This is a genomic window from Levilactobacillus tujiorum (genome assembly GCF_012641185.1).
GTDB lineage: Bacteria > Bacillota > Bacilli > Lactobacillales > Lactobacillaceae > Levilactobacillus > Levilactobacillus tujiorum.
The window spans coordinates 1-57,671 of the sequence record NZ_JAAXLK010000017.1; the positions used below are offsets into that span (position 1 = coordinate 1).

The window sequence follows — 57,671 nt, forward strand, 5'->3', positions numbered from 1 at the left end:
TGATACCATCAAAATTTAGAGTCTCAATACATAGTAAGCAAGATCAAAAGCCGTCAGTTTTTGAAAAACATGAAAACTGACGACTTTTTTGAAAGGTATGAATAATTCAGGTTCTATTTTATGTGAGCTTACTGCTATTTTTACCACGCGCAGTCACGGTCAATGGGCTGAATACGCCGGCGGGCCGAGCTGGGCTAATTTGCATGGGAGCGGCTATTTTTGTGGGATATTTGCCACCAGACGGCATCAATGTGCCACGCAACAGTGGCTGGCGGGGAAATTACCCCGCCATTCAACGTGGTTTAGTGAAGTTAGGACGTGTGCTCCTCATTTTAGGCAGTGTGGCCGCCATCTTAGCTGGGAGATCGTAATTGTAGAGCCGTTTGGCTTTCATCTTGGTCGCGGAAAGTGTAAATTAGACGGTAGGTACCAGTCATTCAGCGAGTTATAAAAGTTGACAACGCCCCCATAGGTGGTATCATATATAGTGTATTTTTGCGCACGAATTCTAATTAAAGAGTCGCACTTTTCGGGTTTCCGGGGTGCGACTTTTCAAGGCTATGGTGAGCAAACGGGAACACGTAAGGGAGTGATTGGTTGGCGAAGATACCCGAAGACGTGATTGAGACGGTTCGGACGGCCACAAATATTGCGGACGTTGTCGGCCAGTACGTGCAACTGAAGAAATCCGGTAAGAATTTATTTGGTTTATGTCCCTTCCATGAGGAGCGGACGCCTTCGTTTTCTGTTTCGGAAGATAAACAAATTTTTCACTGCTTTAGCTGCGGCCGCGGGGGCAACGTATTCAAGTTCTTGATGGAGTTGGAACACGTGACGTTTCCGGAAGCGGTCGTCAAGGTGGCTGATTTTAGTCACGTTGATTTAGCCAGCGAGTATCGCCAGGATGCGACTGGTCCGGCGGTGGATTCCAAGACGGGGCAGTTGTTGGCATTGCATGAGCAAGCCGCCAAACTGTATCATCATATCTTGGTGAATACCGAGATGGGACAACCAGCGTTGGATTACCTGCATGACCGGGGGTTAACTGATGAGACAATTGACACTTATCAGCTGGGTTTTGCGCCGGGACAGCGCTTGCTCAAACCCTTCTTTGACCAACGGCAAAGTGACTATCAACTCCTGCGTCAATCCGGCTTGTTTATCGAGAATGCGCAGGGTGAGTTGCGGGATCGCTTCACTGAACGGGTGATGTTTCCACTACGGAATGCGAGCGGTCATGTTGCGGCCTTCTCCGGACGATTGCTCCAAAAAGCTGACGACCAACCCAAGTATTTAAACAGCCCTGAAACCACATTATTTAATAAGAGTAAGCTGTTATTTAATTTTGACTTGGCGCGGCCGGCGATTCGACAAGCAGGAGAAGTCACGTTATTTGAAGGCTATATGGATGTGATCTCAGCGACCCAAGCGGGGGTCAAAAATGGGATTGCGTCGATGGGAACGAGCTTAACCACTGAACAGATCTATGCGATTGAACGGACTACGGATAAACTCAATGTCTGTTATGATGGTGATGAACCTGGTCAACGGGCCATTGATCGCGCGCTGCGGCTACTAAATGAGCATAGTCATTTACAGCTAAGCGTCATTCAACTTCCTGAGGGCCAAGATCCCGATGAGTATCGTAAAGCTCATGGGGATGACGCCTTTCGGCAGATGATGGTTTCGGCTAAAGAGCCGCCGTTGCAGTTTCAGCTACGATTCTTACGACGGGATCGGCCGCTGGAGACGGATAGTGAACGTTTAGCCTATGTTAACCAGGTGTTGCCGCTCTTAGCACAAGTTGACGAGCCGGTGGAACGTGACATGTATCTGGGGCAGCTAGCCAATGAATTTCAGATTGACAAGGCGGCGTTGGTCGCGCAACTTAAACAAGTGCAACGAGATTCGGCCGCGCAACGTGAGCGTCAGCGGCCAGCTCAATCAACGCCGGTGCCAACGGCGGCACCACCGGTAACGGTACATCAACAACGCCGGCCGTTGAATCGGTTGGAACGGGCGGAGCGCTTGTTGCTTTATCGTTGTCTGCATGACCGCAACGTTTGGGCAAAGCTGACCAGTATTGCTGATTTTAGCTTTGTGCATGACGACTATCAGATTATTTACACCTTGGCCCAGGGATATTTTCAAAAGCATCAAGTGTATCAAACCGCGCAGTTCACGGACTTCATTCAAGAAGACCGCCTGCAGCAGTTAGTGATTGATCTCGAAGCAACAACCAATATGGCCGCGGCGGTCACCCCGCGGGAGATCGATGACTATTTAGCGGTCATTATGAATGAGGCGCCGATTGAAGCACAGCTTCGTCAGAAGAAAAATGAACTGACGGAAGCTTCGCGACTAGGCGATGCCGACCGCCAACGCCAACTCGTCGTCGAGATTGTGCAGTTGGAACGTCAGCGTCAGGCGAACAAACAAGTTTAATCTAGGGGGTATTTTAATGGCGAAAAAAACCACGGATCAACCAATGTTTGATCAAAAAGCATACAACAAGACGGTGCGCGCTTTGATTAAAAACACCAAGAAGGCTGGTAGCATCACGTATGATGAACTGGCTGACAAGGTGGCGACACCTTACACGCTGGATGCCAAGCAAATGGATAAGTTACTTGAAACGATTTCCGATGCCGGGATCAGTGTGGTTGATGCTAAGGGTGAGCCAGACCCACGGGCCGTTAAAGCCCAAAAGGCCGTTTCAAAGAAGGAATTGAAGGATGCCGGGACCACGACTGGGGTTAAGATCAATGACCCAGTGCGGATGTACTTGAAGGAAATTGGTCGGGTCAACCTGTTAACGGCGGACCAAGAAGTGGCCTTAGCGTTGCGGATTGAAAACGGTGAAGAAGAGGCTAAGCAAGAATTGGCTGAAGCCAACTTACGGTTGGTTGTGTCGATTGCTAAGCGGTATGTCGGTCGGGGCATGCAATTCTTGGACTTGATTCAAGAAGGGAACATGGGCTTGATGAAGGCCGTCGAAAAGTTCGACTACCGGAAAGGGTTTAAGTTCTCGACGTACGCCACTTGGTGGATTCGTCAGGCGATCACCCGGGCAATCGCTGACCAAGCACGGACGATTCGGATCCCTGTACACATGGTTGAAACCATCAACAAGTTGATCCGGATTCAACGGCAATTACTCCAAGACTTAGGGCGGGAACCAACGCCTGAAGAAATTGGGGCAGAAATGGATATGCCAACGGAAAAGGTCCGGGAAATCTTGAAGATTGCCCAAGAACCAGTTTCCTTGGAAACACCAATTGGTGAAGAGGATGACTCTCACTTGGGAGATTTCATTGAAGACCAAGATGCCACGAGTCCTGCTGATCACGCCGCTTACGAACTTCTGAAGGAACAGTTGGAAAGTGTCTTGGACACGCTGACTGACCGGGAAGAAAACGTGTTGCGGTTGCGGTTTGGCCTGGATGATGGTCGGACCCGGACTCTGGAAGAAGTCGGCAAGGTCTTTGGCGTTACGCGTGAACGGATTCGTCAGATCGAAGCCAAGGCATTACGCAAATTGCGTCACCCTTCACGGAGCAAGCAATTAAAGGATTTCTTGGAATAAATTAATACTTGATTAGGAAGAAAGGTCGTTCGAGACAGCCGGTTGGCTGAACCTCGAACGGCCTTTTTGATTGGAAAATGTTTTGACTAGAGTCAGCTGTTTCAAAGTATTTAAAATTGTGAAACCTTATGAAAATCTGGTCACGATATTATGACTAAACTCGGCATCCAAATTTTCCAGCAATATTAATGAGCTCCATGGCCGGAATTTTACCGTTGGTTAAAAAAGACGAGTAAAAGTAGTTTTTATCATACGTCGTTTATAGTATAGTTGTACCAGCTGGTAGAAACCGTTTACATTAAAAAATATCAGAATAAGGTGATATTTATTGGGATTAAGGCCTTGAAAAAATGACAAAAGGGGATATAATGTATCTCGTTTAAAACATAGGAGGGACAAGGGAATAGGAGGTATATTGTGAGAACTAAACCGAGCTTGGAACAGGCCTTATGTATCGTGGCCCTACTAGGCATTCAAGATCGAAAGGTTCCGCTCCACAGTCATTTAGTGGCAGAAAGACTGGGGGTTTCAACCAGTTATTTGAAGAAAATTGTGCAAAAATTAGCCGCTGGTGGGATCGTTAAAACTGTTTCCGGTCGTGACGGCGGGATTATGTTGACTAAAAATCCCATGAAAATAACCCTGCTCGACGTTTTCAATGCCATTGAAGGCACCACTGCGTTTGTGCATAATACGGGACTGGTCTCAAAGGTCTTTGATCTCGATCAAAAGGATACTTTCATGACAACGTATCAATTGAAAGATTTCAAGGATACGCGGCCAGTGGCCAATGTGATGAACGTCTTTGCCCAGGCGGAAAAACAGTTTCGACAAGAACTAGCAACACTGGTTATCGGCGATGTCTTGCCAACAGCTTCTGGCCAACCCATCCAACTGGATTGGACGAAGTGGCTGACCCGGCCAACCGCAGAATAGAAAACTAGAAATACAGAAATTAACGTTAAATTTGTCAGGAGGTTTCAACGTGCGTTGGATGAATAAACATTACATCTGGAACGTGATTGGCTGGCTAATCATTGTGATTATGGCGGTGGTCACGATTCCCAACATGAGTAAATTGGTGGCAGATAAGGGACAGATTACGGTTCCTAATAGCTACCAGAGTTCTCGCGCAACGACCATGCAGGATCAGTGGGGACGTTCGCAGCGAGGCACGACCGCAGTTGTCGTCGTCTTTAATAACGGCAATTCGGCGTTAACGGCGTCGCAGAAGACGCAGATTGATCAGACCATTCAACGAATTAAAGATCATCGAGATCAATACGAAATTCGCTCGATTACGGCTGCCAGTGACAGTTCCACGGCAGCCTCACAGCTTGTTTCAAAGGATAAGAGCACACAGTTACTCCAGCTGAACGTGCATAAGTCCTCTAGTCACTCGGTCACTAAGATTCGTGATCAAATCACCAAATTGGCTAAGACCAGCGGTGTGAAGACTTACGTGACTGGGGCGGATGTCTTGAACCAAGACTTCTCTGATGCCACGCAAGCAGGGGTCCAAAAGACAGAGATCATTGCGGCCATCTTTATCTTCCTGGTACTGTGGTTAGTCTTCCGTTCGCCAATTACACCGCTCTTTTCACTGTTGACAGTGGCCGTGTCCGTCATCACGTCTATTTCCGTGGTGGCTAACCTAGTGAACCGCTTCAACTTTCCGTTCTCAAACTTTACCGAAGTGTTCATCGTCATTGTCCTCTTCGGGATTGGGACCGACTATAACATTCTCTTGTATAACGAGTTCCGCGAGCGACTAGCGAGTGGTAAGGACAGGTACACTGCGACTAAGGAAGCCACTAAGGTTGGTGGCAGAACCGTGTTGTACTCCGGCCTGTCTGTCCTAATCGGGATGAGTGTGTTGGGCTTTGCTAACTTCTCACTGTACCGTTCAGCCGTTGGGATTGCCGTTGGGGTGGTCGTCTTATTAGCGGTTCTCTTGACGCTGAATCCCTTCTTTATGGCGATCTGTGGTCCCCACATGTTCTGGCCCATCAAGAAGTTCCAAGGTGAAGGTGACAGTCGGCTTTGGCACGCCATGGCTAAACACGCCATGATTCGGCCCGTGATTACCTTAATCTTGACGGGGATCGTCTTTATTCCACTGGCGTTAACGTCACACGGAACACTGGACTACGACAACTTGGTAGAAATTGGCGATAATGTCCCGGCTAAGCAAGGGTTTAAGGTTGTGCAGCAACACTTCTCTAAGGGGACAGCGGAGCCGACGACAATTTATATCCAAAGTAAAGACAAAATGGATAACGAGAAGACCCTGCTGATTGTTGATCGGTTAACCAAACAACTGCAACAAACTGAAGGCGTGAAAACCGTTGCCTCTGTCACCCAGCCAGGGGGTAAGGCCATTAAGAAGCTTTACGTCCGCAATCAAATGAGTGACGTCACGACTGGACTGGTGAAGGCCCAGCAAGGGGTCAACAAGGTCAATAAGGGGCTACAGTCCGCCAATAGCTCACTCAGCAAGCAAAATGTTAGTGGGGCCGTTAAGGATGCAAACACGTTAGCCTCAGGAGCGAAAAAAGTTAGTACCGGGACGCAGCAGCTACAGAGTGGTATCTCTCAAGTCGCTGCAAATGTCAATGCACTGAACAGTCAGGTTTCTTCCGCCTCTGGTGGTAAACAGGCTGCCCAGTTGGCCCAATTGGAGACGGCTTTGCCGCAACTGAATGCCGCAATTCAACAATTGAATCAAGAGGTCTCCTCGAATTCGACTAGTGCGAGTGGTGTGACAAGCTCCTTGACCACCATTAAGACCAGCACACAAGACATCGCGTCACAATTGGCCAAGCTAGAGAGTGCGACGAGCAACTTGCCAAGTATGAGTGCGAGCTCGGTGGCTGCTGCCTTTAGTCAACAAGGTGTACCGTTGTCTGCTGCTCAAAAGACAGTATTAGCGGGCGTTTTGCAAAAGCAAAGTGCTGCTCAAAGTCAGCTGCAGGCAACGTTAAGCAGCTCGTTAAAACAAATCGGTAGTGATGCCAGTGCCATTGGCTCTGCGGATCAAACAGTAGCGAGTCAGCTACAAGCGCTGCAAGGGTCGACTAGTCAATTGCAAACGGCAGTCGCCCAGTTAGCTCAGAGTTCCGGGCAAGTTATCCCTGGCGCAACGACGGCCTTACAGCAAGCAGGTGCGCAGTCGACACAGTTAGCGACGGCCACTGGAAAACTGTCTGGTGCCATGTTTAGCATGAATAGTCAGATGCCAGCCTTGGTTTCCGGTGCTAATCAGGTTGCAGCTGGTAACCAAACGATGGCGGAAAAGCTGGCTGCGATGAGTAAGCAGTTGACGGCCTTACGTAAAGGGTTAACTTCAGCAAGCACTGGTTTGACCCAGGTGTCAACTGGTGTCGGTACAGCGAATACGTATCTGAAGGGCTTACAGAAATCCGCAGCGGCAGAAACGTTCTATATTCCAAGCAAGCAGTTGCATGGTAGTTCGTTTAAGCCGGCGCTAAAGACTTATATGTCGCCGGATCGAAAGATTACCAAGCTGACGGTGGTCCTGGACGATGATCCGAGTTCAGCTGCTGCCATGGCCCGCTTACCTAAGCTAGAAAAGGTGGTTAACGGTGCTTTAGCCGGGACGAGTTTGAAGAATGCGGAAGTGGCCTTTGGTGGAAACACTTCGCAGACCAACGATATCAACGATATGGCTTCTAGCGACTTTACGCGGACGGTCATTATCATGCTTGCCGGCATCTTCGTGGCCTTGATGATTGTGACCCGGTCGCTGGTTCAACCAATCGTGATCGAAGGGATTCTGGTCGTGGCCTACTCTGGTGCCTTAACCATTGTTCACTGGTTAGTAGATCCCGTGCTAGGAACCGATATGCTGACGTGGAACACACCGTTCTTTACGTTTGTGATGTTGATTTCATTAGGGGTTGACTACTCAATCTTCCTGATGCGGAAATACCGTGAGTTCCTGCATGAACCGGGCGCAACCAGTGAAAAGATGCTCCGGGCGTCTACCGTTATTGGGACGGTCGTCCTCTCTGCCGGGGTTATCTTGAGCGGAACTTTTGCCGCCTTGATTCCATCCGGGGTCATGACACTGATTCAGATTGCGTTAGCCGTGATCATCGGGATTATCCTGCTGGTCATTCTCCTGCCAATCGTCATGCCTGCCGTGATGAAGATTACCTACCCGTACCCATATTCTAAGATGGCGCGGGCGCAGAATGAGGCGGATGAAGGACGTGAAAACCCGATCTCCCGTCGACAAAAGAAGTAATTGAACGCGTCTTACTAGAGCACGTTCCATCAATCGTTGGTGGAACGTGCTTTTTGTGTCAGGATACTGAGAACGGGTGCGGCCGGTACTACAAAAACAACTTCTAAAAACTCTCCAGCTACGATTAATGACGAAATTTTCGAGATGTCAATCGCATCTTTTTCAAGAAGCTGGCCAGGATCTTAACAACTGGTTATTTTATCGTAAGTACGGCTATTCAAGCGGCGCGGACTAGCTTATACTTAGACTAATTAGGAATTTGGAAAGGAAGATTATTGAATGGATGCAGACCATTTATCGGTGCGTTTGGCCACCGTTGCTGATTACGTCCCAACTGGAAGTCGGTTGGCGGATATTGGAACCGACCACGCTTACTTGCCAGTTAACCTCGCAAAACAGGGGAAGATCGTTGGTGGCGTCGCGGGTGAGGTTGTCAAAGGCCCGTTTGAAAATGCCCAGCATGAGATTAAGAAAGAGGGCCTAGACGACCGAATCACGGCGCGCCTGGCTAATGGATTACGCGCCATTGAGACGAGCGACCACATTGATACGGTCGTGATTGCGGGGATGGGTGGTACGCTGATTGCCCAGATTTTGACGCAGGACTTCGATCGCTTGACGGGCGTGCAACGGCTCGTGTTGCAACCCAACGTGGGTGAAAAGAACGTTCGCCAATTTTTAATGACCCATGGCTTTCAATTGGTTGCGGAAAAGATCGTGACTGAGGATGGGCACGACTATGAAATTCTAGTGGCGGACCGAGCAGCGGCTCCCCAGCAATATAACGATGAAGAGTTGCGGTTTGGGCCTTATCTATTGGCGGAACACAATGATATCTTTATTGCCAAGTGGCAGCGGGAACTGGCACGGACCAAACAGGTTTTGGCCCAGGTTCGATCCGCCAAGGCGGTGCCCGCAGCCAAGGTAGCGGCTCTGGAAACGGAAATTAAAGAAATTGAGGAGGTCTTGCAACGTGTTGGTGCGTGAGTTAGTTGAACGCTTCGAACAATTTGCCCCGAAGACGTGGGCGGAGCCTGGTGATCCGGTGGGTCTCCAACTGGGACGTTTAGACGCTGATGTTCACAAGGTGCTGGTCACGTTAGATGTTCGCCCTGAGGTGGTGGCTGAGGCCATTGCTGTAGGCGCAGATTTTATCTTTGCGCACCATCCCATGATGTTTCATCCAGCAAAGAACTTAGACCTGGCAGTGCCACAAAATCAGATGTATGCGACGCTCTTACAGCACGGTATCACCGTTTATGGCGCCCATACCAATTTGGACAGCGCACCAGGTGGAATGAATGACTGGCTGGCGACGGCACTGGGGTTACAAGATGTCGAGGGATTAGTTCCCAGCAACGGCGTGTCGGCAACGCCTGAGATTACGATGGGACGGATTGGAAATCTCGCCACACCAACGACCGTCCAGCAGTTTGCAGAGAATTGCAAGCGAATCTTCAAGGTGAAGGGGTTACGGCTAGTCAGCCATACACCAGACGCCCCCGTAAAGCGAGTGGCCGTCTTGGGCGGTAGTGGTGGTCCATTTTATCAAACGGCTTTGGCCAAGGGTGCCGACGTTTACGTGACGGGGGATATTTCCTATCATCCCGGGCACGATATGATTGCGGCTGGGCTAAACGTGGTTGATCCAGGCCACCATATTGAGAGTATCTGTAAGCCCCACTTGCAAGCGTTGTTTACGCAGTGGGCGGCCGAAAATAAGTGGCCAATCACGGTCGTGGCCTCGCAATTAAATACTGACCCGTTCACTTTTATTTAGCCATGAAAACGGGTACACTAAAAATGTAGTTAATTCAATTGAGGAGTGATTTATTTTGGCAAAGTATGAAAACCTGATTCCCCGGTTCTTGAAGTACGTCAAGATCAACACACGTTCTGATCCAAATTCTGGCACGATTCCGTCAACACCACGGCTGACAGAATTCGCTGAAGGGTTGGTGAAGGACCTTAAGGAAATCGGTCTGGACAATGTTCACATCAATAAGCAATGTGCTTATGTGTTTGCGACCTTACCAGCCAATACGGACAAGCAAGTTAAGAAGATCGGCTTTATCTCTCACTTTGATACCGCCGACTTTAACAGCGAAAACATTAATCCCCAATTCGTGGAAAACTATGACGGTAAGTCTGTCATTAAGTTGGATGACACTGGCAAGTACACGCTGGACCCGGCAGTATTCCCGAATTTGAAAAACTATCAGGGCCACACCTTGATCACGACGGATGGCAGTACCTTGTTGGGTGCCGATGACAAGTCTGGGGTTGCTGAAATTATGGCAGCTGCCGAATATTTATTAGCTCATCCTGAAATCAAGCACGGCGAGATTGAAATCGGCTTGGGTCCTGATGAGGAAATTGGGACGGGTGCCGATCACTTTGACGTGGCGGACTTTGGCGCGGACATTGCTTACACGGTCGATGGTGGGCCATTAGGTCAGTTGGAGTATGAAACCTTTAACGCCGCTGATGCCCAGGTTGAAATCACCGGGACTAACGTGCACCCAGCTGAAGCGAAGGATGTCATGGTGAATGCTTCGCAAGTTGCCATGGACTTCCACGCAGCCTTACCAGAGCATGATCGGCCAGAACATACCGAGGGACGGGAAGGGTTCTTCCATCTTTACAGTATGAGTGGCACCGTAGATAGTGCCCATTTGAGCTACATTATTCGGGATCATGATCGCCAAATCTTTGAAGATCGGAAGAAGCTCTTCCAAGGGGTTGCCGATCAATTGAATAAGGATTATGGCAGTGATCGGGTTAAAGTCACTATCAAGGATCAATACTACAATATGCGTGAAGTCATCGAAAAGGACATGACGGTGGTCGATTTAGCCAAGGAAGCTTTGGAAGAATTGAACATCAAGCCATTGATCTTCCCCGTTCGTGGGGGGACTGATGGATCCAAGATTTCTTACTTGGGCTTACCAACCCCTAACCTGTTTGCTGGTGGCGAGAACATGCACGGCCGGTTCGAATATGTTTCTGAACAAACTATGGAACAAGCAACTGACGTGGTTATTAAGATTGCGGAACTCGCAGAACAACAGGCCTAAATTAATTAGTCAAAATTGGTCAAATTATTTTGAATTTGGGTCCAAATCAGTTAGAATATGAGTGAAAAATGGAGGTTAACCTAAGGGTTGCCTCTTTTTTGCCCCCGCAATTTACTGGTGAACAGGCAATGGTGAAGATAATGGGGACTAGATAAATACGATGACACTTAATTTTAACCAAGGAGGATGCACATGAATCCAGAAAAAATGACAGAAGCGTTAACCGAGGCACTGGGTGAGGCCCAACGGATTGCCGTAACCCGCCAACATCAAGCCGTGACGGTGGCGCACCTCTTTAAATACTTGATTCAACCCGGTGAACTGGGTCGCGAGCTCTTGTCCAACGCAGGGGTCGATATTGCTGCGATGGATGAGGAACTCGATCGGGAGTTAGATAGTATTAGCACGGTTGCGGGGAGCGGTGTCCAATATGGGCAAGAATTTTCTCGTAATTTAACGGATCTCTTGCAGAAGGCCGATGCCATCAAGGATAAGTATCGTGACGATTACTTGGCCATTGATACCGTGGTGATTGCTCTGATGCAATTGCGTGGTGAAAGCCTGACGGATTACCTGAAAGCGCAAGGAATTACTGAGCAGATGGTCCGCAATGCGGTGGATAAGATCCGTAGCGGTGAACGGGTGACCTCGAAGAACCAAGAAGATCAATACAAAGCCCTCGAAAAATACGGCACTGATCTGGTGAAAGCCATGCGTAGTGGTAAGATTGATCCCATTATTGGCCGGGATGATGAAATCCTGTCGGTCATTCGGATTCTGTCGCGTAAGACCAAGAATAATCCGGTGCTGATTGGAGAAGCTGGTGTCGGTAAAACGGCGATTGTTGAAGGACTAGCCCAACGGATCGTGCGGGGGGATGTTCCCGATAACCTGAAAGATAAGACGATCTTTTCTTTGGATATGGGCTCGTTAATTGCCGGTGCCAAGTACCGGGGCGAATTTGAGGAACGTTTGAAGGCGGTCCTGAAAGAAGTCACCAAGAGTGATGGTCAAATTATCATGTTTATTGACGAAATTCACAATATTGTCGGCGCTGGTAAGGGTGAAGGTAGCATGGACGCCGGTAATCTCTTGAAGCCAATGTTGGCCCGGGGTGAACTACACTTGATCGGGGCGACAACGCTGGATGAATATCGCAAATATTTGGAGCAGGATAAGGCGTTGGCCCGGCGCTTCCAGCGGGTAGTCGTTAACGAACCCAGTATTGCAGATACGGTAACCATTCTGCGGGGATTACGGGAACGGTTTGAGATTCACCACGGCGTTAAAATTCATGACAACGCCTTGATTGCGGCGGCAAAGCTTTCGGATCGCTATTTAACGGATCGGTTCCTGCCAGACAAGGCCATTGATCTGGTCGATGACGCCTCGGCCTCGATTCGGGTGGAAATGAACTCGGCGCCAACCGAACTGGACCAAGCACGCCGGCAGATGATACGCATGCAAGTTGAGCAGACAGCGTTGAAGCAGGAAACGGATGCGGCCTCAAAGGCCCGTTTGCAGGAACTTACCAAGGAATTGGCGGATACCAAGGAAAAGGTTGACAAACTGAGCGCGCGTTGGAATCAAGAAAAGACTGCTATCAAGAGCGTGGGTGCTAAGAAAATGGAGTTGGATAAGGCCAAGCGCGATTTGGAGAACGCCGAGGCGCAATATGACCTGAATCAGGCGGCTGAGCTTCAACATGGGACCATTCCACGATTAGAACAAGAGTTGGCAGACTTAGAAAAGCAGAATCAGCAGCAAGATTGGTTAGTCTCTGAATCAGTGACTGAAAATGAAATTGCAAACGTTGTGAGTCGCATGACGGGGATTCCGGTGACTAAGTTGGTTCAAGGCGAACGAGAAAAGCTGTTGAAGTTAGCGGATCGGTTGCATGATCGAGTCGTAGGCCAGGACCAAGCAGTTTCTGCGGTGGCCGATGCTGTCTTACGCTCACGTGCGGGCTTGCAAGATCCAACGAAGCCTCTGGGCTCATTCCTGTTCCTGGGACCGACCGGGGTCGGCAAGACGGAATTAGCCAAGGCGCTGGCAGAGAACCTCTTTGACAGTGAAGACCACATGGTCAGAATTGACATGAGTGAGTACATGGAAAAAGCGTCCGTTTCCCGGTTAGTGGGTGCTGCCCCCGGCTATGTCGGTTACGAGGAAGGCGGCCAGCTGACGGAAGCGGTTCGGCGGAATCCGTACACGATTGTCTTGTTCGATGAAGTTGAGAAGGCCCATCCCGACGTCTTTAACCTGTTATTACAGGTCTTAGACGATGGCCGGTTAACGGATAGCCAGGGCCGAACCATTGATTTCAAGAATACGATTCTGATCATGACCTCTAACTTAGGGTCAGAACTCTTATTGCAGGGAACGGACGACCAAGGGAACATTTCCCAGTCGGCCCAAGAGCAGGTCGCCAAGCTCTTACAAGACCACTTCCGGCCAGAATTTTTGAACCGGATTGATGACACGATTATGTTCAAGCCGCTGACTCTAGCTGACGTTCAACAGATTGTGGTGAAATTGATTGCTCATTTGGCACACCGGCTACACGAGCAACAGTTAGATCTGACCATCACGCCGGCGGCTCAGGCTTGGATCGCACAAAAGGGGTACCTGCCAGCATACGGGGCACGGCCACTCCAACGCTTTATTACGAATTACGTTGAAACACCACTGGCTCGCTTACTGATTGCGGGAGATATTCCGGTGAACAGCTTGATTACGATTGACGTGGTTGACGATCAGTTGGCCTTCAGTCATCAGCTACAAGTGAAGACGGTTCCCACCCCAGAAGACTAGACAGCTAAATACGGGGTTGGACGTAAAGGACTAGGGACTCTCTTGATTAAGGGGGACCCGGTCCTTTTTACGTGATACAGGTTAGCGTAATGGAAGGCCAGATTTAAAGATAGAGAACGTTTGTTTGCTTTGGCGAATTCCGCGTTTTTTTCTGGTATAATAGCCATAATTAAGTACGAAGAAAGGGGAGGACGGGATGTTTGTTCCATTGCAGGTCATGAGCACTTACAGTCTATTGCAAAGCACCAATCGGATTCCTGAATTGGTCCAAACGGCTAAGGAGCGTGGCTATACGACGCTAGCGCTGACGGATAAAAATGTGATGTATGGCGTCGTGGCCTTCTATAATGCCTGTCGTCAGGCGGGAATTAAGCCCTTATTAGGCCTAACACTAACGACTCAAAACGTGACGGACGCAACGCAAGCGACGGACTTAATTTTCCTCGCCCGCGATTTTACCGGTTATCAGCAGTTGATGCAGCTGTCGACCGCCTATCAGGTGGCAGCAGCGCCAGTCGACTTGGCTCAACAGGTGGCCAATTTGACTCATCTTGAGTTGGTGGTCCCCTTAGATAGTGAGATTCATCAGCTACTGGGGATCGAAGATGTTGCGGCGGCAACCCGTGTTTTACAGCAATTTCAACAGTGGTTGCCCGAACGAGTGGCATTAGGCATCAGTCCCGAATTAACGGTGGAAGTCCAGCAACGTCTTCAGCAGTTGCAGGCGACGACCCAGGTTCCCCTAGTAGGACTGGAACCGGTTGAGTATCTCAATCGGGAAGACCACTTTGCGGTAACGGTGTTGCGGGCAATTGAAGCGGGGGTCGTGATTGAAGACTTACCGGCCGAGCAAGCCAAGCTGGGAACGCACTGGTTGCGGCCGGCAGCTGAGCAGGTGGCGCGCTTTAAACGTGCCGGCTTGACCGCGGCCGTCACGGGTACCGATCAGTTGGCGGCGGCCTGCGATGTGACGCTGAAATTTCAGCAACCGCAATTGCCGCAATTTCCAACCCCTAAGCAGCAGCCTTCGCAAGATTACCTTCGTCAGCTTTGTGTGGCGGGGCTTAAGGCCCGCTTGACGGCTAACGGAATCACGGATAGCCAACCCTACCAGCAGCGCTTAGAGCGCGAATTAGGTGTCATTCACCGGATGGGCTTTGACGATTACTTCCTGATCGTCTGGGATGTCATGAATTTTGCTCACCGGGCCCACATTCAAACGGGGCCAGGCCGGGGGTCTGCGGCGGGATCTTTAGTGGCATATGTCTTAGCAATTACTGAGGTTGACCCGTTGGCCTACAACCTGTTGTTTGAACGGTTCTTGAATGAAGAGCGAGCGCAGATGCCGGATATCGACTTGGATATTCCGGATGATAAGCGGGAACAAGTTCTACAGTACGTTCACGACAAGTATGGTCATTCCCGAGTCGCCCAGATTATCACGTTTGGGACGTTAGCCGCTAAGGCCGCTTTACGAGACGTTGGTCGGGTTCTGGGGATGGCGCCGTATCAAATGAGCGATTGGAGCGCTGCCATTCCTAATCAACTTCACGTGACGTTGGCGGCGGCCTATCAGCAGTCGCAAAAGTTACGAAATTTGGTGGCCGATAGCAAGCTGAATAAGTTGCTTTACGAGACAGCCTGCAAGCTTGAAGGATTGCCACGTAACTATTCGACCCATGCGGCCGGTATTGTGTTGAGCCAGGGCAACCTAACAGATCTGGTACCCCTGCAACCCGGAGCCGGTGATCTCTTGATGACCCAGTACCCTAAGGACACAGTTGAAGCAGTTGGTCTGTTGAAGATGGACTTCTTAGGGTTACGTAACCTGAGCATCCTGGCCAATGCCTTGGCGCTGGTCAAGAAGCAGACGGGTCAGAAGTTAGCGATTAACGCGATTGACCTGAATGATGCCGAAACCTTGCAGTTATTTGCGCAGGGTGAAACCAACGGGGTCTTTCAATTTGAATCCGCGGGAATCAAGCGGGTATTGCGGCAACTCCGTCCAGATAGTTTTGAGTTGGTGGCAGCAGTCAACGCGTTATACCGACCGGGACCAATGGAAAATATCGACACCTTTATTAAGCGTAAAGAGGGCAAGGAGCAGGTGACCTACGCTGCCGAAACGCTTAAACCTATTTTGGGGCCCACGTACGGCGTCCTGGTCTACCAAGAGCAAGTCATGCAGGTAGCCAGCACGATGGGTGGATTTACCTTAGGTGAAGCCGACTTACTACGGCGGGCAATGAGTAAGAAGAAAAAGCAGACCATGGATGCGATGCAGAAGAAGTTCGTGACGGGGGCGCAGCAGCTAGGTTACTCAGTGCAGACCGCGGAACAAGTCTTTGCCTATATGGATCGGTTTGCCAACTATGGGTTTAACCGGTCACATGCCGTTGCGTACAGCAAACTCGCCTTTCAGCTAGCGTACTTGAAGGCCCATTATCCGGGACCGTTTTATGCGGCCCTGCTGAACTCGGTTATCAACGTCCCCGTAAAGACCAAGCTCTATTTGACGGAAGCCAAGCGGCACGGGGTAACCATCCTGCCTCCGGACATTAACCGATCGTCGGCTTACTTTAACCTGCGCGACGGCGCCATTATCTTTGGATTGAGTTCCATCAAAGGGGTACGGCGTGATTTCTTACGCGACTTATTGGCAGATCGGCATGAACATGGCCCTTATCAAGATCTCCATCAGTTCTTGCAGCGGATTGATCCTAAATATCGTAAGGCGGATCTTTTAAATGCCTTAGTCTATGCCGGGGCGTTTGATCACTTCGGATATAACCGCGCGGAACTCATCGCTGCGTTACCGGAGTTTCTCAGTAGTGTGGAGCTCTCGGGTGATAACGTGGAACTGTTTGCGGCTTTGGCGCCCAAGGTGGCCCATAAGCCGGATTTTGATTTGATGACCAAGCTGACGCAAGAAGAAGCGGTGTTAGGGGCATACTTGTCGGGGCATCCCGTAGCCCAGTATCAGGCGTTGATCACGCGGCTGCATGCCGTGACCATCAGTGACCTCACCGTGAATGAACGGGTAACGGTCGTGGTGTATGTCACCCGAATTCGGACGATTCGAACCAAACGTGGGGAGCCGATGGCCTTCCTCACGGGGAGCGATGAGACGGCTGATGTGAGCATCACGATCTTCCCTAATCAATACCGTCGGGCTAGCGAATGGTTGAAGACGGATCAAGTCATCGTCGTTCGCGGCAAGGTGGAACAGCAGCGGGGGCTGCAGATCGTGGCGGACCAACTTGATTTGGCAGAGAAATTACAACCGGCTACGGCATCAGCGACGAATGGCCCCCGTTGGTTCATTCGCGTTGACCGTGAACATGATCAGCGACCGGTGGCTCAGCAACTGGCTCAGGTACTCACGGCTAATGTGGGCTCGACGCCGGTGATTGTTTATCAACCGCAAAACGATCAGAAACGGCTCTTACCTAAGACCCAATGGCTACGTGCTGATCCAGCGCTAAAGGCGGTATTGGAACGGCTAATGGGTGCGGGCAATGTCGTTTTTAAAAATGGATAGACCAATTTAACGAAAAATACCTCTGGACTATTTATATCAAGTTCTGTATTATGTATACCAATGAACGAGATATATTACGTTGGAGGTATTTTTTAATGAAACTAAACGTTAAGGTGTATTCTGATGGGGCCCAGTTGGATGATATGAAAGCCGTTGCTGCTAAGGGCTTAGTTGAGGGCTTCACGACGAACCCCAGCTTGATGAAGGCCGCTGGGATCACGGATTACTTGGCTTTCGCACGGGAGGCCGTTACGACTTTTCCGGATCAGTCGATTAGTTTTGAAGTTTTTGGTAATACCCCTGAACGCATGCTGGCAGAGGCCAAGGTTTTAGCGGGGTTAGGTGAGCATGTTGCCGTGAAGGTGCCGATTATTCGGGCCAGCGGGGATGACAATACGGCTGTAATTACGGCCTTGTCCGATGCGGGGGTACAGGTTAACGTGACGGCGATTACCACGCTGTCAGAAGTTAAGTTGGCCGTAGACGCATTGAATCCTAAAACGGGCGGCATCGTCTCCGTCTTTGCCGGCCGGGTTGCAGATACCGGCGTTGATCCATTGCCATTGATGAAACAGTCGGCAGCGCTCTGCCATGCTAAGACAAATGTTGAGCTGTTGTGGGCCAGCACCCGGGAATCAATCAACGTGGTTCAGGCTGATGAGACGGGCTGTGATATTATCACCGTGCCACCCAAGATCTTGAATAAGCTCGATAAATTCGGTAAGGATGCTTTCCAGGTCTCCGTCGATACGGTGAAGACCTTTGACCAAGATATTGCTGAACTTGGCTTTACGATTCCAGTTGAGGAATAAGTGGGTGTCGGTTCGCACTTCAATGCTTAAAAAGTAGGCAACATTGGATGCTTCCTGCCGCCTTACCGTTCGCCAAATTTGAGCTGGAGCGCTGTGGGGGGACGACTCGAGCCATAGAGCGGTCTCGAACCTCGCTTTGAGCCGAGGATCACGTCTCAAAGCCGCCATTTACCAAGAGAACCCACTTGGTAAATCCCACGGCTGAGCTCAAATTTGGCTCACTCTCGGCTAGGTGGGAGTTAGCAATCCTCATTGGTTAAATGATGGTGAACCAATATGGTTAGTCGTTCTGTCATTCAAAAGGAAGGCAGCAGGCGGAATCTCTGCCAGCCGCAGGTGACTGATTTAGAACGTTATCCTGACTATGCGAGCTTTGACAATCAGTTTTGTGTGGTTAATCTTTAGTTAAAAATTTGTGAGGACTGCTATTGGCGTGAGATTAAAATCCAGTAGCAGTCTTCTTGATTTTTTGGACAAGTTGATTAAAAAGTTTGGCGGACGTTTAAATTTTTAAAAAGGGCGGAATTATTTTTGTAATAACTAAAAAGTTATGAAACGACGAGTTTTCCGTGCGTTTCCAGCGTTGTAATATCGGGGAAACCGCTTACTTTGAGAAATTGTGTACAAAGCGGCGAAAAATTGATAAACATAGCAGACATAAATTTTTAAAAGTGATAGAATAATTTTGGAATCAAATTTGAGCCGAAACTTTTAGCGCGCCAATTTTTACAGAAATTAGCCGCTTGCTTCGGCCAATTCTAAAGGAGAGATTTTTCTAATGAAGAAAACCAAGATCGTAAGTACCCTTGGTCCTGCAAGTACTGACGTTGATACGATTGTTAAGTTAATCGAATCTGGCGCCAACATCTTCCGGTTCAACTTTTCACACGGTGACCATGAAGAACACTTAGACCGTTTGGAAAAGGTCCACAAGGCTGAAAAGATTACTGGTAAGACCGTTGGTATCATGTTAGATACTAAGGGTGCCGAAATTCGGACGACTGTTGAAAAGGGTGGCAAGCTTGACTTCCACACCGGCGACGTATTCCGGATCTCCATGGATGCATCACTCGAAGGTACCAAGGACAAGATCGCTGTGACCTACCCTGGTTTATACGATGATGTCCACGAAGGCGGCCACGTCTTATTCGATGATGGTTTATTAGATACTGTCGTTGAAAAGAAGGACGATGCAACTAAGGAATTAGTTGTTAAGGTTCAAAACGATGGTGTCTTAGGTTCTCGTAAGGGTGTTAACGCTCCTGGCGTTTCCATCAACTTACCAGGGATCACTGAAAAGGACTCCGATGATATTCGTTTTGGTTTGGACCACGAAATCAACTTCATCGCTGCTTCATTCGTTCGGAAGCCACAAGATGTCATGGACATCCGTGAACTTCTCGAAGAAAAGCACATGGAACACGTTCAAATCTTCCCTAAGATCGAATCTCAAGAAGGTATCAACAACTTTGATGACATCATCAAGGTTTCCGATGGTTTGATGGTCGCTCGTGGTGACATGGGTGTCGAAATTCCTACGGAAAACGTGCCTTTGGTACAAAAAGCTTTGATCAAGAAGTGCAACATCTTAGGTAAGCCAGTTATCACCGCTACCCAAATGTTGGACTCCATGCAAGAAAACCCACGTCCTACGCGTGCCGAAGCTTCTGACGTTGCCAACGCCGTCTTTGATGGTACTGATGCAACCATGCTTTCTGGTGAAAGTGCTAACGGTGAATACCCTGTAGAATCCGTTGCAACTATGAACCGGATCGACATCAAGGCTGAAAATGCTTTGGCAGAATTTGGCCGTGACAACTTGGACTTCGATAACGGTGACGTTACTGAATCCATCGGTGCTTCCGTTGCCCGTGTTGCTAACGAATTGGGCGTTAAGACCATCGTTGCTGCTACGGAATCCGGCTACACTGCCAAGATGATTTCTAAGTACCGGCCAAATGCTGATATCTTAGCTGTTACCTTTGACGATCGTACTCGTCGTGGCTTGATGGTTAACTGGGGTGTTTACCCAATCGTTACCGAAAAGCCTGCTAACACTGACGCAATGTTTGATTTAGCTGCTGCCAAGGCCGTTGAAACTGGTTTGGCCAAGGAAGGCGACTTGATCTTGATCACTGCCGGTGTTCCCGTTGGCGAACGCGGTACGACTAACTTGATGAAGATCCAATTGATCGGTTCAAAGTTAGTACAAGGCCAAGGTGTCGGTGATGACACGGTAATCGGCAAGGCCGTTATCGCTAACTCCGCTGCTGACGCAAATGCTAAGGTCGTTGAAGGTGGTATCTTGATTGCCAAGAACACCGACAAGGACTACTTGCCAGCTATTGAAAAGTCAAGTGCCGTTATCGTTGAAAACGGTGGTTTAACTTCTCATGCTGCAGTTGTTGGAATTTCCATGGGGATTCCTGTTATCGTTGGCGCTACTGGTGCCAGCGACAAGATCTCCGATGGCGAATTGATCACTGTTGACTCACGTCGCGGTATCGTTTACCACGGTGCTTCCAACGCGCTTTAATAAGAGATAAACCTGTTATGAAAAACGGACCCTCTGTCGGGGGTCCGTTTTTTGCTGTGTTTAAGCGTGAAATGACCAATCTGGCGAATTATTTGCTCAAGTTGGTGCGAAACGCGGTGAGCTAGGATAAATGGAATGGCGGCCATTAGCGATCGGCAGGATATCAGTAAATTTGTCATAATAAGCCTCGCTAGTTGGACGGTTTCCGTGTAAAATAAGAACTAGACACTTTTGAACGGTAGACTGGGTAACCAGTAGAATTGAGGAGATTATGGAAGAATTATTAGGCCGCATCATCGCGGGAAAAGTGACCGATGAAAATGAACATGATTATTTTGTCCAGGTAGCTGGAACGACTTTTCGGTTGGACAAAGCAGAGATTAAGAAGCCACTAAAGCTCGGGTCGAACTTTAAGGGATTTGCCTACGAAAACGAAGACCATGACATGCAAATTACTCGTGACGCCCCCCAGGTGCAGGTTGACCATTATGGGTTTGGAACGGTCGTTCGCTCACAGCGGACGTTAGGGGTGTTCGTAGATATTGGCTTGCCCAACAAGGATATTGTCGTGTCATTGGATGACCTACCAGCCATGATGGAACTCTGGCCACAGCAAGGGGATCGCCTGATGATTGCCCTGCGCGAGGATAACAAGCATCGCCTCTGGGGTGTGCTGGCTGATGGGGATATCTATGCAGCCATTGCACAGCCCGCTAAGAAGATCCTCCAGAATTCAAACGTCGTTGCGCGCGCTTACCAGCTGAAGCTAGTGGGCACCCGGGTCATGACGGATCATTACGAATTAGGGTTTATTCATCCCTCAGAGCGTGAAACGGAACCGCGTCTGGGTGAAGAACTGCACGCCCGGGTCATTGGGGTGCATGATGATGGGACGCTTAACCTATCGTTGCGGCCCCGGACTTATGAAGCGATTGATGATGATGCCGCGATGCTCTTAGCTGCGTTAGAACACAGTGAAGATGGTCACTTGGACTTTAGCGATAAGAGTGCCCCAGCGGCCATCAAGGCTTACTTTGGAATTAGTAAGGGTCAATTTAAACGAGCTATTGGTCATCTGCTGAAAGCCCGGAAGATTACCCAACACGACGGTCAGCTGTGGTTGGTCACGGCTGAAGATCAGTCAAAAGAAGACTAAGGGGGACTAGTCATGACCGAGTTAGAGGATCAAACCATGGATTTTGCCCATTACCTAACGGTAGAACAGGGCCTTGCTAAAAATTCGGTCACGAGCTACGTTCAGGAACTGCATAATTTTGCGGCTTATTTAACGACGCAATCGCAATCTAGTTTTCTTCAGGTCGATCGCCTCACCGTGATGACTTACCTCAGTACGCTGACCGCTGCCGGCAAATCGCGAAATTCAGTGATTCATGCGGTTTCGGCTTTGCGCAAGTTTTATCGGTATTTGGTCCAGACGCACCAGCTGACGGACAATCCGATGGCTAATATTGCGGCGCCTAAGCATGCCGAGCACTTACCCGCGGTGCTGACCGTTGCGGAAGTCGATCGACTGTTGGCGACCCCAGATACGGCTACCAAGTACGGTCTCCGGGATCGCGCGATTCTTGAGGTGATGTACGCGACGGGACTACGGGTTAGTGAACTCGTGCACCTTAAGTTAGCGGACCTTCATCTGGAGATGGGGTTGATTCAGACCCTCGGGAAAGGTGACAAGGAGCGGATTGTTCCGATTGGTGATGTTGCGACGGATTGGATTAATCGCTATCTCGCTAAGAGTCGACCGGTGCTACTTAAGCAACGGACCAGCCCCTACCTTTTCCTAAATGCTCATGGTGGTGGGTTATCCCGGCAGGCCATTTGGCAAAAGATTAAGCATTACGTCGCGTTGGCAGATATCCAAAAGGATGTGACGCCGCATACCCTCCGCCACTCGTTTGCGACTCATATTTTAGAAAATGGGGCAGACTTACGGGTAGTGCAAGAATTACTAGGGCATGCAGATATCACGACGACGCAGATTTACACGCACATTTCAAAGAAACGGTTAGTCTCAGTTTATGATCAATATCACCCACGAGCCTAGTATTTATGTGGTGAAATGTGGTAAAGTGTGAAGACGATTTAACGGAGGCAGAGTATGTTACTGAAATATCGTAGTGATTATCAGAAGATCGCGATGGGCCTGCTGAGCTTGATGCCCAGTTTTAAGGACTGGGATCGGTTGCAGCGTGAGTTGGCCTGGTATCAGGATGGCGACGATCGTACACTGTACCTATGGAAAGATGACCACGATGACTTTGCAGGTGCAGTGGGGACCCAGATTCAGGGGGATTACCTCATTGTCCGGCTGGTGACACTAATGCCAGATAAAGATCTTACTGAAAACACGTGGCAGTTGTTGGACCAATTAGCGACGACGCTGCCAACCAAGCGGCTGATGGGCACCCTGTCCACGGCCAAGATTATTGCAAAATGGGAGTATCACCATGGACAAAGCCACAGCAAACGGGCAATTACTGATTCAGGTCAGTGATTTTGAAGGCCCGTTGGATTTACTATTACATTTAATTAAAACGAACGAAATGGATATTTACGACATTCCGATTGCCACGATCACCGCGCAATATCTGGATTACTTGCATCAAATGCAGACGCTCCGGTTAGATGTTGCGGGCGAGTATTTCGTCATGGCCGCCAATTTGATGGCGATTAAGGCGAAATTGTTGTTGCCCAAGCCGCAGACGTTAGAACCTAGCGAAGATGAAGACCGGGGTGATCCGCGGGAAGATCTCGTGAATCAGCTGTTGGAGTATCAACGGTATAAGCAAGCAGCCCAGGTGTTGAAGGCTCGTGCGCAAGCCCGCCAGCAACACTTCACGCGTCCGGCGATGGCCGTTCCCGATTCCGTGGCCTTAACGGTAGCTCCGGGAATTGAGACGGCAGACTTGCAGGCGGCGCTGGCCAAGTTGGTCCACCGCGCGATGGTGGCCAAGCCCGTCACGCAGAGTATTCATCCTGAACACTTTACGATTAAGGATCAGATGTACGTGGTGCTCACACGCTTGGAACATAGCCACGGCCCAGTGAGCTTTGAACACTTGGTGGGACAGACCCCGGTACTGGCGGAGATTGTGACGACGTTTTTGGCCGTCTTAGAGCTCGCCCGGCAGCGTCAGGTGGCCCTACAACAGGTTAATCGACTCGTACCATTACAAGTTAATTTCTTAAGATTGAAAGGGCGGTATGCGACGAATGTCACCTCTAGCACAGATTGAAAGTTTATTATTCGTGAGTGGCGACGAGGGCATTACGGTTGCTGATTTGGCCGCAGCGACGGGGCTGTTACGCCCCGCCGTTTTAGCGACTCTGGAACGTCTCGCCCAGAAATACACGGCGGACCAGGACTCGGCGCTGGAACTAATGGTCAATGACACGACGTACCGGTTGGTAACGAAGGAAGCGGCTAGTGAGCTGATTAAGCGGTACTTTGAGAATCCGTTGAGTACGAGTCTGTCACCGGCCTCACTAGAGGTGTTGGCCATCATTGCCTATCGTCAGCCGATTACACGAATTGAGGTCGATGAAATTCGGGGTGTCCAGAGTGCCTCGACAGTGCAGAAGCTAGTCTTGCGGCGATTGGTTGAAGATGCCGGTCGGTTAGACGAACCAGGCCGGCCTAAGTTGTACCGGACGAGTGACTACTTTTTAGACTACTTTGGCCTTAAGCAGTTGACGGACTTACCACCACTGCCAGCCGCGGCTAATCCGAGTGATCAAAGTGATGGCGACGGTGGCGACCTATTCTTACAAGCCTTTAATCAGCAGTTGAACCAGTCAGATGAACCGGGAGATGAAGCATAAATGGAACGATTACAAAAAGTATTAGCACACGATGGTGTGGCGTCACGGCGACAATCAGAAAAATTAATTATGAGCGGTCGCGTCAAAGTCAATGGTAGCGTGGTGACTGAGTTGGGGACCAAGGTAGGCGTCCACGATAAGATTTTAGTAGATGGGGTCCCAATTACCAGTGAGGCTCCCGTTTATGTGATGTTGTACAAGCCACGCGGGGTCATTTCAACCGCCAACGACGATAAGGGCCGGCAGACCGTTGTCGATCTGATCGAAAATGTCCCACAACGGATCTATCCAGTCGGGCGGTTAGACTACGACACGTCTGGTCTACTATTGTTGACTAATGATGGGGAGTTGGCTAACCGGTTGACTCACCCTAAGTATGAAGTGGAGAAGACCTACGTGGCCCGGGTCACAGGGATTCCCACGAACGATGCTTTACGGCAGTTGCGTCAGGGACTCACCGTTGATGACGTGAAGTATGCGCCAGCCAAGGCGAAGTTACTGAGTAGTGATGATCAGAAAAAGATTGCCATCGTCTCGTTAACGATTCATGAGGGTAAGAATCACCAAGTGAAGAAGATGCTGGCGGCCGTTGGCTATCCGGTGGAAAAGTTGAAGCGTGAGGAATATGGGTTCTTGACCCTTAAGGGACTACAACCTGGTGATGCGCGCCACTTGAAGCCAGAAGAAGTCAAAGAACTGCGCCGGCAAACGGGCCTCGCCTAAGGCAAATGATTGACAGGCGTTGGGACATTTAGTACATTTAAGGTGTTATAAAATTTATGGTTCATCTTCAGGGCAGGGTGTAATTCCCGACCGGCGGTAAAGTCCGCGACCCGCGTGAGCGGTTGATTCGGTGGAACTCCGAAACCGACAGTATAGTCTGGTATGCAGAAGATGAGACGTTGCTTTTTGCGTAGCTTAATTTGACGTGAATCCAAGGTCTTGCTCTTCTGTGGCGAGGCCTTTTTTAGTGGGGCGCGTCACTGAGATGGCCGCAAGGAGGAATTGGTTTCATGGAAAATAGTCAGAAGGGATTAAGTGTGCGGGCAATGGTCGAAATGGCCTTGTTTGCTGGCGTGGCATACGTCTTAATGTTTGTGTCAATTCCAATTATCCCCATCGTGCCGTATATGAAGCTGGATCTCAGTGATCTGGTGGTGTTATTAGGCTTGGGTGTCTTTGGTCCCGCGGGTGCAATCACGATTGCGGCGATTAAGGAACTGCTGTATTTTGTCACAACTGGCTTGGATATCGTCAACTTTATTGGCGTCCTAACGGCGTTCATCGCGGATCTGGCCTTGGTCCTGCCAATTAGTGCAGTTCTGCGGCGGCATAAGTGGACGGTTAAGCGCCAAGTGGTGGCGGTAATCGTCGGTACACTGAGCTTAACTTTGGTGTTGTCACTCGCTAACTGGTGGGTCATTACGCCCCTTTACTTGAAGGTCTGGGGAATGTCACTGGGCTTGCCAGTTAATCAGCTGATCTTATTTGGGGTTATTCCGTTTAACCTGATTAAGGGGGGCGTCCTAGGCGTCTTGTTCATTTTGCTTAATCGCCGCATGGCGCCCTGGCTACGTAAGCATACGCTGTCATAAGGGTTAAAATACTAAATTGTATGAAATCAAGGACTGCCGACTGGTCAGTCCTTTTTCGTATGGTAAACTAGGAAGAGACTAAAAGTGAGAGAGGGGCCTGACATTGGAAGCGGTGGATCTATTAGTCCTATTAGACTCACAGCAGTTTCGGCGCCTGCGGGTGATTGAAAACCTGCTGCGGGAGAGAAAAACGGTCTCAACGCTCTACTGGGGCCAACGGTATCGCTTGCTTTATTTGTTAGGCTTAGCCAAGAAGATGTCACGGGGGGCGCTAGATCTACCGGCACAGGCGTTACTACAGCAAGGTCTAATCGTTACCGGAGAGACGCCGGACCAGGTGCGGTTGACGCCGAAGGGTGAGCAACAGGCGACGCAGGCCTATTATCAGCCCCAGACGCGTGACACGTGGACGCGCTTAGATCTAATGGCGGCTCGTCAACGAATCTTACTGGCGGTGCAGGTCACGAGCCAGTATGCGCATGAGACGAAACGCTATTACCCGCTGGCAACGGATCTAGCAACGCGTCAGGCAGTTCGTCGTTGGTTTCATCAGGCTAAGGGTCAAAGCCTGCCAGGACACTTGTTCGTTTCGCTGAAAACGGCACTTGAGCAGTTACCAGAAATGGTTGCTGAAGTGGTCACGGCGCTGTTTACGGGTTATCAGCAGCCGGGCCAGACGGTGGATCAGCTGGCTAGGAAGTATCAACGGACGCCGTGGGAGATTTATTTAATGCAATTGGACGGCCTCATGCAGATTGCACAGGATGCTCAGGACCAGAATCACCCCCTGAGATCCCTGCTACAATCAACCTGGCAATCGCCGGTTTCGCGTAGTGCCCAGCAGACATTAGCTGCCGTGGGACGTGGCCGCAGCCTGGAACAAATTGCAACGGCGCGGAGAATCAAGCCAAGTACGGCGCGAGAGCATCTCCTGGAGGCCGCTATTTTGATGCCAGTGACGGCGTTTCCTTACGATTGGATTCTCACACCGGAGATTCAGCACGCCTTCGCTACGGCATTGGCCGGTCCGATCGATAGTTGGCAATATTCGGCCTTACCGCAGGCGTTACAGGAGCGGTATGCGTTTTTTTATTTTCGATTGTATGCGATTTGGTGTGATAAGCGAGGTGTAGAGCGTGCTTGAATCGTTAGAGAGCAGTCTGGAAAAGGTTTTTGGTTTCCAAACGTTTCGTTCGGGCCAAAAAGCAGCGCTGTCGGCCTTGGAGGCGGGGCAGGACACCTTAGCCGTTTTGCCCACTGGCGCGGGTAAGACGTTGATTTATCAGCTATATGGTTATCGTCACGCGGGCTGTGTCTTGATTATTTCCCCGTTATTATCGTTGATGAATGATCAGGTTGACCGGATGCGAGTGGCTGGCTTTCGCCGGTCGGCAGCAATTAATTCACTGACGAGTTACAGCGAGCGTCAGGAAATTTTACAGCATCTAGCCGACTATCAATTCTTATTCATGTCGCCGGAAATGTTGGCCCAGCCACAAATGTTGCACCGGATTAAGCAATTGAACTTGAGTCTATTGGTGATTGATGAAGCTCACTGTATTGTTCAATGGGGACCGGACTTTCGCCCAGAGTATTTACTTCTGGGAGCGATTCGAACACAGCTGCAACAGCCTTTGACGCTGATGTTGACGGCGACGGCAGGTCGGTCAACGCGTGAGGAGATTGCCCGGCAGTTGCGAAGTACGCCGACCATCGTGGCCGAGTCCGTCGACCGGCCCAATATTTTTCTCGATGTTGAGCAGGTGGCTGATGAACCGGCTAAACAGGTGCGGTTAACCCAGCTAGTCGGGCAGCTGCAAGGACCGGGAGTCGTGTACTTTTCTAGTAAGCAGCAGGCAACAGAGACCGCGATAGGTTTGCGGCAGGATACGGGAGTACGGGTTGCGGCCTACCATGCGGGCTTGGACAGTGAAGACCGGTTTAAGATTCAACAGCAGTTTATGGCGGGACAGTTGGATGTTATTTGTGCCACCAGTGCGTTTGGTATGGGAATTGATAAGGATGACGTGCGGTACGTGATTCATTATCACTTGCCGGCGGACTTGGAGAGCTATGCGCAAGAAATTGGGCGCGCTGGGCGGGACGGAAAGCCCAGCATTGCCATTCTGCTGTACGCGGCGGGGGATGAGCAATTGCCCCTGTTCTTGGGACAGGCTAACCGGCCGGAAGCGGACACGATTCAGCGGTATTATGCGCGACCGCAAGCCTTCAGTGAGGAGGATGCGGCGATTGCCCTCTTGGCCTTTTATCGGCGTCATGGGATCAGTGAGACGGCCGTGATTAATTTATTTACACGGCGGGAGCGGGAACGAAATCGAGCGCTCGCCCAGATGTTAGCCTATGTGCGCGAACCTCATTGCTTGCGGCACAACTGGTTGCAGGCCTTTGACGAGCAGAGTCCAGCGCATGATGAACAGTGCTGTTCGCCTGCGGGGGCACCGGTTGATTTAGCTCAGCTGGGCCTGCTGGCAACGACGCGAACCGCGCCGACCGTAGTGACTGGGGGATGGACGGCACAACTTCGCCGGTTATTTTAAGAAGATTTTAGAGAATTCGGTTAGCTGGTATGGTACAATTACGGTTGAAAGTTTTTCAGGGAGGTTAGATGATGAGTCAAAAGCGTGACGATCAAACGTCGAAAGAGCAAGAGTCCCACCCATGGGATTCTTCGTTTGCCGATGATCGCGACGATCAGGGGAACCTGTCACGAACGAAAATGCGGCGGCAAAATCATAGTAATACTATGGTCACAGTAATTCTGGTGGCGATAATCATCGTGATTGCAGCAGCCTCATTGGTCTATGGCCTGGCCCGTCAAAGTGCGGTGAACCGGCCACAAAATACTGAGAAGGTCGCGGCTAGTTCGTCTAGCTCGTCGTCCAAAAAGGCCAAAAGTACTGCTAAATCATCAAGTAAGCAGGTCTCAAAAAAGAAGGCAACTCCTTCTACAAGCACTAAGAAATCAACAACTTCAACCACGACTGCTAGTTCGGCTAAGACGACTAGCAGTTCTTCGGCTACGACCAGCCACAGCAGTTCAGCGGCAACCAGTAGCAGTCACACGAGCAGCTCGACGAGTTCCAGTGTGGCATCCGGTGAAAAGTATGCCACGGTTGAATCTGGTCAGGGTGTCTACCGGGTCGCTACGAATGCCGGAATTTCTGTGGACAAGTTGTTGCAATTGAATGGCCTTTCTTCAGGGGCAGCGTTGCATCCTGGACAGAAGCTACGGGTTAGATAGTCTTCAATTTAATTGATAGGGAGTTTGGTTTTCATGGATAAACGAGGTTTGCAGGTCGCCATTGACGGTCCAGCTTCGGCCGGCAAGAGTACGGTCGCTAAAATTGTTGCACAACGTTTCCACTACATATATTGTGACACGGGCGCAATGTATCGGGCAATTACCTGGAAAGTGTTACAGGAAGGGGTTGCCCTGGATGATGAGGCTGCGGTCAAACAGCTTTTAGATCAGATTACAATCCGGTTTGAACCCGGAACCCCCGTTCAAAAAGTCTTTGTTGACGACACGGAAGTTACGTTAGCGATCCGTCAACCGGATGTGACGAACGCGGTCTCACAGATTTCTGCACAGTTAGCCGTACGGGAAGAATTGACGGAACGGCAACGGCAGATTGCTGAAGCTGGGGGAATTGTCATGGACGGTCGTGATATTGGGTCGACCGTGTTGCCACACGCAGAAGTTAAGATCTTCTTAGTGGCCAGCGTGGAAGAACGTGCACAGCGGCGGTTGAAGGATAACGCCGCTAAGGGAATTCAAACGCCTTTGGCTACGTTGCGGCATGAGATTGAAGAACGGGATCGCAAAGATTCAACGCGGAAAATCTCGCCATTGACCCAAGCAGCGGACGCAATTCGGCTGGATACGACGTCAATGTCGATTCAAGAAGTAGCGGATCGGATCGCTGAAATCATCCAAGAAAAAGAATCCCTATAAAATGGGCATTTTACTAGCTTTTAACAGCATAATCAGCTAAAATGGTATTTAGAGTTGTCGCAAGGAGGAAAAATTCGCATGAGTGAAAATGGCACGAGTCAAAACAATGAAAACAACGAACTATTGGATGCTTTAAACAGCATCGATAACGTTAAAGTCGGTGACGTCGTTAAGGGTGAAGTTTTAACGATCGATGACGACCAACAAGCAATCGTCGGTATTGCTGATACTGGAATCGAAGGGGTTGTTCCAAAGAAGGAACTTTCCACGAAGCCAGTTGATGATATTAATTCTGTAATTAAAGTCGGGGACGTTCTGGACCTCGTCGTAATTTCTCGTATTGGTACTGACAAGGAAGGCGGTAGCTACTTACTGTCTCAACGTCGTTTGGAAGCCCGTAAGGTTTGGGACGACATCCAAAAGGAATTCGAAGCAGGTCACACGTTGACTGCCCCTGTTACCCAAGTGGTTAAGGGTGGTTTGGTTGTTGACGCTGGTGTGCGTGGATTCGTTCCTGCATCCATGGTCTCTGACCACTTCGTTGAAGATTTATCTCAATTCAAGGGTCAAACCCTGGAATTCAAGATTGTCGAAATCGAACCTAGCGAAAACCGGTTGATCTTATCTCACCGGGCAATCGTTGAAAAGGAACGCGCTGCACAAAAGGCTGAAATCATGGCTAAGTTAACTGCCGGTGATATCGTCGAAGGTAAGGTTGCACGTTTGACCAACTTTGGTGCATTCGTTGACCTTGGCGGCGTTGATGGGTTAGTTCACGTTTCAGAAATCGCCTTTGAACGGGTTGAAAAACCTAGCGATGTCTTGAAGGTGGGCCAAGAAGTTAAGGTTAAGGTCTTATCTGTAGATCCAGATCGTGACCGGATTTCCCTTTCCATCAAGCAAACCTTACCAGAACCTTGGGACGGTATCGAAGACAAAGCCCCACAAGGTAGCGTCTTAGACGGTACTGTTAAGCGTTTGACGAGCTTTGGGGCCTTCGTTGAAGTGTTCCCTGGCGTTGAAGGCTTAGTTCACATTTCCCAAATTTCTCACCAACACATCGCAACGCCTGCTGACGTTTTGAAGGTTGGTCAAGAAATTAAGGTTAAGGTCTTAGACGTTCGTCCAGACGATCACCGTTTGGCATTGTCAATCAAGGCCTTGGAAGAAAAGCCACAATCTGGTGACGAAGCTTCCGAAAGCCACAGCAACAACAACCGGAGCCGGAACAATGGCGGGAACAACAACCGTCGTCGTAACAACCGGAACTCTGCTGAAACTTCAACGGCTAACGCCCCAGAAGAAAGCACCGGTTTCTCTTTAGGCGATCTGATTGGTGATAGCTTAAAGAAGGACATGGAAGACAACGAAAACAACTAATTTAATTGGTTGATGAAGGGTTTGGCGCGGAACTTTGTGGGTTTCGCACCAAACCCTTTTGTTGTCACTGGCACGAAAATGCCAAGCACGATCAGCTTTGACAGACCGCCCATTGTCGTGTAGACTATGGTATTTGTTAGTGGCAATATAATTGTTTATTAGTAAATAGTTTTAAAATATAATTGATTTAAAAAGGAGGGATTTGTCGTGGCTTATCCAGTAGTTGCTATCGTGGGTCGTCCTAATGTTGGGAAATCGACGTTGTTTAACCGGATTGCCGGTGAACGAATCTCAATCGTTGAAGATACGCCAGGAGTTACGCGTGATCGTATTTACACGCGTGCAGAATGGTTAGGTACTGAATTTCGAATGATTGATACTGGGGGAATTGACCTCAGTGATGAACCGTTTATTACGCAAATTACGCAACAGGCCGAGATTGCGATCGAAGAAGCTGATGTGATCATCTTTATTACCAGTGCACCTGAAGGGGTGACTGACGCGGATGAAAATGTCGCCAAGATCTTATATCGGGCCAATAAGCCGGTGTTATTAGCCGTTAACAAAGCTGATAATTCTGAAGTCCGTGAGTCCATCTATGACTTCTACTCACTGGGCTTAGGCGATCCATACCCCGTTTCTGGTGCGCATGGGCTGGGCCTCGGTGACTTGCTTGATGCTGTCGTCAAGGAGTTCCCTGAGGACACTGGTGCGCCTAAAGACGACTCGATTCGCTTTAGTCTAATTGGTCGTCCCAACGTTGGTAAGTCCTCGTTGGTTAATGCGATCCTGGGCGAAGATCGGGTCATTGTTTCTGATGTAGCGGGTACGACTCGTGACGCCATTGATACAAAGTTCACCGCTGACGATACGAAGTTCACCATGGTTGATACGGCCGGGATTCGTAAGCGTGGTAAAGTGTATGAAAACACGGAAAAATACAGTGTGATGCGGGCCATGCGGGCAATCGACAATTCGGATGTCGTCCTCATGGTCATGAACGCTGAAGAAGGTATCCGCGAACAGGATAAGCGCGTCGCTGGTTACGCTCACGAAGCTGGTCGGGGAATTATTATCCTAGTCAACAAGTGGGATACGTTAAAGAAGGACAACCACACGTTGACGGACTTCGAGAACCTAATTCGGCTTGAGTTCCAGTACTTGAGCTATGCGCCGATTATCTTCGTTTCTGCGAAGACGGGGCAGCGACTGGAACAATTACCAGCGATGATCAAACGGGTCTCTGAGAACCACAATAAGCGGGTTCAATCCGCAACGTTGAACGACGTAGTGATGGATGCTATTGCGTTGAATCCAACACCGTCAGACAATGGAAAACGGCTCCGGGTTTACTATGCTACCCAGGTTGCGGTGGCACCACCAACTTTTGTGGTCTTTGTGAACGATCCGAAGATGATGCATTTCTCTTACGAACGTTTCTTGGAAAATCAGATTCGGGAACACTTCGATTTTGAAGGGACGCCAATTCATCTGATTGAACGGGCGCGGAAATAGGGAATGACGCGGCCTTAGACCTACTTTAAGGCCAATTTTCCCGCTTTTCACGATAAAAGTTGTAAAAATAGCGGATAATTGCTAAAAAATGGCGTTATCCCTTGTCATATAAGGCTTCCTGTGCTATCTTTGATTAAGAAATGATGCGGTTGACCGTATTTGTTTCATCATTTTTGGACCACTCAAAAATGACTACTAGATGGCATTCATCTAATCTTCATTGCAGGAGGTGAATTCAAACATGGCAAACAAAGCACAATTGGTTAGCGACGTTGCAACTGCAACTGGTTTAACTAAAAAGGACGCAACTGCTGCAGTTGATGCAGTATTCGATTCTGTCCAAGCAACGTTAGCAAAGGGCGAAAAGGTTCAATTGATCGGCTTTGGTAACTTTGAAGTACGTGAACGTGCAGCTCGTAAGGGCCGTAACCCACAAACTGGACAAGAAATCCAAATCCCAGCAAGCAAAGTACCTGCATTCAAGCCAGGTAAAGCTTTAAAGGATGCTGTTAAGTAATCATAATTAATTATTTAACGGGTAAAGGGCCAGGTCGGCGACTGTCGAACTGGTTTTTTATTACCCAAATTTTGCTGGGCCGAGTGCGGATAGTTTCCATGTTTGAAGAGTTTGCGTATAATTGAGAACGTTGCATTTTAATCAGAACGACTAAATTGTTTAAAGCACATAGTAGGTAATTGGAGGCGGGTTATGAGTTACGCACAAACAGCACTTGATGAATTGGAAAAAGGGCAACTTGATCAGTTTAAGAAGCAGTATGCGCTCTCTTTACGGCATGACGATGATGACACGCTCTTTAGCTTAGGTGAAGAACTGTATTCGCTGGGTTTCTTGAACCAGTCACGCCGGATTTACGAAAAATTACTTAAAAAGTATCCGGACGAAGATGAGCTGCGCACCAATCTAGCTGATATTGCGATTGATGAAGATAAGAATGACGAGGCGTTGGACTATCTGAATCAAGTGAGTCCCGATTCGCCAGCTTACGTCGAAGCATTGATGGTGGCGGCTGACCTGTATCAGACACAAGAACTCTTCGAAGTGAGCGAACAGAAGCTGTTAACGGCTAAGAAATTGGCCCCTGACGAGCCAGTCATCACGTTTGCCTTGGCCGAGCTCTACTTCACCATGCGAGAGTTTAGAAAGGCCATTCCGCTGTATTTAGACCTGATTACGGCAGGGACGACGGCGCTCTCACGGGTCAATATTGTGGAACGGTTGGGTGTGGCCTATGCCAATGCGGGACGGTTTGAACAGGCGATTGGCTATCTGAAGCAGATTCATACGGGTGATATGACGCCGGATGTTAAGTTTGAAACGGCATTTACTTACCTGCAATTGAAGGAACGGACTGAGGCAATCAAGCTATTCAATGAGTTGAAGGAAAGTGATGCCCATTACACGTCGCTTTACCCGTACCTGGGACAAGCCCTGGAGCAAGAGAATCGTCTGGCTGAAGCACTAACGGCCTTGCAAGAAGGACTAGGTGTGGATCAATACAACGAAAAACTGTGGTTACAGGCCGCTCACGTGGCGACACGCTTAGACGATGAGGCCTTAGCGGAAACGTATCTGAAGAAGGGTCACGAGCTTGACAGTGACGACATCGCGGCGGTTATCCAATTGAGTAACTTGTACGTGAAGCAGGAACGCTGGGACGAAAATGAGCAGTTGGCCAAGCCATACGTGAAGGCCGAAGACGCTGATCCCCAGTTGTATTGGAATCTGGCAGTGACGGCCAATCATCAAGAGGACTTTGCGGCGGCTCGTAAATACTATGACGCGGCGGCACCGTTCTTCATGGATCAACCGGACTTCCTGAAGCCGGCCATTTACTTCTACCGTGAAGAGGGGGCCAGCGAACAAGTGGTTAAATTGCTAACGGCGTACCTCAAGGTGGTACCGGATGATGCGGATATGGCGTTGATGTTGGAAGGTTATCAGGACAATTAAACACTGAAGTAGCGTAAGGGAATGGTGGCATTAAGCGACCATTCTTTTTAATAAGCTAACACACAATAATTACTTTAACTTATTTCCCACAAAAATAAGCAACCGCAAAGACCGCGGTTGCCAAAGTTCACTAGGGTTTTAACCTGCTCAGCAAGCTCTTTTTCGGTCGTGCAAAGGTAAATCCTTCACCCATCGCTTCATTCACATTAGTAATCGACACAAATGCTTTGGGATCGTGCCGAGAAATAATTTGTCGCAGGCGGTGGAGCTCACTAGGCGCTACGACCACGTAAATCATCTTTCGTGGCTGGTGGGAGAAGCCACCTTCACCATTCACGAGGCTAACCCCGCGTTGAAGCTCGTCCATAATACTGTTTGTAATATCCTGATAATGCTCGGAGACAATGATGACCCCACGAGCTGCGTAGGCACCTTCCTGAGTAAAGTTGACCAGGCGGGCGAACACGTAGGAGTAAATCAGCGTATAAGCCATGTGCTGAACGTCAATGTATACCAGTGAAATAAGCAGAATCACGACGTCCAACCAGAGAAGCGTTTGACCCATGGGCACGCCGTAGAACCTTTCCATAATGCGCGCAATAATATCCGTTCCACCGGTAGTGCCACCATAACGGTAGAGTAGACCTGACCCTAGGCCACCAGTCAGCCCAGCAGCCAGTGAAACCAGCAGTAAGTCTTTATGAAGATCGATGGCAAAGGGAACCCGTTGCCAAATCCATAAAAATAGCGCCAGCATAAACGTGCCGTAAATCGTGTAAATGAGTGACTGACGGCCTAAAAACCGGTAGCCAATCAAAAGCAATGGGGCGTTGATCAAGATCGTTGAGTAGGCCGGATCTAAGTGGAATAGGGCCCGAATAATCAGCGTGATCCCGGAAATACCTCCATCTGCTAAGTGGTTAGCAATATTGAAGAATACCAGACTAAAAGCCATCGTTGCACAACCAATACCAATCATCAACAGGTCAATCAGCCGGATAGACTCGTCCTTAACTTGTGTCATGACGTTCTCTCCTAACCAAAATTAGTTTCCTAAAGGTCAGATCGCTGTCATCAAAGCAGTTCTAACGGGGGACCCTTAGAATTTTTACCTTTCTATCATAGCACAGTGCAAACGGTAACAGGCGAGAATTCTACGGTTGAGTGGTGACTTTAAATTCATTTATCTGGCCGAATCTGTTAGACTGACATATAGAGTATTGACGGTGTGAAGCCGTCAGAACATTTGGCTGTTACAGCTGGCGAAAGGTGAAATTAACATGAAGTTGGAACATTTACCACAAGAGTTTGAACTTGCACGACCAGTCTTACAGACGATCGAGCAGGCTGGCTATGAAGCGTATTTTGTCGGTGGCAGCGTCCGTGATACGATCCTAGGCAAGACCATTCATGACGTTGATATCGCCACCAGTGCCTATCCAAACGAGATTAAGAGCTTGTTCAAGCGAACCGTGGATACTGGAATTGAACACGGCACCGTCATGATTTTAGACCATGGCACGGGCTATGAGACGACCACGTTCCGCTCGGAATCAACCTATACCGATTTTCGCCGGCCAGATCAGGTCACCTTCGTTCGTTCCTTAACTGAGGATCTGAAACGCCGTGACTTTACAATTAACGCGCTTGCCATGCGAGAAAATGGCGAAATCATTGACTTGTTCGATGGGCTGGCTGACCTCCAGAACAAGCAGATCCGGGCCGTTGGCAACGCTCAGGAACGCTTCCACGAGGATGCCTTACGTATGATGCGCGCCGTTCGTTTTGCCAGTCAGCTTGACTTTACGATTGTCCCAGATACGTTGGCGGCAATTACGGCCCATGCGCAGTTGCTGGCTAAGATTGCGGTTGAGCGGACGCAAGTTGAGCTAATCAAATTATTGATGGGCCAAACGCCGCAGCGCGGGCTCACCGATATGCTCACTACGGGGCTCTGGCAGTACTGTCCGGATTTTGCGGCCCACGAGTCGGCCTTACAGTCGCTGGCCGATCGCTTAACTCAGGGCGTTTCATCGGAAACAGCGGTGTGGACGTTGCTGACGACACAGTTTGCCTTATCACCAACGGCAGTTACCCCGTTCATGAAACACTGGAAGACCTCCAATCAGATGATCAATGCCGTGCAAACAACCAGCAAGACAGCAACGTTGTTAGCGCAAGGTGATTTAGATGATTGGCACCTTTACCAGTGCGGCCGTGAGCTGATCAGCGAGGCCAATGAAGTGGCTGTCGTGCTTGGGGCACCTGATCGCCTAGCGTCATTGACCGATCGTTTGGCAGCCCTACCTATCCAGCGTAAAAAGGAACTGGCCGTCACGGGCCGGGATTTGATGCAGGCAGGCATTCAGCCGGGGCCACAATTAGGCGCCATTCTGGAAGACCTGGAATACCGCGTCGTTACGGGCGCCGTCGCCAATGAAAAAAGCGCATTAGTCGCCCAAGCAACTCAATCATAATTTTAAAATTAAGAGAGTGAAGAAACTATGCAAACCTTACGTGCAGAGAATTTACACCGAACATACGGGGAAAAGACCCTGTTTGACAATTTAAACTTTATTATTAACGAGCACGATCGAATCGGCTTAATTGGGGTCAACGGTAGCGGGAAGACCTCCTTACTGGATACGCTGGCCGGAGTCAGCAACGAACAATCCGGCGAGCTTTCCACGCCGAAAGACTATACCATTGGCTATCTCACACAGAAACCAGATCTGGATGAAAATTTGACCGTGATGGACGCCGTCTTCTCCGGCGATCAGCCCGTCTTTAAGACGATTCGGCGGTACGAGGACGCCTTAGCGACCTATGGCAATCACCCGGAAGATGCCAAGGCACAGCAGCGTTATTTGGACGCCGAAGCACAGATGAATGAAGAAGACGCTTGGACCGCCGAGAGCGATGTTAAGACGATTCTCACGCAGCTTAAAATTACCGATCTGTCGCAAGCCATTAAGACCATGTCCGGTGGTCAGATTAAGCGGGTGGGCTTGGCCCAAGTGCTGATTCAATCACCAGATCTGTTGTTGCTGGACGAACCGACCAACCACTTGGACTTTGACTCCATTGCTTGGCTACAACAGTATTTAGCAGCCTACAAGGGCGCCTTACTCGTAGTTACCCATGATCGGTATTTCTTGGATCAAATTGCTAACCAGATTTGGGAATTAGATTTTGGGAAACTTTACCAATACCCTGGTAACTATCAGGCTTATGTACAAGAGAAGGCTGAACGGGTCAATCAGGAAGCCGAAGCGGATCAGAAGCAACAGCGCCTTTATAAAAAAGAGCTGGCTTGGATGAAGGCGGGGGCCAAAGCCCGTTCAACCAAGCAACAAGCGCGGATTAATCGGTTCAACGATCTCGCAAGCAACGTTGGCACACGACAGGTCCAGGACAACGTCTCAATCTCGCTGGGCCAGCAACGGTTAGGTAAAAAAGTCATTGAACTGAAGGATGCCAACCTCACTTTGGGTGGGCATACCATCCTCAAGGACTTTAGTGACCTGATTCAAGGTGGCGAACGGATCGGAATTAGTGGGGAAAACGGGGCCGGTAAGTCTAGCTTGCTGAACGTGATTGCCCAGCGACTGCCATTAGATTCCGGGATTGTGTCCATTGGTGAAACGGTTAAAATGGCTTATTATACGCAGCAGATTGAACCAATTCCCGACGATAAGCGGATGATCAATTATCTCTCCGAAGTCGGTCAAAACGTCACTGATAAAGCCGGAAATTCCGTCAGTGTGACAGAATTACTCGAACAATTTCTATTTCCGCGCTTCATGCACGGTACGCTGATTCGGAAACTATCTGGTGGGGAAAAACGACGCTTGTATCTGTTGAAATTACTGATGGAACAGCCCAACGTCTTGTTACTGGACGAACCGACCAATGACCTTGATATCAGTACACTGACGGTCTTAGAAGATTACATTTCTCAATTTGCCGGAACCGTGATCACGGTTTCTCATGACCGGTACTTCCTGGATAAGGTTGCGGATCGACTGTTGATTTTTGACGGTAATGGCCAGATTGAACGATACTCGGGACGTTTCAGTGCCTACTTAGCGGCTGCCCAGCAACAAAATAAGGCGGCCAAACCAGCTAAGCCGAAAGAAGCTAAGAAGCCCGCCGCAACCGCTGAAAAACCGAAGCAAAAGGTCAAGCTGACTTATGCGGAACAGAAAGAATGGGAAGGTATCGAGGGCGTCATTGACGGCCTGGAAGACCAAAAATCCCAAGTTCAAGCGGCGATGAATGCCAATGGTGCCAACTACGATAAGCTGGCGGACTTACAGTCACAGCTTGATGATCTGGATCATCAACTCGATGAAAAAATGGCCCGTTGGGAATACCTGAGCGAATACGCAGAATAGGAGACGACGTCAATGTTAGAAGATGCTTATCTGGATTTAGCCCGGACCGTTTTAAATGATGGTCACCGTAAGTCTGATCGAACCGGCACGGGAACCTTGAGCTTATTTGGCTATCAGATGCGATTTAACCTGCAGGAAGGGTTCCCGTTGTTAACGACTAAAAAGGTGCCATTTGGGCTGATTAAATCCGAATTGTTATGGTTTTTAAAGGGCGATACTAACATTCGCTTCTTACTCCAACACCACAATCACATCTGGGACGAGTGGGCATTTCAGCGATTCATCGAAAGTCCCGATTACCATGGTCCTGATATGACCGATTTCGGTCGTCGGTCGTTAGTTGACGCTGATTTCAATCAACAATATCAAGCGGAGAAAAAGGCTTTTGACGACCGTATTCTCAATGACCAGGCTTTTGGTGACCACTATGGAGACTTGGGTCTGGTCTACGGCAGTCAGTGGCGCGCTTGGCAAGGCAAAAATGGTGAAACGATTGACCAGATTGCCAATGTCATTGACACGCTACGAACCCATCCAGATTCTCGGCGGATGATCGTTTCGGCTTGGAATCCGGCTGACGTTCCCTCTATGGCGCTGCCGCCTTGTCATACCCTCTTCCAGTTCTATGTAAACGACGGCAAGTTAAGTTGTCAGCTCTATCAACGCAGTGGCGATATTTTCCTCGGCGTACCCTTCAACATTGCGAGCTATGCTTTGCTGACCTCGCTGATTGCTAAGGAAGTCGGCTTAGAGGTGGGTGATTTCGTCCACACGTTAGGTGACGCACACATTTACAGCAATCACATTGAACAAGTTAAGACTCAGCTGGCACGGACACCTAAGCCAGCGCCACAGCTATGGCTTAATCCAGACAAAACGAGTATTTTTGACTACGATATGACGGACATCAAAGTGACGGGCTATGATCCAGCGCCAGCAATCAAGGCCCCCGTCGCGGTCTAATCTGATTAGGAGGGGCAAGCAATGCTAATCTTTCTTTGGGCGGAAGGGCACAATGGCGTGATTGGCGAAAATGGCCAGTTGCCATGGCATCTACCAGCCGATATGCACTTCTTTAAAACCGTGACAACGGGCAACACGATTATTGCGGGTGCACGGACGTATCGGTCCTTTGGTCGGCCGTTACCGCACCGGCAGAACATTGTGGTCACACATCAAGCCGCGGCAAACTTTCCAGAGGACGTCATCGTCCTGAATTCACTCACGGCCGTTCGCGAATACGCCGCCGCTCACCGCGAGGAAAAACTCTTCGTCGTTGGCGGTGCGCAACTCTTTATTGGGCTACAAGACGATGTCGATTGGCTTTACCGCACTGTGATCGACGCCAACTTTACGGGGGACACCTGGATGCCAGTGATTGATTACGATAAATTTCAATTGGTGGCGACGCAACCGGGTATTCGCAACGACCAGAATCCTTACGACTATCACTTTGAACAGTACCAGCGACGTTAATTGTTGAAGCTTAAACGACTATGAGTTGAAAATTTAGTATCTGGTAAAGAATTCATGCTGCTAATTTGACCGCGCTCCGGCTCCGATTGTTTTTTACCAGAACAAAGGTTAGGAAGTAGAGGTACTTAGCATCTTCATCACAACTGACAGAAATTGTGTCGGCTATTATTTCAGGTGATTAGCGCTACATTAGCCGTGAGGTCGGTAGATATGGGCTCAGGCGCGTCGTTCTACTTAGTTAGTAAGCGACCTTCTTACTGGCTTAGTAGAAAACCAAGCTTGTAGACTCGGCACTTTCGAGGCTTCAAGTTGTCTTCACACCGATCCAGCCCGTATCTGCCGACCGGTAAGGCGAAAGGGATCATCAAGGTTGCCTAGTTTTAGTACCAATGGCGTTGCTATGACAATTGTGGATATTCAGCCTTCAATGAACAACCTAAAAATGACACCGGCCCCTGAATCGCAGAGGTTGGTGTCATTTTTAATGGCGCGCTGGTTAAGCGCCATCAGTTAGTTAATTATGCGTAGAATAAGATTGAGAAGTACATGAGCGCTGTTCCTAGCATTACGAAGATGTGCCAGATTACATGACCAAACGGAACGCCCTTAAAGCTATAGATGACGGCGCCCAATGTAAAGGCGACGCCGCCGAGAAATAGGAGGGTAAATCCGACCGGACCTAAGCCGTGGAACAGCGGACCGATTCCCATCAGGCACATCCACCCCATGATGACGTAAATAACGGTGGATAGCGTTTGCCATTTTCCCAGCCAAATCGCCTTGTAAATAATACCGGCCACGGCCATCGCCCAGATGATTCCGAACATCCACCAGCCCAGCTGACCGCCGACCACTAACAGACTAAAGGGCGTATACGTACCGGCAATCAAGAGATAGATGGCACAATGATCGAATATTTGAAAGACGTGGCTCGCTCGCGTAAAGTACAATCCATGGAAGAGGGTTGACGCTAAATAGAATAGGACCAAAATAATACCGTAGACGAGGAAGGTCGTCATCCGCAGGGCACCACCCTTACCGTGCGCTTGTAAAATTAAAATAACTAGCCCCGCAATACTCAACGCGGCTCCGATCCCGTGAGTCACGGCATTAAGAACCTCATTGACAATTTGGTAAGTGCGACTACGTTCTTTTTCCAAACAAATTCCTCCTTCGTGGACTGCTGCCAATCAATAATTTTGGCTAATCAGTTCGGCGAGTTAGTAGAATTACTGAAAATGTTCAGTAATTCTGCTATACTATTACCGTATGTTTCATTACGCATATTGTAGCATAAACCAAAATCTCTGGTCAGAAAGAGTGGGATACCCATGGCTAAAATTAAGATTGTTACGGATTCTTCTGCTGGTCTAACCGACCAACAAATCCAGGATTACAATATCACCATTATCCCGTTGACGGTCATGATCGATGACACCATTTACGTTGAACGGGAATCCATTACGAATAAAGAATTTATTGAAAAAATGAAGAGTTCCAAGAGCTTGCCCAAGACGAGTCAACCACCATTGGGAAAGTTCGTTGAAACGTTCGATAAGTTAGGGCAAGACGGAAGCGCCGTTATTTGCTTCAACATGTTGGCAGCCATCAGTGGTACGGTCCACACGGCGGAACAAGCTGCCCAACTGTCCAAGACGGACGTGACGGTCGTTGACAGTCAGTACACGGATCAAGCCTTGGCCTTTCAAGTGATTGAGGCAGCCAAGCTAGCGGCCGAGGGGGCTGACAAGCAAGCGATCTTGGACCGTGCTGCGGCCGTTCGTGACCATACGAAACTATTCATGGGAATTGTTACTTTAGAAAACATTCTCAAGGGTGGTCGATTAAGTCGTGCTGCAGGTATGTTAACCTCATTATTGAATATTAAAATTGTTTTACAAGTCACTGGTGGTGAACTGAAGATTCGGGCCAAGGGGCGTGGTATGAAGACCATTGATCGGTACTTTGACAAGGTATATGACCAAATCAAGCAGACACCGGACATCATGTCGATCGGTATCTCCCACGTTGAAGCCTTTGATTCCGTTGATAAGATTCAAGGGGAGTTACACGAGATCTTGCCGGACAAGAATGTCCTGGTTCGTGAAACGGTTCCGATCATTGCCACTCATGGTGGCCCCGGGGCTTTCGCACTGATGTATTACACTGATCCAACTAAATAATCAGCGTTAAACTGAGGAAAGGGGTGGCCAGGCCACCGCTTTTTCTTTATCCCGAGGGGGAATTCTAGTGAAAAATGTAAAAGGCTTTAGTAAAATTGTGGGCGTTACCCTATTAATCGTATTGGTGGCCTTAGCCGTTCTCACTTACTGGCATCCGGGGGCCCGAACCACCTTGAATGGAAATCATCCTAATGCCGTGAACCGGCGCAAAGTCGTCCGGGTCGTCGCGCTGGGCGATTCTCTAACGCAAGGCGTTGGTGACCAACAGAAAAAGGGCGGCTATACCGAGCGCCTCCAAACGATGATTCATCGCCGCGACCATGTCAAAGTTGACATGCACAATTACGGCAAGTCCGGCGACCGTAGTGATCAGATTGAAGCCCGCTTGGTCAAGAGTAAGGCCATGCAGCAACAGGTTAAACGCTCACAGGCTATTGTCATGACAGTAGGGGGCAACGACTTATTACAAACGTTAACTAAAAATGCCACTATCAATCAACAATCGCAATTGAATACCCAACTTGACAGTGCCAAAATGGCTTATCAAAAGAAATTACGTGAGTTGTTGGATACGGTACGCCATTATAACCCGCGAGCACCGATTTTTCTGTACAGCATTTACAACCCAGTCTACGTTTATTTTGCCAATATTGACCAACTGACAGATGCAGTCGATGGCTGGAATGCCGCCACTAAACAGACGGCAGGGCAGTATAAGGCACTGTACTGGATTGATATTAACCGGGCACTATCAGTGGGCCAATTTAAGTCGGCCACTCAACAGGCCCAGCTGAAACGGCAATCGCAGGATGTCAATGACGGTAAAATCTCTACTAAAACTTTTCAGGCCACTATCTTGGCCAGCGATGCAAGCGACGAGTTGAACCATTACTTGTCGCCGGCAGATCATTTTCACCCCAATGCGAAGGGCTATCGGTTAATGACGCGGTACGCTTTCAACGAGATGCAAGACCATCAGCAGTGGTTATTGAAATAACCATTTAAAACCAGCGAGGAGGAATTTAACGGTTATGCAACGTCATGCAGTACAAAAAGCAAAAACACCACGAAATTGGTGGAAATGGGGCTTCTTAACCCTGGTCGCACTACTAGTGATCGTACTGATTACGCTGGGAGTGAAGGCAATGGGGACGACCAAGGTTGCCTCCACAGCCAAACCAGCTACCGATACGACCAATATCAATGTGACCCTCAATAAAAAACAAGTGAATGCTTTGGCAGACTACTACGTCAATAAATCGTTGAAGGGCCAATCCGTGAAGTATCGGTTTCAGGTGACGGATGACGCCATCTTGACGGGATCAACCCAAGTCTTAGGGGCCAACGTCAACTTTGTTTTACTCCTCAAGCCAACCGTGTTACCCTCAGGAGATGTGCAGCTGAAGGCTGAGAAGCTCTCGGTGGGCTCGTTACCGGTACCAGTAAGCTTTGTCATGAGCTACGTGGCGAAGAATTATCCACTGCCAAAATGGGTGTCCATGGATAGCCACAAGAAGATCGCAACGCTCCACCTCACCGCCATTGGCGACGGCAAGAAATTGTCCTATGCGGCAAAGAAGATCGACCTGTCTGGCCCCGGCAAGTTTGTGTTCCAAGCACGAATTCCAGACTAACGAAGGAGGCTCACCATGCCAAAGACTTTTTATCAATTTCTAATGACCCAACGTAATCCGGAGAGCTACGATCCTATCGCTAGTTTTGCGAATAATGCCTTTCTGGACAGCTCGTTTCCAAAGCAGGAAACGGAATTTGAACCTTTATCAAAATATTTAGAAGAAAACGCCTCGTATCTACCCTCAATGACCATCTTTGACGATGCCTGGCAGCTGTATTTGGCGGCACTGGCGTAATCCCATATTAAATTCAAGATCAAGTGACTCACATGCCCGCAATAGCGGGTTTTTTTCGTCCGCACCGTTAGGCAATCAATCAGGCAAATCGTCTAAAATTCAAGTCAAAGGATCCGTAGCACCACTATCTGAAATGAGCGAGAAATGGTAGAATAAATCAGTTAAGTGAGATTGTAGCTTCGAATTTCTAAAGCAATTTTGAGGGGAACCCATTCGGTAAATTGTAGGTGACCCGCCCGCCGCTACGAAATGCGCGGAGGGAAGACCCTGATCAGCACGTAATAACTAAGTTGCCCAGCTTGAAACAGCCCATGGCAACGTTGACCTAAATTTCGATTATTTAAAGAACACTAAGGCTCAAAAGCCTTGGTATAAAAGGAGTTATCAGCAATGTCAACAATAAATTGGTTCCCGGGTCACATGGCGAAGGCCATTCGACAAATGGAGGAAAATATCCACCTCGTCGACATCGTCTTTGAGCTTGTCGATGCGCGGATTCCGGCGTCTTCTCGGAACCCCGAAGTCGCTCGAATTGCGCAAAACAAGCCGCATTTGGTGATCTTAACCAAGAAAGATTTGGCCGATCCTCAGCAGACGACCGCTTGGCTTAACTATTACCGTCAGCAGCATCAGCCGGCAATCGCCATCGATTCACGGGCAAACGTCACGCCAAAACAAATCACTAAGATCGCGCTGGATATTTTAGCGGATAAATTAGCCGCCGAACAGGCCAAAGGCTTGAAAGAACGGCCAATGCGCGCCATGACGGTCGGTGTACCTAACGTGGGGAAGTCCACGTTACTCAATCACTTGGTGCAGCGTAAAGCAGCCCAAGTCGGCGATACGCCGGGAGTTACGAAGGGACAGCAGTGGCTACGATCCAGCAAGCACCTGGAATTACTCGACACCCCGGGAATCCTCTGGCCGAAGTTCAAGGACCAGATTACGGCCCAAAAGCTGGCTTTGACTGGGGCGATCAAGGAGAAACTCTACGCTAAAGACGACGTCGCTCTGTATGCCCTCAGTTTTTTCCGTCAGTATCATCCCCAAGCCCTACAGGAACGCTACCACCTGGTTCAGGAGGATCTCACGTTAAGCGACGTCGACCTCTTACTTAAGATCACGGCCAAAGTGGGTATGCGCGATGACTACGAACGGGCAAGTGAACGCTTGATTCTGGACGCGCGGCGCAAGAAACTAGGGGGCTTCACTTTGGATCGTGCACCAGTGGTTGGTGAGTCCATTGAGTGAACGGCAACCGAGTTTGGCGGCACTCAAAACAGAATTAGCTGATGTCACAGACGCGGCTGACCCGCGTTTGCTGGCATTAGCGGCCGATTCGCGTAAGGGCGCCCAATTACTTCTAAAACAGATTCAACGGCGCTTAGAACGTCAGGAAATCGCTGAGAGGGCCTTTCAGGAGCGTCTCCACTACGAACGGCGTTTCTGGGCAGAAGGCAAACTGGTCGCCGGCATCGATGAAGTCGGGCGCGGTCCCTTGGCTGGTCCAGTCGTCACCAGTGCCGTCATTCTACCGCAAGATTTTGATATTCCTTTGGTTAATGACTCTAAACAGTTAACGCCTAAGGAACGTGCTCGCCTCTACCCGTTAATCCTAGCCCAGGCCACCGCCGTTAGCATTGGTATTGGGAGCAACACGTTGATTGATCAAATCAATATCTACCAGGCGACCCGGGTGGCTATGCAACGGGCCGTCCTAGGCCTAGGGGTGCCACCGCAACACTTGATCGTGGACGCGATGCAGATCCCCGTTGATCTTCCGCAAACCCGATTGATCAAGGGTGATGCCAAGAGTGCCAGTGTCGCCGCCGCCAGTATCGTCGCTAAGGTGTACCGTGACCATCTGATGGACACCTACGATCAACTTTATCCGGGTTATGGCTTCAAAAAGAACGCCGGGTATGGCACTGCAGAGCATCTAGCCGGATTAGCCGATCGAGGCGTCACTCCGATTCACCGAAAAACTTTTTCACCCGTTCAAAAAATAATTACCGCTCAATCACGGAGTTAGTCCTAAAGAGGACTAGGAGGTTGTTTCCTTGCAACTGACACTTCGTGATTTTTTCATGCGCATTAACTTGGTCACCGGCGTGGGCCAGCGGACGGCCAATGCTTGTTGGCGCTGGTTATTGATCCATCCCGACGTTAAATTAATTGATGCCCCACTGGTCACTAAGATGGCGGCCGAGCTCATGCTCGCTCCGCAACTAACTGCCGCACTACAACTTGATTTATTCAGTCGTGAGACGAATGATACCGTTACCGAAAATCTTACGCATAGCGGCTGCCTCACCATCGCGGATGCTGCCTATCCCGAGCAACTGCGAGAAACGTACGCACCACCCTTAGCACTTTACTTTTTAGGGGATTTACGTTTATTAAAGGCCCCGCAATTAGCAGTGGTGGGCTCGCGACGGCCTACCGATTATGCGCTGCGTGTGATGCGTTTGCTATTGCCAGCCGTGATTGAACGGCGCGTTTGCCTGGTATCTGGCCTTGCCCAAGGGGTCGATACGTTGGCGCACCAAGTGGCTTTGGCTCATCGGGGCACCACGATTGCGGTAATTGGCACCGGGCTCGATCATTGCTATCCTGCCGCCAATCGGGAGCTCATGACAACCTTGGCCCATCACCAGCTTATTTTATCGGAATATCCTTGGGGGACACCCGGCGCGCGGCATCGTTTTCCGGAACGCAACCGGATCATCGCCGGTCTTTCTCAGAGCGTACTCGTGATCGAGGCCGCTCATCATTCGGGGAGCCTGATCACGGCCAATATTGCCTTGCAGAAGAATCGAAATGTCCTAGCGGTACCCGGGACAATTGACGGTAAAAATTCGGTGGGGACCAACGAATTAATCCTTGCTGGGGCGAAACCAATCTTGAATTCCGAACATATAATGGAAGAAGTTTTAGTTGACAAGTTACCCTAACTTGAAATACGATGAGTGGGATTATAGTGAAAGAATTAGCGAACCTAACGTTCGTCGTAAAAACAAGTACGGGAAGAGCCAGTGCCAAGCACTAAAGCCCTGCGATCTCTTCTCAACCGAGGGAGTAATGTGATTTGCCGACTAAGTCAAAAGCGAAAGCTAGTACAAAGAAGCGGCGGAAACCGCAGAAAAAATTAGTTATCGTTGAATCACCGGCTAAAGCGAAGACAATTGAAAAATATTTAGGGCGGACTTATAAAGTCGTGCCTAGTCTTGGCCACGTCAGAGATTTACCTAAGAGTTCGATGGGTATCGACTTCGATAACAACTACGATCCACACTATATTTCTATTCGTGGTAAGGGTGACGTCATCAAGGGGCTCCGTTCCGAGGCTAAAAAAGCCAAGGCCGTCTACCTCGCATCTGACCCTGACCGTGAGGGAGAATCGATTGCCTGGCATCTGGCGCACATCTTAAACTTGGATGTGACGGATAAGAACCGGGTAACCTTTAATGAAATCACTAAGGATGCGGTCAAAGAAGCCTTTAAGACACCGCGTTCGATTGATATGAACCTAGTTAACGCCCAACAAGCTCGGCGAATTTTAGACCGGTTAGTCGGGTATTCCATCTCGCCTTTGCTCTGGAAGAAAGTCAAGAAGGGACTCAGTGCTGGCCGGGTTCAGTCGATCGCCTTATCGTTGATTATCCAGCGGGAAAATGAGATTAAAGCCTTTCAACCAGAAGAATACTGGACGATTGATGCTGACTTCAAGAAAGCCCGGCACACGTTTAATGCTAGTTTCTACGGCTTAAACGGAAAAAAGGCTGGCCTGAAGGATAATGCAGCCGTTCAGGATGTCTTAGGGAAGCTTGATAAGAAGGGCAACTTTGATATTACCAATGTCGTGCGTAAGGAACGGAAGCGCACGCCACAACCACCATTTACCACCAGTTCCATGCAACAAGATGCTAACCGGAAGCTCAACTTCCGAACTCGGAAGACCATGATGGCTGCTCAGCAATTGTATGAAGGGATTAACTTGGGTAAAGAAGGGACGCAAGGGCTCATCACCTATATGCGGACCGACTCCACACGGATCTCTAGCATCGCTAAGCATGAAGCCTCGACGTTCATTCATGAGAAGTATGGTGCGGAATATGCCGCGACTAAACCCATCAAGGGTAAACTTCCTGAGGGGGCCCAAGATGCCCATGAAGCGATTCGGCCAACCTCTGTTTTCCGGACACCAGCTAGTCTGAAAGAACGTTTAACCAAAGATCAATTCCGCTTATACCAACTGATCTGGAATCGGTTTGTAGCTAGTCAAATGACCAACGCGGTAATGGACACCATGGCGGTTACTTTGGAACAAAACGGCGTGACGTTCCGGGCCAACGGGTCGAAGATGAAGTTCGAAGGTTTCCTGAAGATTTATAAAGACGGTAAGGAAAAAGATAACCTCCTACCTGATCTCGAAATCGGCGATCAAGTGACCTTGGCCAAGACCGATCCGGCACAACACTTCACGCAGCCACCTGCACGATATTCCGAAGCCAACTTGATTAAGGCGTTGGAAGAAAATGGTGTCGGTCGACCATCGACCTACGCACCAACGCTAGATACGATTCAACGGCGTTACTACGTCAAGCTAGTGGGCCGGCGGTTCGAGCCTACTGAATTGGGAGAAATTGTCGATAAGATCATTAAAGACTACTTCCCAGATATCGTTGATGTTGGCTTTACTGCCGACCTTGAAGGCGAATTAGACAGCGTTGAAGAAGGCAAGCAAGACTGGATTAAGGTCATTGATAACTTCTACAAGCCGTTCTCAACCGAGGTGGCCCACGCCGAAGACGCCATTGAAAAGATCCAGATTCGCGATGAACCAGCCGGATTTGACTGTGACATCTGCGGTGCCCCTATGGTGGTCAAAATGGGACGTTATGGGAAGTTCTACGCTTGTTCCCGTTTTCCAGATTGTCGAAATACCAAGGCAATTGTGAAGGAAATCGGTGTTGTTTGTCCCGTTTGTCATAAGGGGCAGGTCATCGAGCGCAAGTCCAAGAAGAACCGGATCTTCTACGGTTGCTCCCGTTATCCGGACTGTGACTTTGTTTCCTGGGATAAGCCAGTCGGTCGTGACTGCCCTAAGGATGGTCACTATCTGGTCGCCAAGAAGATTCGTGGCGGTGTGCAAATCGTTTGTCCAAATGGCGATTACGAAGAAGCTCCACAAAAATAACAATTTTTTGAGAGTCTGGAAAATTCCAGGCTCTTTTTTTGTCGTCGATTCTACATGAGATCGTAGATCATCTGCATGACCAACCATCACCAATCAAAAAAGCCTCAAGTCGACCTTATGGTGTCAAGACTTGAGGCATTGCTTTAAACCGAAAAATTTAACTTGCTAGCCAAATTTCCGGATGATCAAAGGCCAACTGAAGTTGTTCTAAGAACTGACTGACGTGATAACCATCCGCAACCGCGTGATGAATCGTCACAGACAGGGGCATTTGCCAGCGCTTGGCTTCTAGTTCGTACTTACCCGCCTGAATGACGGGGAAATACGTATTCAATGGTGTAAACGGCAGCGGCGTATAGCTGGTAAAGTGTGTCCAGGGAATGCTCCCAATCATATAGGTATTACCGCTTTGTGGCGCCTTAGGCATGGGCGTGCGTTGATCACCGTATGCTGCCAGATCAGCTAAATAATTGTGGTGAAATTGTTGAAAGTCTGGATCGTATGCTGTCCAGAGACTAGAGATGCTGTGATCGTCCGTATGCATCACGGAATAGGATGGGTGAAGGACGTCGTAGCGAACGAGTTGACCCTCTTGGGTTCGACCAATTCTAAACTCTGGTGTCTGTGTGATCACCTTGGAGACCAAGTAAAGATAGGCTGCATTAAATTTCAAATCACGATCCGCCAACCATTCCTTGGTAGCCGTCACGTCCAACTCGACATTTAGCGTAAAGCCAGTTGGCATCATCTTAGTAAAATAGTAAAAATATTCTCGCCGTGACCAGCTTGTCTGGTCAATGGGGGTGCTAATCGTATTTAGTTTCGTCATGGTTAACTCCTTAATGTTGATTGTAAGCCGGATGACATTTTTCTAGCCATTCAGCCTTGAGATCCTTGAGAGCTTGTCGAAGGTTGTCGGTCTCACTGGTATCTGCCTTCAAAAGCACGCGGTAGCTAAAAGCAGAAGCGCCCAACGCATTCCAGTCCGCTTGGAGATCGGTGTCATGATAGAAATTTTCGTTCAAATTCGTTTGATAGTACCCCCAACGGTTGTGGACGTTGCGGGCCACATCGATAAAGATCTTACCGTTCTGCTCATTTTTAATCTCAATGACACCGTAAAAGGTCGGTGTCGCTTTATACTGTTGAATAAGTTCTTTACGATTCATAGTTTTACTCCTTGTAGCTTGGGTTTCGCCAGTAGTCGCGGCCATTTGCCGTACGCTGAAGAAAGCCATAGTCGACTAGATAGCGACGTAGTAGTGGGAAATCGGCATAAATCGGCTTTAATTGATCTGTTAATTCGCGTTCAGTGAAGTGCTGCTCGGCCGGCAGCGTCACGGTAATTCGCTTTAGCACGGCAAGAATGGCTTTTTGATGCTTAGGCCACCTAGCGAGACGTAAGGGGTCAGTCGTGGTAAAGTATTTGGCAACGAGTCGGTTATATTCCGCAGTTGTGATTGCAAACCGGTCGTCCTCGATTCCCACTTGTTCGGGTAAGTGTACGAGGCTATCCGTGGCTGGCGTCTGATTGAAGACCCGCTCGTAAATGGCCAAATAGAGTTTGGCTTGCTTAGCCTTTTCTCGGAAAGTGAACTTTTGGTGGCGAACAGTGGCTGCTGCAACGGCCATTTGATTAGCAATAATGGCATCCTTAGCACCCGTTGCAAAAGCAGATAGAAGTGTCCGTTGTTTGGCTGTCAACGTATTGTATTTGCTGTCCGTATTGATTAAATCATCGATTGCCTGTGGGTGAACCGTGGTGAGATGATGACGAATCATCTTTGCTGCTGGATAAAAGTTATCCTCAACAGGGAAAACCTGATCGTTCGCAAAGGATGCGCCACAATAATTGCAGACAAAGGCCATATCGGTTTGATGCCAGCCTTGCTCGATTTCGATTAAGGTCAACTCTAGTAAGTTCATACGTGATCCCTCCAGTAATGAATACTTTACAAATGTTTACTGAATCTGTCAACACTGCTTTTAGCGATTTTTTTTATTCACTGCCTAAAACTGGCTACTGCAACATAAGAAACGGCGGTATAGTACCTTTAGAAGCTTACTGATTAATATTTACTGTTACGATAAACATTAATTTTAAATCTTGAAATCTCCTCCGCAACCCTAAACGTCCAGCACTGATTTTTGATGAGTTAGTTGAGTTTTTGGAGTGCGTTTGCTAGCATTAACACGTACAGGAGGTGTCAGCCGTGGCTTCAGCAGTCGAACAATTCATGACATACCTGCAGGGAGAACGACAATATTCACCAGAGACAGTGAAGGCTTATCGTGAAGATTTAGATGAATTTAGTCAATTTCTTCAGGATAACGGGGGTGAAAAACCGTGGGCCCAGATCGACCAACTCGATGTCGAGGTTTACCTCAGCAATCTGTATGATCGGCACTTTGCGCGAACGACAATTGCGCGTAAACTTTCGACGATGCGCTCATTTTACACGTTTCTCATGAGTAATGGATTGGCCAAGGACGACCCATTTGCTTACGTTCAACTGAAACGGCATCAAAACCATTTACCACGTTTCTTCTATGAACGAGAAATGACCGCGTTGTTTACTGCGGCAGCTGGCAATCCTAACCAGCAGCTCGCAACCCGTGACACGGCTGTCTTGGAAGTCCTGTACGGCACGGGAATTCGGGTGAGTGAATGTGTTAATTTAACGCAACCCGATATTGACTTTGACAATCGAATTATGCTGATTCATGGGAAGGGAAATAAAGAACGCTATGTTCCCTTTGGCCACTACGCCAGCGATGCCCTAAAAACTTACTTCACGGCTGCCAGGACACCACTCATGACTAAATATCATCAGCAGCATACCTTCGTATTTGTTAATTCACGCGGTGCACAACTCACGACAGCTGGTGTCACGTATCTACTCAATCAAATCATCAAGCGGAGTAGCCTGACTAGTGAGATTCATCCCCATATGTTGCGGCACACGTTTGCGACGCACCTGCTCAATCAGGGCGCGGATCTGCGTTCAGTTCAGGAGTTATTGGGACACAGCAGCTTGTCGACCACGCAAATTTATACGCACGTCACGCGTGAGCACCTCCAACGTGATTATCGTCAATTCTTCCCGCGGGCAACCGAAGATCAACAACCACCGAAACAATCATAAGGAGATTATAATTATGCCAGTAAAATTTGAAGCAACTACCATTTGTGCGGTGCGCCATAACGGACACAACGCCATGGCCGGTGATGGTCAAGTCACCATGGGTGAAAAGGTCATTATGAAAGGAACCGCGCACAAAATTCGGCGGATTTACAACAACCAAGTCGTCGTTGGATTTGCCGGCAGTGTTGCGGACGCTTTCAACCTTGAAGAAAAATTCGAAGGGCAACTAAACGAATATAGTGGTAACCTGCAACGAGCAGCCGTTGAACTTGCTAAGCAATGGCGTTCTGATCAAGCCTTGCAAAAGCTTGAAGCACTGTTAATTGTCATGGACAAAGACGAAATGTTGTTAGTTTCCGGGTCAGGTGAAGTCATTGCGCCAGATGATGACATTTTAGCCATTGGCTCTGGCGGTAACTTTGCCTTGGCTGCTGCCACCGCTTTACACCACCATGCTAAGGATATGAGTGCCAAAGAAATTGCTGAGAGTGCTATCCACATTGCTGGCGGGATTGATATCTTCACCAACGAAAACGTTATTTCGGAAGAACTTTAAAAATTGGAGGACTGAATAGTGGACGCAATTAACAAAACACCCAAAGAGATTGTGGGCTTACTCGACCAATACGTGATTGGCCAAGACGAAGCCAAGAAGGCAATTGCCATTGCTTTACGTAATCGCTACCGTCGGATGCAACTCGACGCAGCCATGCAGGAAGAAATTTCGCCAAAGAACATGCTAATGATTGGACCAACTGGTGTGGGGAAAACAGAAATTGCCCGTCGGCTGGCTAAGATTGTACACGCACCTTTCACTAAGGTTGAGGCCAGCAAGTTTACCGAAGTAGGCTATGTCGGCCGTGACGTTGAATCCATGGTCCGTGACTTGGTTGAAGTTTCAGTTTCTATGGAGAAGCAAGACCAGTTCAAGCGTGTACGGACGGATGCCATTCAAGCGGCTAACAAGCGCCTGGTCAAGCTACTGGCTCCCGCTAAGAAGAAAGAAAATAAGAATAACAACGACTTTGCTAACATGATGAATATGTTCTCCCAGATGCAGAATGGCCAAATGCCAACTGCACCTAACGAACAAGAAGAAGTGACGGATGAAATCCGCAATGAACGGCTCTCCTTGACGGAACAATTGAATCAAGGCTTGTTGGAAAACCATACCGTTGAATTGGAGATGGACGATCCGCAACAAGCCAATGCCACCGACAACAACATGTTGGGCCAAATGGGCGTTGATCTGAGCGACACCTTGGGGGCGATCATGCCTAAGAAACGGATCAAGCGTACCGTAACGGTTGCCGAAGCCCGCGAGATCTTGGTTAGTGAAGAATCCGAAAAACTCGTCAACAACGCCGATATTAATCACGACGCTATCAAACGGGCTGAAAACACCGGGATTATTTTCCTAGATGAAATTGATAAGATTGCGAAGGGCAGCAGCCAAAACAGTGGCGACGTTTCCCGTGAAGGGGTTCAGCGCGATATCTTGCCAATCGTCGAAGGAACACAGGTGAAGACGAAGTACGGGACGATTGATACCGACCACATTCTCTTCATCGCCGCTGGTGCTTTCGCAGAATCCAAGCCCAGTGACTTAATTGCCGAATTACAAGGGCGTTTTCCAATCCGGGTTGAGTTAAATGATCTCAGCAAGCAGGATTTCATTCGCATCTTGACGGAACCTAACAACGCGCTAATTAAGCAATACATTGCCTTGATTGGCACCGATAATGTCAAAGTGACGTTTACCATGGAAGCCATCGAGCGCATTGCTGAATTGGCCTTTGAACTGAACCACGAAAACCAAAATATTGGGGCCCGTCGCTTACAAACGGTTCTTGAGAAGTTGCTGGAAGACCTCCTGTATGAAGGACCTGACATGGGAACCGGCGATGTCACGATCACTGAAAACTACGTCAATGATAAGATTGGCGATATCGTTCAGAACAAAGACTTATCACGCTACATCCTATAAATCAATTAGGGGGCTAAGACAGTTGTCTTGGCTCTTTTTTAGTCCATGGGGTATGATAGAGTGAGAACGCAACCAATGGCGAGTTAATAGCTTTAGTCAACTATTCCGGGCTCACTTCACCATGCGCCAAATGTTTCGTAATCAGTAGGAGGAATTTTGATGATCACGTTAAAGAACGACTACTTAACGGTTAAGATTAATCCGTTAGGTGCTGAGTTAACCAGTGTTATGGACAATGAAAGTCATTTAGAATACATGTGGCAAGCGGACAAGGCCTTTTGGGGACGGCATGCACCGATTCTGTTTCCCATCGTTGGCCGGTTACAAGATAATCAGTATCGGGTGGGCGATCAACCGTATACGATGACGCAGCACGGCTTTGCGCGTGACCGTGAATTTACGATTATTGATCAGACTGCCACCCAGGTCAGTCTCGAACTCTCTGCGAATGACCAGACCCGCGAGCTGTATCCGTACAACTTTATTTTGACGTTGTCTTACGAGCTAGTGGACCACCAACTGAAGACGCACGCAACGGTGACTAACCCTGACGAAACGCCACTATACTTCTCATTTGGCGCGCATCCAGGATTCAACGTGCCCTTCGGCGGTGCGCCAGCAGACTTCACTGATTATCAAGTGACGGTTTCGCCTAAGCAGACCTACCAACGAGTCCCGTTAGTTGGACCCTATAGCGATACGCAGCACAGCGTTCCCCTGGACCTTAACCAGCCTCTGGTTCTGGATCACGCCTTGTTTGATCACGACGCCCAGGTTCTGACGCTGAATGGTCGGGAAACCACCGTGATGCTCAGCACCCCCAAGGATGATCACGGCATTGCATTGACCGTGGCCGCACCATACCTGGGTATTTGGTCGCCGTATCCTAAGCAGGCGCCATTCGTTTGCCTGGAGCCTTGGTGGGGACTGGCCGACGATGTCCAGGCAACCGGCGAGCTGACCAGCAAGGTCGCCATTCACCACTTAGCCGCTAAGCAATCCTTTGATGCCAGCTATCAAATCACATACTTCTAACCCAAACGAAAAGGCTCCCAACGACCAATGCCGTTGAGAGCCTTCAGTATGCTTACTTTGCTTGACGTTTATGATAGCCGTGACCAAACGGCACCAGTGATTCTGTCCCGTCCTTGATACGCGCAATATTACTACGATGACGGTAAAAGACAAACGCCGTCAGCACCGCTGCAATCCCCGTTAAATACCAGTCATGAAAGCCTAATGAAATCAAGGTAATGAGTGAGAAGGCAATCATGCTAGCCAGGCTCACCATACTCGTCCAGTAGATGAGGCTGACCCATAAACCAGCGGCGATAACAAACATAATCGGGTTATAAGCCAGCAGCATGCCTGCTGAAGTCGCCACGGCCTTGCCACCCTTAAAATGATCGAAGACCGATACGGTATGCCCCAAGACGGCGAACAAACCAAACAGCAGTGGGGTAGCGGTCCCTAAGATGGTGGTCACATGGCCCCAGGTTGGCAGCAACGTGGCAACGGTTCCTTTGGCGATATCCAGAACCATCACGGCTGTCCCAGCGTACGGCCCTAACACCCGGTAGGTATTGGTCGTGCCAATGTTACCGGATCCAGATTGCCGAATGTCGGTATGAAAAAAGGTCTTGCCCACCCAGACACCATTTGGAATAGCGCCCAGGAGGTAGGCCACAATGAGTAACCCAATTAGTTTCACACGTAATTCCTCCGCTCTTTCTCTCGACGATACCCCTTGTCAGGGGAATCGTCACTAATAAGCTGCTCTATATTTTAGCATGTTTTACGCATTCCGCCAATTATATCAGGAAACTAGCCAGGTTTTAGTTTCCTGTGGTATGATAATGTGGTTACTGAAAACCCACGCGGTGCGATTTGGACGGTTCATTTGAACATATGTTCGTATTGCGGTAAACTAAAGGGTATCGTAAAGTTATTTTTGAATCTAGTAAAAGTAAAGGGGATTTACGCATGGCGAAAGCAAAACCTAAGTATGACGATTCCTCCATCCAGGTCTTGGAGGGATTGGAAGCTGTTCGTAAACGTCCTGGGATGTATATCGGCTCTACCGATGGCCGGGGTCTCCATCACTTGGTCTACGAAATTGTCGATAACGCCGTTGATGAAGCGCTGGCCGGATACGGTAAAGAGATCAACGTTACCATCCACCAGGACAATAGCATCACAGTGGTTGACCACGGGCGCGGTATGCCCGTCGGTATGCACGCCTCCGGTTTACCAACGCCCGAGGTTATCTTAACCGTGCTACACGCTGGGGGTAAGTTCGGCCAAGGTGGTTATAAGACTTCTGGTGGCCTGCACGGTGTAGGGGCTTCTGTCGTGAACGCCTTGTCCAGTGCTTTAACGGTGACGATCGTCCGTGATGGCGTACGCTATCAGGAAAAATTTGCCAATGGGGGTCATCCCCAGGGAACACTGGAGAAGAAGGGCAATACCCGGGCCCACAACGGAACCACGATCA

50 protein-coding genes and 1 riboswitch (1 of these 51 running past the window's edge) are annotated in these 57,671 nt (G+C 49.1%); of the genes, 44 read left to right on the forward strand and 6 right to left on the reverse strand.

The window, feature by feature from the left end; translation table 11 throughout:
* The first annotated feature begins 221 nt into the window (after window positions 1-221).
* From HF569_RS08810 to HF569_RS08940, 27 genes are all read left to right on the forward strand, one after another.
* Window positions 222-371: a hypothetical protein gene (locus tag HF569_RS08810; protein ID WP_168902148.1), complete on the forward strand. Its 150-nt coding sequence runs from the start codon at window positions 222-224 to the stop codon at window positions 369-371.
* Window positions 372-597: 226 nt separating this feature from the next.
* Window positions 598-2,445 (forward strand): DNA primase, encoded by a 1,848-nt coding sequence (dnaG, locus tag HF569_RS08815; protein WP_168902149.1) that lies wholly within the window; start codon window positions 598-600, stop codon window positions 2,443-2,445.
* 10 nt (window positions 2,446-2,455) lie between these two features.
* Window positions 2,456-3,586, forward strand: a complete 1,131-nt coding sequence (gene rpoD, locus HF569_RS08820; protein WP_408610798.1) for an RNA polymerase sigma factor RpoD — start codon at window positions 2,456-2,458, stop codon at window positions 3,584-3,586.
* A gap of 417 nt (window positions 3,587-4,003) precedes the next feature.
* On the forward strand, window positions 4,004-4,522 hold the full coding sequence (locus HF569_RS08825) for an RrF2 family transcriptional regulator (RefSeq protein WP_168849872.1): 519 nt from the start codon (window positions 4,004-4,006) through the stop codon (window positions 4,520-4,522).
* Between the two features lie 58 nt (window positions 4,523-4,580).
* Entirely contained in the window at window positions 4,581-7,856 is a 3,276-nt protein-coding gene (locus HF569_RS08830; protein WP_211089697.1) for an MMPL family transporter, read from the forward strand.
* Between the two features lie 279 nt (window positions 7,857-8,135).
* Window positions 8,136-8,843 carry a tRNA (adenine(22)-N(1))-methyltransferase gene (locus HF569_RS08835; protein ID WP_168902151.1) on the forward strand — a complete coding sequence of 236 codons (708 nt, stop codon included), beginning with the start codon at window positions 8,136-8,138 and terminating at the stop codon, window positions 8,841-8,843.
* Entirely contained in the window at window positions 8,830-9,636 is an 807-nt protein-coding gene (locus HF569_RS08840; RefSeq protein WP_168902152.1) for a Nif3-like dinuclear metal center hexameric protein, read from the forward strand. The genes HF569_RS08835 and HF569_RS08840 overlap by 14 nt, the downstream gene beginning before the upstream one ends.
* Before the next feature lie 55 nt (window positions 9,637-9,691).
* Window positions 9,692-10,933, forward strand: a complete 1,242-nt coding sequence (pepT, locus tag HF569_RS08845) for a peptidase T (protein ID WP_168902153.1) — start codon at window positions 9,692-9,694, stop codon at window positions 10,931-10,933.
* Window positions 10,934-11,125: 192 nt separating this feature from the next.
* On the forward strand, window positions 11,126-13,747 hold the full coding sequence (clpB, locus tag HF569_RS08850) for an ATP-dependent chaperone ClpB (protein WP_168902154.1): 2,622 nt from the start codon (window positions 11,126-11,128) through the stop codon (window positions 13,745-13,747).
* A gap of 196 nt (window positions 13,748-13,943) precedes the next feature.
* Window positions 13,944-17,288: a DNA polymerase III subunit alpha gene (gene dnaE, locus HF569_RS08855; RefSeq protein WP_168902155.1), complete on the forward strand. Its 3,345-nt coding sequence runs from the start codon at window positions 13,944-13,946 to the stop codon at window positions 17,286-17,288.
* Between the two features lie 95 nt (window positions 17,289-17,383).
* Complete coding sequence (locus HF569_RS08860; RefSeq protein WP_168902156.1) at window positions 17,384-18,100, forward strand: transaldolase; 717 nt, start codon at window positions 17,384-17,386, stop codon at window positions 18,098-18,100.
* A gap of 778 nt (window positions 18,101-18,878) precedes the next feature.
* A complete protein-coding gene (pyk, locus tag HF569_RS08865) occupies window positions 18,879-20,636 on the forward strand; it encodes a pyruvate kinase (RefSeq protein ID WP_168868631.1) in 1,758 nt (585 codons plus the stop codon).
* Window positions 20,637-20,907: 271 nt separating this feature from the next.
* On the forward strand, window positions 20,908-21,792 hold the full coding sequence (locus HF569_RS08870) for a CvfB family protein (protein WP_168902157.1): 885 nt from the start codon (window positions 20,908-20,910) through the stop codon (window positions 21,790-21,792).
* 12 nt (window positions 21,793-21,804) lie between these two features.
* A complete protein-coding gene (gene xerD / locus HF569_RS08875; RefSeq protein WP_168902158.1) occupies window positions 21,805-22,701 on the forward strand; it encodes a site-specific tyrosine recombinase XerD in 897 nt (298 codons plus the stop codon).
* Between the two features lie 54 nt (window positions 22,702-22,755).
* Window positions 22,756-23,151: an N-acetyltransferase gene (locus HF569_RS08880; RefSeq protein ID WP_168902159.1), complete on the forward strand. Its 396-nt coding sequence runs from the start codon at window positions 22,756-22,758 to the stop codon at window positions 23,149-23,151.
* Complete coding sequence (locus HF569_RS08885) at window positions 23,105-23,893, forward strand: segregation and condensation protein A (RefSeq protein WP_168902160.1); 789 nt, start codon at window positions 23,105-23,107, stop codon at window positions 23,891-23,893. Before HF569_RS08880 ends, HF569_RS08885 begins: the two co-directional genes overlap by 47 nt.
* Complete coding sequence (scpB, locus tag HF569_RS08890; protein ID WP_168848564.1) at window positions 23,871-24,479, forward strand: SMC-Scp complex subunit ScpB; 609 nt, start codon at window positions 23,871-23,873, stop codon at window positions 24,477-24,479. Before HF569_RS08885 ends, scpB begins: the two co-directional genes overlap by 23 nt.
* Window positions 24,480-25,202 (forward strand): pseudouridine synthase, encoded by a 723-nt coding sequence (locus HF569_RS08895; protein WP_168902161.1) that lies wholly within the window; start codon window positions 24,480-24,482, stop codon window positions 25,200-25,202.
* 59 nt (window positions 25,203-25,261) lie between these two features.
* Window positions 25,262-25,379, forward strand: a riboswitch (FMN riboswitch).
* Window positions 25,380-25,492: 113 nt separating this feature from the next.
* On the forward strand, window positions 25,493-26,074 hold the full coding sequence (locus HF569_RS08900; protein ID WP_168902162.1) for an ECF transporter S component: 582 nt from the start codon (window positions 25,493-25,495) through the stop codon (window positions 26,072-26,074).
* 112 nt (window positions 26,075-26,186) lie between these two features.
* The gene (locus HF569_RS08905; protein ID WP_332870971.1) at window positions 26,187-27,218 is read left to right on the forward strand and encodes a helix-turn-helix domain-containing protein; all 1,032 of its coding nucleotides are present in this window, start codon (window positions 26,187-26,189) and stop codon (window positions 27,216-27,218) included.
* The gene (locus HF569_RS08910) at window positions 27,211-28,632 is read left to right on the forward strand and encodes a RecQ family ATP-dependent DNA helicase (RefSeq protein ID WP_168902164.1); all 1,422 of its coding nucleotides are present in this window, start codon (window positions 27,211-27,213) and stop codon (window positions 28,630-28,632) included. Before HF569_RS08905 ends, HF569_RS08910 begins: the two co-directional genes overlap by 8 nt.
* A 71-nt stretch (window positions 28,633-28,703) precedes the next feature.
* Window positions 28,704-29,336 carry a LysM peptidoglycan-binding domain-containing protein gene (locus HF569_RS08915; RefSeq protein ID WP_168902165.1) on the forward strand — a complete coding sequence of 211 codons (633 nt, stop codon included), beginning with the start codon at window positions 28,704-28,706 and terminating at the stop codon, window positions 29,334-29,336.
* 33 nt (window positions 29,337-29,369) lie between these two features.
* Window positions 29,370-30,050, forward strand: coding sequence for a (d)CMP kinase (gene cmk / locus HF569_RS08920; protein WP_168848570.1), 681 nt, complete (start codon window positions 29,370-29,372; stop codon window positions 30,048-30,050).
* 78 nt (window positions 30,051-30,128) lie between these two features.
* On the forward strand, window positions 30,129-31,430 hold the full coding sequence (gene rpsA / locus HF569_RS08925) for a 30S ribosomal protein S1 (protein WP_168848571.1): 1,302 nt from the start codon (window positions 30,129-30,131) through the stop codon (window positions 31,428-31,430).
* A 207-nt stretch (window positions 31,431-31,637) separates the two neighbouring features.
* Window positions 31,638-32,945, forward strand: coding sequence for a ribosome biogenesis GTPase Der (gene der, locus HF569_RS08930; protein ID WP_168902166.1), 1,308 nt, complete (start codon window positions 31,638-31,640; stop codon window positions 32,943-32,945).
* A 241-nt stretch (window positions 32,946-33,186) separates the two neighbouring features.
* Window positions 33,187-33,462, forward strand: a complete 276-nt coding sequence (locus tag HF569_RS08935) for an HU family DNA-binding protein (protein WP_011667553.1) — start codon at window positions 33,187-33,189, stop codon at window positions 33,460-33,462.
* 192 nt (window positions 33,463-33,654) lie between these two features.
* The gene (locus HF569_RS08940; protein WP_168902167.1) at window positions 33,655-34,917 is read left to right on the forward strand and encodes a tetratricopeptide repeat protein; all 1,263 of its coding nucleotides are present in this window, start codon (window positions 33,655-33,657) and stop codon (window positions 34,915-34,917) included.
* A gap of 130 nt (window positions 34,918-35,047) precedes the next feature.
* On the opposite strand, the gene HF569_RS08945 is transcribed toward HF569_RS08940, so the two are convergent.
* Entirely contained in the window at window positions 35,048-35,941 is an 894-nt protein-coding gene (locus tag HF569_RS08945; protein WP_168902168.1) for a YitT family protein, read from the reverse strand.
* 256 nt (window positions 35,942-36,197) lie between these two features.
* On the opposite strand from HF569_RS08945, the gene HF569_RS08950 reads away from it, so the two are divergent.
* Genes HF569_RS08950 through HF569_RS08965 form a run of 4 tightly spaced genes read left to right on the forward strand, consistent with a single transcriptional unit; the run spans window position 36,198 to window position 40,790 of the window.
* Entirely contained in the window at window positions 36,198-37,394 is a 1,197-nt protein-coding gene (locus HF569_RS08950) for a CCA tRNA nucleotidyltransferase (RefSeq protein ID WP_168902169.1), read from the forward strand.
* 27 nt (window positions 37,395-37,421) lie between these two features.
* A complete protein-coding gene (locus HF569_RS08955; protein WP_168902170.1) occupies window positions 37,422-39,314 on the forward strand; it encodes an ABC-F family ATP-binding cassette domain-containing protein in 1,893 nt (630 codons plus the stop codon).
* A gap of 12 nt (window positions 39,315-39,326) precedes the next feature.
* Entirely contained in the window at window positions 39,327-40,277 is a 951-nt protein-coding gene (locus HF569_RS08960; protein WP_168848577.1) for a thymidylate synthase, read from the forward strand.
* Between the two features lie 21 nt (window positions 40,278-40,298).
* Window positions 40,299-40,790 (forward strand): dihydrofolate reductase, encoded by a 492-nt coding sequence (locus HF569_RS08965; RefSeq protein ID WP_168848578.1) that lies wholly within the window; start codon window positions 40,299-40,301, stop codon window positions 40,788-40,790.
* A 518-nt stretch (window positions 40,791-41,308) separates the two neighbouring features.
* Here HF569_RS08965 and trhA read toward each other — a convergent pair.
* Window positions 41,309-41,950: a PAQR family membrane homeostasis protein TrhA gene (gene trhA, locus HF569_RS08970; protein ID WP_168848579.1), complete on the reverse strand. Its 642-nt coding sequence runs from the start codon at window positions 41,948-41,950 to the stop codon at window positions 41,309-41,311.
* A 171-nt stretch (window positions 41,951-42,121) separates the two neighbouring features.
* On the opposite strand from trhA, the gene HF569_RS08975 reads away from it, so the two are divergent.
* The 8 genes from HF569_RS08975 (at window position 42,122) to topA (ending at window position 50,044) form a co-directional block, all read left to right on the forward strand.
* On the forward strand, window positions 42,122-42,973 hold the full coding sequence (locus tag HF569_RS08975) for a DegV family protein (protein WP_168902171.1): 852 nt from the start codon (window positions 42,122-42,124) through the stop codon (window positions 42,971-42,973).
* 67 nt (window positions 42,974-43,040) lie between these two features.
* The gene (locus HF569_RS08980) at window positions 43,041-43,970 is read left to right on the forward strand and encodes a GDSL-type esterase/lipase family protein (RefSeq protein ID WP_168902172.1); all 930 of its coding nucleotides are present in this window, start codon (window positions 43,041-43,043) and stop codon (window positions 43,968-43,970) included.
* 34 nt (window positions 43,971-44,004) lie between these two features.
* Complete coding sequence (locus tag HF569_RS08985) at window positions 44,005-44,607, forward strand: YpmS family protein (protein ID WP_168902173.1); 603 nt, start codon at window positions 44,005-44,007, stop codon at window positions 44,605-44,607.
* A 15-nt stretch (window positions 44,608-44,622) separates the two neighbouring features.
* Window positions 44,623-44,844, forward strand: a complete 222-nt coding sequence (locus HF569_RS08990; RefSeq protein WP_168848583.1) for a YozE family protein — start codon at window positions 44,623-44,625, stop codon at window positions 44,842-44,844.
* A gap of 390 nt (window positions 44,845-45,234) precedes the next feature.
* Window positions 45,235-46,095, forward strand: a complete 861-nt coding sequence (gene ylqF / locus HF569_RS08995; RefSeq protein WP_168902174.1) for a ribosome biogenesis GTPase YlqF — start codon at window positions 45,235-45,237, stop codon at window positions 46,093-46,095.
* Complete coding sequence (locus HF569_RS09000) at window positions 46,088-46,876, forward strand: ribonuclease HII (RefSeq protein ID WP_168902175.1); 789 nt, start codon at window positions 46,088-46,090, stop codon at window positions 46,874-46,876. The genes ylqF and HF569_RS09000 overlap by 8 nt, the downstream gene beginning before the upstream one ends.
* Before the next feature lie 28 nt (window positions 46,877-46,904).
* A complete protein-coding gene (dprA, locus tag HF569_RS09005) occupies window positions 46,905-47,798 on the forward strand; it encodes a DNA-processing protein DprA (RefSeq protein ID WP_168902176.1) in 894 nt (297 codons plus the stop codon).
* Window positions 47,799-47,932: 134 nt separating this feature from the next.
* Entirely contained in the window at window positions 47,933-50,044 is a 2,112-nt protein-coding gene (gene topA / locus HF569_RS09010) for a type I DNA topoisomerase (RefSeq protein WP_168902177.1), read from the forward strand.
* A 157-nt stretch (window positions 50,045-50,201) separates the two neighbouring features.
* Here the strand turns inward: topA and HF569_RS09015 are convergent, their stop codons facing one another.
* From HF569_RS09015 to HF569_RS09025, 3 genes are read right to left on the reverse strand one after another with little or no spacing between them, the layout of a single operon-like run.
* A complete protein-coding gene (locus tag HF569_RS09015) occupies window positions 50,202-50,873 on the reverse strand; it encodes a chloramphenicol acetyltransferase (protein ID WP_168902178.1) in 672 nt (223 codons plus the stop codon).
* A 10-nt stretch (window positions 50,874-50,883) separates the two neighbouring features.
* A complete protein-coding gene (locus tag HF569_RS09020; RefSeq protein WP_168902179.1) occupies window positions 50,884-51,213 on the reverse strand; it encodes a GIY-YIG nuclease family protein in 330 nt (109 codons plus the stop codon).
* Between the two features lie 4 nt (window positions 51,214-51,217).
* Window positions 51,218-51,970, reverse strand: a complete 753-nt coding sequence (locus tag HF569_RS09025) for a DUF2087 domain-containing protein (RefSeq protein WP_168902180.1) — start codon at window positions 51,968-51,970, stop codon at window positions 51,218-51,220.
* Window positions 51,971-52,281: 311 nt separating this feature from the next.
* Between HF569_RS09025 and xerC the strand changes: the two genes are divergently transcribed.
* From xerC to HF569_RS09045, 4 genes are all read left to right on the forward strand, one after another.
* A complete protein-coding gene (gene xerC / locus HF569_RS09030; protein WP_211089701.1) occupies window positions 52,282-53,190 on the forward strand; it encodes a tyrosine recombinase XerC in 909 nt (302 codons plus the stop codon).
* A 13-nt stretch (window positions 53,191-53,203) separates the two neighbouring features.
* On the forward strand, window positions 53,204-53,746 hold the full coding sequence (gene hslV / locus HF569_RS09035; protein ID WP_168848589.1) for an HslVU peptidase proteolytic subunit: 543 nt from the start codon (window positions 53,204-53,206) through the stop codon (window positions 53,744-53,746).
* 18 nt (window positions 53,747-53,764) lie between these two features.
* Complete coding sequence (gene hslU, locus HF569_RS09040; protein ID WP_168902182.1) at window positions 53,765-55,177, forward strand: ATP-dependent protease ATPase subunit HslU; 1,413 nt, start codon at window positions 53,765-53,767, stop codon at window positions 55,175-55,177.
* 159 nt (window positions 55,178-55,336) lie between these two features.
* Window positions 55,337-56,212, forward strand: a complete 876-nt coding sequence (locus HF569_RS09045; protein WP_168902183.1) for an aldose 1-epimerase family protein — start codon at window positions 55,337-55,339, stop codon at window positions 56,210-56,212.
* Window positions 56,213-56,264: 52 nt separating this feature from the next.
* Here HF569_RS09045 and plsY read toward each other — a convergent pair whose 3' ends face one another.
* Window positions 56,265-56,888 carry a glycerol-3-phosphate 1-O-acyltransferase PlsY gene (plsY, locus tag HF569_RS09050; RefSeq protein ID WP_168848592.1) on the reverse strand — a complete coding sequence of 208 codons (624 nt, stop codon included), beginning with the start codon at window positions 56,886-56,888 and terminating at the stop codon, window positions 56,265-56,267.
* A 272-nt stretch (window positions 56,889-57,160) separates the two neighbouring features.
* Here plsY and parE point away from each other — a divergent pair, with 272 nt between their 5' ends.
* Window positions 57,161-57,671, forward strand: partial view of a DNA topoisomerase IV subunit B gene (parE, locus tag HF569_RS09055; protein WP_168902184.1) — the 5' end (the start) only. Its footprint extends 1,466 nt past the window's final position; 511 of the gene's 1,977 nt are visible here — the first part of the coding sequence; the start codon lies at window positions 57,161-57,163; its stop codon lies beyond the right edge, outside the window.

Bases quoted from the DNA above. Each gene is read 5' to 3' on its own strand.
- HF569_RS08830 (WP_211089697.1), top strand. From the start codon at position 4,581: ATGAATAAACATTACATCTGGAACGTGATTGGCTGGCTAATCATTGTG.
- HF569_RS08945 (WP_168902168.1), bottom strand. From the start codon at position 35,941: ATGACACAAGTTAAGGACGAGTCTATCCGGCTGATTGACCTGTTGATG.
- HF569_RS09045 (WP_168902183.1), top strand. From the start codon at position 55,337: ATGATCACGTTAAAGAACGACTACTTAACGGTTAAGATTAATCCGTTA.
- HF569_RS08860 (WP_168902156.1), top strand. From the start codon at position 17,384: ATGAAACTAAACGTTAAGGTGTATTCTGATGGGGCCCAGTTGGATGAT.
- HF569_RS08900 (WP_168902162.1), top strand. From the start codon at position 25,493: ATGGAAAATAGTCAGAAGGGATTAAGTGTGCGGGCAATGGTCGAAATG.
- HF569_RS08955 (WP_168902170.1), top strand. From the start codon at position 37,422: ATGCAAACCTTACGTGCAGAGAATTTACACCGAACATACGGGGAAAAG.
- HF569_RS08870 (WP_168902157.1), top strand. From the start codon at position 20,908: ATGGAAGAATTATTAGGCCGCATCATCGCGGGAAAAGTGACCGATGAA.
- HF569_RS08975 (WP_168902171.1), top strand. From the start codon at position 42,122: ATGGCTAAAATTAAGATTGTTACGGATTCTTCTGCTGGTCTAACCGAC.
- HF569_RS08990 (WP_168848583.1), top strand. From the start codon at position 44,623: ATGCCAAAGACTTTTTATCAATTTCTAATGACCCAACGTAATCCGGAG.
- HF569_RS08940 (WP_168902167.1), top strand. From the start codon at position 33,655: ATGAGTTACGCACAAACAGCACTTGATGAATTGGAAAAAGGGCAACTT.
- HF569_RS08950 (WP_168902169.1), top strand. From the start codon at position 36,198: ATGAAGTTGGAACATTTACCACAAGAGTTTGAACTTGCACGACCAGTC.
- dnaE (WP_168902155.1), top strand. From the start codon at position 13,944: ATGTTTGTTCCATTGCAGGTCATGAGCACTTACAGTCTATTGCAAAGC.
- HF569_RS08885 (WP_168902160.1), top strand. From the start codon at position 23,105: ATGGACAAAGCCACAGCAAACGGGCAATTACTGATTCAGGTCAGTGAT.
- scpB (WP_168848564.1), top strand. From the start codon at position 23,871: ATGTCACCTCTAGCACAGATTGAAAGTTTATTATTCGTGAGTGGCGAC.
- ylqF (WP_168902174.1), top strand. From the start codon at position 45,235: ATGTCAACAATAAATTGGTTCCCGGGTCACATGGCGAAGGCCATTCGA.
- HF569_RS08915 (WP_168902165.1), top strand. From the start codon at position 28,704: ATGAGTCAAAAGCGTGACGATCAAACGTCGAAAGAGCAAGAGTCCCAC.
- HF569_RS08965 (WP_168848578.1), top strand. From the start codon at position 40,299: ATGCTAATCTTTCTTTGGGCGGAAGGGCACAATGGCGTGATTGGCGAA.
- xerD (WP_168902158.1), top strand. From the start codon at position 21,805: ATGACCGAGTTAGAGGATCAAACCATGGATTTTGCCCATTACCTAACG.
- HF569_RS08985 (WP_168902173.1), top strand. From the start codon at position 44,005: ATGCAACGTCATGCAGTACAAAAAGCAAAAACACCACGAAATTGGTGG.
- HF569_RS08895 (WP_168902161.1), top strand. From the start codon at position 24,480: ATGGAACGATTACAAAAAGTATTAGCACACGATGGTGTGGCGTCACGG.
- rpsA (WP_168848571.1), top strand. From the start codon at position 30,129: ATGAGTGAAAATGGCACGAGTCAAAACAATGAAAACAACGAACTATTG.
- clpB (WP_168902154.1), top strand. From the start codon at position 11,126: ATGAATCCAGAAAAAATGACAGAAGCGTTAACCGAGGCACTGGGTGAG.
- HF569_RS08935 (WP_011667553.1), top strand. From the start codon at position 33,187: ATGGCAAACAAAGCACAATTGGTTAGCGACGTTGCAACTGCAACTGGT.
- HF569_RS08960 (WP_168848577.1), top strand. From the start codon at position 39,327: ATGTTAGAAGATGCTTATCTGGATTTAGCCCGGACCGTTTTAAATGAT.
- HF569_RS08835 (WP_168902151.1), top strand. From the start codon at position 8,136: ATGGATGCAGACCATTTATCGGTGCGTTTGGCCACCGTTGCTGATTAC.
- HF569_RS08880 (WP_168902159.1), top strand. From the start codon at position 22,756: ATGTTACTGAAATATCGTAGTGATTATCAGAAGATCGCGATGGGCCTG.
- HF569_RS09020 (WP_168902179.1), bottom strand. From the start codon at position 51,213: ATGAATCGTAAAGAACTTATTCAACAGTATAAAGCGACACCGACCTTT.
- HF569_RS09015 (WP_168902178.1), bottom strand. From the start codon at position 50,873: ATGACGAAACTAAATACGATTAGCACCCCCATTGACCAGACAAGCTGG.
- HF569_RS09025 (WP_168902180.1), bottom strand. From the start codon at position 51,970: ATGAACTTACTAGAGTTGACCTTAATCGAAATCGAGCAAGGCTGGCAT.
- xerC (WP_211089701.1), top strand. From the start codon at position 52,282: ATGACATACCTGCAGGGAGAACGACAATATTCACCAGAGACAGTGAAG.
- hslV (WP_168848589.1), top strand. From the start codon at position 53,204: ATGCCAGTAAAATTTGAAGCAACTACCATTTGTGCGGTGCGCCATAAC.
- pyk (WP_168868631.1), top strand. From the start codon at position 18,879: ATGAAGAAAACCAAGATCGTAAGTACCCTTGGTCCTGCAAGTACTGAC.
- cmk (WP_168848570.1), top strand. From the start codon at position 29,370: ATGGATAAACGAGGTTTGCAGGTCGCCATTGACGGTCCAGCTTCGGCC.